The organism is Aliarcobacter cibarius, assembly GCF_013372265.1.
GTDB classification, from domain to species: Bacteria; Campylobacterota; Campylobacteria; order Campylobacterales; family Arcobacteraceae; genus Aliarcobacter; species Aliarcobacter cibarius.
Genome location: NZ_CP054051.1, coordinates 1,787,815 through 1,845,485, shown reverse-complemented (window position 1 = coordinate 1,845,485; position 57,671 = coordinate 1,787,815). Strand labels below are relative to the sequence as shown.

Genomic DNA, 57,671 nt, shown 5'->3' with positions numbered 1-57,671 from the left:
TTCTTCTCCAAATGGAACAAGTACAACTTTTTTTGCTATTTCATAGTTTCCATTAAAAAAGTGGTATGAAGCATTGAAAACTTCTCTATTTTCAACATATAATGCTCCTACAATAATATCAATATTATAAGAAAGTTCTATAAGTTTATTTAAAATTTCAGGTTTTCTATTTAAAACAAAAGAAAAAGCAGTTTCAGGTAAAATAATTAAATCTTTATTCTCTTTTATAGCATCTTCAATTTTAATAAAATTATTTTTGATTAAATCATTTATATACTCTTTTTGCCATTTTAAATCTTGATTTATCATCATTTGTGGCATAGAAATATTTATCTTTGGTTCTTCTAAATTCAGATTATTTGAAAAATTTATTGCTAAAATAAGTAAATATAAAGGAGCATATTTAAATTTTTTTATGTAAATATAAAGAGTTAAAGATATTAAAATCAAAGCAAAAGCTATTTTTGATGTACTAAAATATGAATCTATAAAAAGAAGTTCAAACTTCATCCAGTTAAATCCAAATGGAGAAGTAAATGTAAAAATAAAAATAGCAAAACTTCTAAATATAACATTATCTATTATTGCAAATAGGTAAAATATTATTCCAAATACTATTCCTATTCCTAAAAGAACTAATGGAAAAATAAAAGTCAAGTCATAATATTGAAGGCTAACAGCCATCCAATTACACCAAAATATTCCTGTAAAAAAACCAGCAAAAAATAGAGAATTTTTAGGTATTGTAAGAAGAAAATATATTCCTAAAAGTCCAAAAATAGAATTAATAATTTTTATTTCAAAACCAAAAAAACTTAAGTAGATAAAAGCACTAAGCCAAATTGATGTTATGAAGCCTTTTATTATATTAATTTTGTTAAAATAATTAGTTTTTAACAAAAACATTATAAACTACTTTTTAAAGGGAAATTTAATGGAAGGTCAAAGTGCAGATATTTTAAGCTCATTATTACCTCTTGTTGCATTATTTGCAATATTTTACTTTTTAATCATTAGACCACAACAAAAACAAGCGAAAGCTCATAAGGATATGATTGCTGGTCTTAAAAAAGGTGATAAGATTGTAACAAATGGTGGCTTAATCGTTGAAGTTGTTAAGGTTGAAGAGACATACTTTTTAATCAAAAATAGTGATAATTCAGAGATGAAACTAGCTAAAGAGTTTGTTGCTAAAGCTCTAGCTGAATAAATTATAATAAGATATGATTCTTCATATCTTATTCTCACAAATCTCTTATTTTAAGGATTAGAATTGAAAATTTTTAATTTCAAACTTGTTATTTTTATAATTAGTATAATTTTTGGTGTAGTTTTTGCTATTCCTTCTCTTCTCCAGACAGATTATGGAAAAAAGATAAACTTAGGACTTGATCTTCAAGGTGGACTTCACATGCTTTTAGGTGTAAATACACATGAAGCAGTTACTTCTAAAATGAAATCAATAGCGACAGCAGTTAAATATTTTAGTGATGACGAAGAACTTTTAATTGATGGTTTAACTGTTGAAAATGATAGTGTTATTTTCTCTGTTTTAGACAAAGATGAAATGCCTAAAATAGATAAAATGTTGAGTGAAATTAGTGGTTTAGATATCTCTAAAGATAATCTTGAGTATAGATTAAAACTTACAGAAGAAGAGACTATAAAAACAAAAGATTTCTCTGTTGCGCAGGCTGTTGAGACTATTAGAAACAGACTTGATCAATTTGGACTTTCTGAGCCAACTGTTTTGAGACAAGGTGAGAGTGATATTGTTGTCCAATTACCTGGAATTAAAACAGCAGAGGAAGAAAAAGCTGCTAGAGATTTAATATCAAAACCTGCAAATCTTGAACTTATGGCAGTTGATGAAGATAGAATAGAACAAGTTTATCAGATGACAAGTTCACAAGCTGCTTCATATGGAGATTTGATTTTAGAAGATATAAATAATCCAAATAAAAAATATCTTGTTAAAGAGATTCCTATTCTTGATGGTAGCCAAATCGTTGATGCCCAAGTTGCATATAGTCAATCAAATCAACCTATTATTAATTTTACATTGAATTCTGCAGGAGCTAGAATTTTTGGTGATTTTACAGGTAAAAGTGTAGGTAAAAGATTAGCAATTGTTCTTGATGGTAAAGTTTATTCTGCCCCAAATATTAATGAAAGAATTGGTGGAGGAAGTGGACAAATTAGCGGAGGTTTTACTGTAGCAGAAGCTGGTAATGTTGCAATTGCACTTAGAAGTGGAGCATTACTTGCTAGTGTAAATTTACTTGAAAAAAGAAGCGTTGGACCATCTTTAGGAGCTGATAGTATTAAAGCTTCAATGATAGCTTTAGTTTCTGGAACAGTATTAATATTTTTATTTATGATAGCCTATTATAGAAGAGCTGGGGTTATTGCTAATATAGCTCTTGTTGCTAATGTTTTTATTCTTTTAGCAGTTATTGCTCTTTTTGGAGCGACTCTTACTCTTCCTGGAATGGCTGGAATTATTCTAACAATTGGTATGGCAATTGACTCAAATGTTATTATAAATGAAAGAATCAGAGAAGTTTTAAGAAATGGGGCTAGTGTTCATAAAGCTATTGAAGATGGATATTCAAATGCGCTTAGAGCTATTGTGGATGCTAACATTACAACACTACTTGTTGCTATTGTTTTATATGCATATGGAAGTGGACCAATCAAAGGATTTGCTGTTACAATTTCAATTGGAGTTTTAACTTCAATGCTTACATCAATTGTTGGAACTCATGGTATTTATCAAGCGATTTTACCAAAGATTGCAAAAGATAAAGATAATAAAAAATGGTTTGGAGTTAAATAATGGAAATTTTTAATAATAGTAAAACCTATGATTTTATGGGTAAAAAAACAGCCTTTTTGAGTATTTCAGGAATTTTAATTATTGCTTCAATTTTTTTATTATTAACTAGAGGTTTAAATTACGGAATTGATTTTGTTGGTGGAACTATTGTTCAGGTAAAATATGAAAATGCAGCACCAATAGATAAAATAAGAGAAGTTTTAGAAGGTACAAAATATGCTGGATCTAATGTTAGTGAATTTGGAGGACCAGATGAAGTGACTATTAGATTTACTGGAAGTTCAAGTGATGTTACAAATGATATTAGTGATGAAATGAATAAAATTTTAGTTCCAACTGGAAAATTTGAAATTAGAAAAATTGATATGGTTGGTGCTAAAGTTGGTGAAGAACTTAGAACAAAAGGTATTATGGCTTTAGCAATGGCACTATTAGCAATGCTAATTTATATTGCAGTTAGATTTGAATGGAGATTTGCTGTCGCTTCAATAATTGGGCTTATTCATGATGTTATTATTACTTTAGGACTTATTAGTTTATTTAAAGTTGATGTAAATTTAGACATGATTGCTGCAATTTTGACTTTAGTTGGTTATACAGTAAATGATACAATTATTGTAAACGATAGAATTAGAGAGAGTTTACAAATTACTAAAGAGAGAGATTTAGATAGATTAATAAATGACTCAGTTAGTAGAACTCTTTCTAGAACAATTTTAACGTCAGTTGCTACACTATTTGTTGTAACTACAATGCTTATTTTTGGTGGAGAAATTATTTATGCGTTCTCATTCACTATGTTTGCAGGTATAATTATAGGAACTTATTCTTCTATTTTTGTTGTTTCTCCTTTTATTAAATTCTTAGGATTTAGTACAGATTCTTATAGAGTTAAAGAGAGTCAAAAAGAAGCAAATAGAAAAGAAAAAGAAAAATTAAGAGCTATGTATGAGCAAGGAAGAGTTTAATTACTCTTTCTTTGTTTTAAAAAGAGGTTAAAGTTATGAATTCTACAAAAGTATTAATATGTATAATTATTTTATTAGTTGTTACTTTGTGTGTAGTATTTGTCACAATATTTTCTTCAGACAATAAAGATAGTAAAGAAGAGATAAATAAAAATCCAAGTTCCATCCAAGATAGAAGAAATGCTTTAAAAGAAGTCTTTAAATAGACTCTTTTTTCAAAAGTAAAAATATAAAATAAGAACCTAGAAAACTCATAGGTGCTATTACATATCTATATATAAATCCTTCTTCAACTCCTAAATATGCAATAAAATTCAGAAAGAATATAAATATCATAATTTTTAATGTCGTATCAATGTATTTATTTAATACATCAATTTTTAAATATTCAAGCTTTGTTAGGACTACAATTAAAAAGAATAGATTAACGAGCAAAGAAAAAAATGAAGCCTCATAATTTTTTAGGTTAATAATGTTCACTACTTGTATAGAAATGAACATTAAAACCACTATAATTGAGCCGTATTTTGCAAGAAATTGAAGGTCTAAGAACTTCTTTAAACAGCATTTTGAAGTGGGCCAAAGTAACCTAAACTTTTTAGTTTTCATCTCTTATCTTATCAAAAATAGATTCAATATCAGTTTCACCATTTTCATCAATATTTTTCATAGTGTGAAGTTCAAATACAACTACTCTTTTTTCTTTAATATTATTAGAAGGGCTAGAACCATATCCAGATGAAAATAATCTTTCTCTAGGAATATTTAGTTTAACAAGTTCTCTAATAACATTATTGGCTCTTGCAGTTGATAAATCTAAAGCGTCTTGATATTTAGATTTTCTAACTTCGCTTTCTTCTGCATAACCTTTAACATTGATTTCTGTATCGCTTGGAAGTGTTTCAAAAAGTTTAGCTAGTCTTTTAATAAATCCTGGAGCATAATCATTTGTTAAATCTGCTTTCCCTGGCTCAAAAACAAGATGAGCAGGTATTGTCATGAAAGTACCTTGTGTAGATTCAATAATATTTCCACCTTTAATCTTTTTATTTTCTAATTCATCCAATTTAGAAGCTTCAAGTAACATTTTTTTACCTTCTTCAGCTTCATCCGTAGGATCATCAGTCATAGATTTATCAGTATGTTCTTGTTCTTTTATAGTATCTGCTGCAGCATTAAAATTATAGATTTTTATGAATTCTTCTTTAAGAGCTTTTTGCTTTTCTATATTCGCAGATGCTAATGCATATAAAGCAATAAATAATGCTAGTAGTAGACTTAAAAAGTCAGCATAAGGAACGGCCCACTTCTCACCAGCAGGACATTCACATTTAGCTTTTTTTTTAGCCATATTATTACACTTTTAATGGCATTGCAGTTACCATTTTTGTAAGTTTAAGTTTAAGTTCACCAGGAGCATCTCCTCTAGCCATTCCTTTGCAAGCAGCCATAATTAATTGTTGCTCTTTAATAATTATGTGTCCCTTAGCTTTAAGTTTTAATCCCCAAGGACCTAAAAACATATAACTACCCGCGATTCCTGTAACAGTAGCTGTAAATGCTCCTGCAATACCTGCAGCCATCGCTGGTGGATCATCAAGTTTTTGTAAAGCCAGAATTAGACCAAGTACAGCACCAACTAGTCCCATTGTAGGACAAGTTTCTCCAGCTAGCAACCAGTAGTGTGAAGCTCCATGGTAATAGTGCTCAGTTTCTTCGATTATCGGTTCAAGATTTTCTTCTATTTGCTCTTCTTTTGAACCATCAACAACCATACTTAAAGCTTCTTTTAAAAATTCATGATCAATATTTTGAATATCTTTTTCTAATGCTAAAACACCTTGTTTTTTAACAACAATAGCATATTCAATTAGTTCATCAATTCTAGTTTCAAAATTTATTGGTAGCTTTTTAAAAACTAGCTTAAATTCTTTGAAAGCAGCTTTTACTAGATGTGATTCAGTTGCAGTTACAGCAGAAAGCATAGCAGTTGGTATAACTATTAGAAATGAACTTAAGTGAAGAACATGTAGAGGATTTCCACCCTCCATAACATCACCTATAGAAATAGAGGCTATTGCACCTAACATTCCTAAGATTACTGATAAATCCATTTATTATCCTGTAAAAATTTTGATATATTATATCTTAATTATTTGAAAAATTCCTATTTAAAAGCCTTAAACTATAAAAAAGTGGTTTTTTATCATTTTTTGGTTAATATGTCTACCTTAATTTAGAATAACAAATATCAAAAAGGATTCAAAATGGATTGGGGAAAGGTTACCTTTATTTTCTTCACTTTAATGTCGCTTACAACAACAGCTGGGTTTTTATATGAGCAAAATGTAATTGCTTTATTTGTTGCTGCTGGAGTTAACTTAATTTCTACAATATTGAAAATTGGTGTTAAAAATCTTTTATCAGCTGAATTATTAGCAAGCTCATTGGTTGCAGATTTACATTTAATTCCTGCATTTTTGGTATTTGTTTTTTCTGGAAATTTAAAATTAGTAATAGCTTTAGCAATAGGTGCAATAATTGCAAATCTTTTCTCAGTTGCCCTAACTTTAATAGAAAGTGCTAAAAGTAATGAAAAGGATGAGTTTTGATAGAGTATAATTCAAAAAATATTGAAAATAAATGGCAAAAGTTTTGGGAAGAGAATGGCTCTTTTGAACCAAGCGAAGATTATAAAAAAGAGAAAAAATATATTTTAAGTATGTTCCCATATCCAAGTGGAAGAATTCATATGGGACATGTTAGAAATTATTGTTTAGGTGATGCTTTTGCTAGACATTTTAGAAAGAATAATTTTAATGTTCTTCATCCAATAGGTTGGGATAGTTTTGGAATGCCAGCTGAAAATGCAGCTATAAAAAACAAACTTCATCCAAAAAAATGGACTTATGAAAATATTGATTATATGAGAGATGAGTTAAAGGCATTAGGATTATCTTTTAGTAAAACTCAAGAGTTTGCAACAAGTGATGAGCTTTATACAAAATGGGAACAAGAATTTATTATTAAAATGTATGAAGCTGGAATTGTTTATAGAAAAAGTGCAACAGTAAATTGGTGTAATGATTGTCAAACTGTTTTAGCAAATGAGCAAGTTGAGGATGGTTGTTGTTGGAGATGTGACAATGAAATCGTTCAAAAAGAGATGCCAGGATACTATATTGCAATTACAAAATATGCACAAGCATTACTTGATGATCTAAAACTTTTGGAAAACTCTTGGCCATCTCAAGTTTTAACAATGCAAGAAAATTGGATTGGAAGAAGTGAAGGTTTAGAATTTAAATTTGATTTATCTGTTGAATCAAGAGGAAAATTAGATAGAGTATTTACTAAGTATTTTGTGTTTACGACTAGACCTGATACTATTTACGGTGTTACATATTCAGCATTATCTCCAGAGCATCCAATAGTTAAATATATTGTAGAAAATGAACTTTTACCAAAAAATAAAATTAATGCTATAAAAAATATGCAAAAGGTTCCAGAAAGAGATAGAGGAACACAAGAAAAAGAAGGAATTGACCTTGAAATTGAAGCCGTTCATCCATTAACGGGACAAACAATTCCAGTTTGGGTTGCAAATTTTGTATTGAGCTCTTATGGAGAAGGTGCTGTTATGGCAGTTCCTGCTCATGATCAAAGAGATTTTGAGTTTGCAAAGAAATATAATTTACCAATAAAACAAGTAATTGTTGGTGCAAATGGAGTTATAGAAAAGCAAACTGAAGCATTTGTAGAAGATGGAGTTTTAATTGATAGTGAAAGCTTCTCAGGACTTAAAAATAGTGATGCTAAACAAGCTATTATTTATCATTTTGAACAAAACTCTTTTGGTATAAAAAAAGTAAACTTTAAGCTAAGAGATTGGGGTGTTTCAAGACAAAGATATTGGGGTGCTCCTATTCCTTTTGTTCATTGTGAAGATTGTGGATTAGTACCTGAGAAATTAGAAAATCTTCCTGTTGCACTTCCTGAAGATGTTGAAATAACTGGAGAAGGAAATCCATTAGACTTGCATCCTACTTGGAAAAAATGTCATTGTCCAAATTGTGGGAAAGAAGCAGTTAGAGAAACTGATACTTTAGATACTTTCGTTCAATCATCGTGGTATTTCTTAAGATATGCAACAAATCATAAAAAATGGAAAAAAGAAGGAATTTCACCATTTGATAGCTCATATTGGATGGATGTTGATCAATATATTGGTGGAATAGAACATGCTATTTTACACCTTTTATATGCAAGATTCTTTACAAAAGCATTAAGAGATTTAGGATATACAGAATCAAATGAACCATTTAAAAGACTTTTAACTCAAGGTATGGTTTTAAAAGATGGTGCGAAAATGAGTAAGTCTAAAGGAAATGTTGTAGATCCTGATATGATTGTTGATAAATATGGTGCGGATACTGCTAGGCTATTTATCCTTTTTGCAGCTCCTCCTACAAAAGAGTTAGAGTGGAATGATAGTGCTGTTGAGGGTGCATACAAATTCATAAAAAGATTTTTTGAGCGTGCTAATAATGTAACAAAAGCTGGAATTGATAGTTTTAAAAATATTAATCATGATTCGTTAAGTAAAGAAGAAAAAGAAGCTAGAAAAAAAGTATATGATGCACTTGTAAAATCAAATGAAGTTTTCAATAAAACTTATGCATTTAATACATTAATCGCTTCATGTATGGAAGCATTAAATGCTCTTTCTACTCAGCAAAATGAAGCAATTTGGGCTGAAGCTTACTATATTTTAACAAATATTTTAGAGCCAATTATTCCTCATGCTAGTTGGGAATTAGCAAATAGATTATTTGAGCTTAAGAATTTTGAGAATAGTTTAGAAGTAAAACAAGAAGTATTTACTAAAGATAGTATAGTTTTAGCTATTACTATAAATGGTAAAAAAAGAACTGAAATAGAAGTAACTCCAGGTGCTTCAAATGAAGAAGTTCTGGCAGTTGCTAAAGAAAAATCAAAAAAATGGCTTGAAAATGCAACGATAATAAAAGAGATTGTTGTTCCAAATAAGCTTGTAAATTTTGTAATCAAAGGATGAAAGAATGATAGTTTCTAGAGGTTTTTTAGTTTTAGTTTTTACAATAATTTTAGGTATTACTTTTACAGCTTGTGGATATAGACCAAGTGCAACTTATGCAAAGCAAGAAATGAGAGGAAGTGTTTTTGTAAGATTAAATGTTAGTTTAGAAGACCCTAGAAACACTGTTTTGGTAAAAGATGCAGTTACAAAAATTTTGATTCAAAAATTAGGCTCTAACATGGTTGATAATGAAAAAGAAGCAGATGTTATCATGGATTTAGGAATAAATAGGGTAACAATTTCATCTTTAGCTTATGATAAAGATGGTTATAATAAATTATATAGAGGAACTGTAGTTATTGGTGTTAAATATTTTAGAAAAGATACTAATGTTGTAAAGAGCTTTACAGTTGATGGAGAAAATGACTTTGTTGTAGATAAAGGTTCAAGTATAAATGATTCTCATAGATTTGAAGCAATTACAAAAGCAAGTGATAGAGCTGTAACTGAAATATTATCAAAAATGGCAGTAGCTTCTTTTAAATAAAATGAATTTAAAAAATATAACTTTAGAAGAGTTTTTAAAACATAAAACTCTTTACTACGATAAAATAGATTATAGCTACATAAAAAAAGCATCTGATATTTTATATAATCATGTAAAGCTTCCTTTTATTATTCATATTGTCGGAACAAATGGTAAAGGAAGTACTGGGCGATTTTTAGCTCATTATCTATTTAAAAATGATTATAAAGTTTTACATTATAGTTCTCCTCATATAAAAAAATTTAATGAACGAATTTGGTTAAATGGTTTTGATGTAGATGATGAAACACTACAAAAAGCTCATAAATTTTTACAAAATATTTATGATGAAGAACTTTTAGAAAAATTAACATATTTTGAATATACAACACTTTTGTCTTTTTTTATAAGCAAAGATTGTGACTATTTAGTTATTGAAGCTGGTCTTGGTGGAGAGTTTGATGCAACAAATGTTGTAAAAAATGATTTAAGTTTAATTACAACCATTGGACTAGACCATATATCTTTTTTGGGTGACACAATAGAAAAAATTGCTAGAACAAAAATGCGTTCAGTTGATAAAAAAATGATTATAGGTTATCAAGAGTTTAATGAAGTTTATCAAACAGCATTAAAAGTAAAAAAAGAGTTAAAAACAGAATTTAATAAAGATATAGAGATTTTAAAAGTTGAAAATTTTAACATAGATTATAATTTTACATTTGCTTCTTATTTAAAAAGGAACTTAAGTTTAGTTTTAAAAGCACTTGAAGAGTTAAATCTACCAATTAATCTTGAAATTTTTAATTCGACACCACTTTTTGGAAGATGTCAGAAAATTAATAATAATCTTTTTATTGATGTTGGGCACAATCCTTTAGCTGCTAAAGTTTTATTAAAAGAGTTTGAAAATAAAAAAATAAATCTAATTTATAATTCATATGCAGACAAAGATTATAAAGAAGTTCTTACAATTTTAAAACCAATAATCAAATCTATATATATAATAGATTTAGAGGATAAAAGAGTTGTTGAAAAATCAAAATTAATTGAAGTTATAAAAGATTTAGAAATAGACTTAAAACAAAATTTTGAAATTAAAAAAGATGAAGAATATCTTGCTTTTGGTTCTTTTTTAGTTGTTGAAAAGATTTTGGAAATTGTAGGCTATGAAAACTCTTGAACAGCAATTACAAGAATTATATTTACAAAAACAAGAGATTCAAGAGAGAATAAAAGAGTTAGAAAGCTTTTTAAGAAATCAAAGTAAAGAAGAAAAAAAAGAGTTTTCAAAATTTGAAAAGATAGAACTTTTTAGAAAACTTTTTATTTCAAGAGCAGACATTTATGCAAAAAAATGGAAAAGTAAAGATGGAGCAAAAGAAGGATTTAGTCCTGTAACTTCTACTTTTATGGGTGAAGACTTTTTACCACTTACAAACAAAGAGATAGAAGAGCATTTAAGAGGAAATATTTTTTTAGCATCTTATTTGATAAATAAAAATCAAGAGTGTAATTATGTTGTGCTCGAGTTAAATAGTGAAGATGTTTTTAAACTACAAAAAAGTTTACTTGAGCTAAATATTCCAGCTTCTTACTCTTTAAGTTCTTATAATTCAGTTTTAGCTTGGATATTCTTTGAAGAAAAAATAAGTTCTAAAATTTCATACAGTTTTTTATATTTTTTACAAAAAAAAGCAAATATAAGTGCAAAGCTATATCCAAGTAGCGAATTCGCGACAAGAGAAAAATTAGGAAGTTATATAGAACTTCCTTTGCAACTTCAACATAGAAATAAAAATAGAACAGTTTTTTTAGATGTAAATACAAAAAAAATTTATGCAGATCAATGGAATTATTTAGCAAATCTTAAAAAAGCAAGTAAAGAACAAATATATAATTTTGCAAAAATTATAACTCCACAAAATGTTCAAAAAGATTTAAAAAACATAGATTTTCCTCTAAATAGTTTTGAACTAGTTTTAGATAATGGAATAAGATTTACTACTTCAAATTTTTCAAAAAGTTTTATAAGTAAATTAAAATCATTTGCAACTTTTGAAAATCCTCAAATAAAACTTTTATTGGCACTTAGAAAATCACTTTACAATATTCCTAAATATTTAAAAGGTTATGAAGAAGATTCAAATTATTTAACTCTTCCTAGAGGTTTAAAAGAGAATTTATTTGCATACTTTAAAGAAAATCTTTTAGATTTTAGCATAAAAGACAATAGAATTTATGAACAAATTGAAATAAAAAAAGTTCAATTTACTCTAAGACCAGAGCAAGAAGATGCTATAAAAGAGATTTTAAAATTTGATAGTTCAATTTGTGTTGCACCTCCAGGCTTTGGAAAAACTTTAATTGGTGCAAAAATATTTGAAATAAGAGCTGTAAAAACTTTAATTATTGTAAATAAAAATATGCTTCTTGATCAGTGGATAAGTAGATTTGTTGACTATTTTGGATATAAAAAGAATGATATAGGTTTTTTAGGTAAAGGTAAGAATTTATTAAATGGAAATATTGATGTTGCAACAATGCAAAGTTTAAATAATACTCCTGAGTTAATAAAGAATTATTCTCAAGTTATTGTAGATGAATGCCATCATATACCAGCACTAACTTTTGAGCAAATAGTAAAAAACTTTAAGGGAAGATATATTTTAGGGCTTAGTGCAACTCCAAATAGAAAAGATGAGCTAGAAGCTATTCTTTATCAACAATTAGGTTCTATATCTTATGAGTATAAAAAACCAAAGACACATACCAATAAATTAAAAGTTATAAAAACAGAGTTTACAAGTAGTAATGATAACTATTCAGCAATAATAAATGAACTTGTAGTAAATGAAGATAGAAATAAACAAATTATTGAAACAATAAAACAAAATAGTGATAGAAAAATCTTACTTTTAAGTGATAGGATTGAACATTTAAATATATTAGAAAGTCTGCTCAAGAAGGAAAGTATTTCATTTGTCTCTGTTCATGGAAGTCAAAATAAAAAAGAGCAAGTTGAAAATATGGAAAAAGTTAAATCTAGTTCTCTTATACTTGCAACTAGCTCTTTTTTTGGTGAAGGTATAGATTTCCCTCATCTAAATACTATTATTTTTGCAACACCAATATCTTTTTATGGAAGATTGATTCAATATTTAGGAAGAATAGGAAGAGGAAATCAAGAGTGTTTGGCTATTGATTTTCTTGACTATAAAAATCCTATGTTAAATTCTACATATAAAAAAAGATTAGAAGGTTATAAAAATATGCATTATAAATAATTATAATAAAAATAAATTTTTTTATATAATTATTTATTATAATTTAATACTTTTTCCTATAAACTTAAAATAATTTTTTTGTAGGAGTTTTTTATGAAATTAGGAAAAATTTTTATAGCAAGTTCATTGCTATTTAGTTCATTATTCGCTTCAGAGTTTATATCTTATGATGATTTGAGTAAGAAATTAAAAGAAGAAGCAAAACAATCAGGAATGATGGCAACAACTCAAGAAGTAAAAGATGCTTTAAATGCTAAAGATTGGGCAGTCGTTGATGTACGAACTATGGAAGAGTGGGCTGGAGCTTCTATAAAAGGAAGTTTTAGAGTAGGAAGAGAAGCTCCTGAAAAAGCTTTAGAAAATATTGTTTTAGATGATGATGAAAAGTTTGTAAAAGATAAGTTAGTTGTAGTTTGTAATACTGCTTCAAGAGCTGCTATTGAAACACAAGCTTTTAAACAAATGGGATTTAAAACAGTAAAAATCTATGAAATAAATAAATGGATTGATGAATGTAATCCAGTTGTTACGAAATATACAGCAGGTGAACATAAAGAAGGAACAAAAACTAAATTTGGTAATTACTACGCTGAACACTGTAAAAAGTAGTATAAAAGTAGATTAATTTCTACTTTTATATTATATATCTTTGTTTTATATGCTCTTTTATTTTTTCTATTTCAACTAGTATAAATCCATCAACACACTCATTAAAATCTTTATCTACACTAAAATCTAAAAATTTAACACCATCATCATTTGTTAGCTCACTATATTGTTTATATAAAGGAGGAATTGAAACTCCAATATTTGCTAATGAAGATTTTAAAGCTCTAAAATCTTGTTTTTTATCATTTAACTCAAAAAAGTCTCTTATATCGTAAAGATTATTTGTGTAATAATATGGATCTTTTGCTTCTATGAGTCTTTGAGGTTCGTTAAAATAGTAATTGTAATAAAATACCATTAAATCCTTTGCAATAGAAGGAAATGTTCCTGGAATTGAAACAGGTCCAAACATATATTTTATATTTGGATTAGCTTTTAAATAAGCTCCAATTCCAAACCAAAGATAATCTAATGCTCTAGTTCCCCAATATTTTGGTTGAACAAAACTTCGACCTAATTCAATTGAATTTTGTAAATATGGTAGAAAGTCATCATTGAATTTAAATAAAGAATTTGAATAAAAACCTTTTATTCCAAATCTATTATATACTAAATCCGAATTAGCAATTCTGTATGAACCAACAATTTCTAATTCACTTTTATCATATAGAATTATGTGTTGGTAATAAATATCATATTTGTCTGTATCTCTTTTTTTATTTACACCTTCACCAACTTTTCTAAAAGATAACTCTCTTAATCGTCCAAGTTCTTTTAAAACAATAGAGTCTTCCATATAATCATACAAATAAATTCTTTTTCCATCATTTGTTTGACCTAAAAGTTGAGATTTTTTTAGTTCATTTAGTAATTCAATACGGCTTACTGGATGTGCAATTGCATTTTGTGTTTGGAAAAATGATTTTTTCCCTTTTTTTAGAGCATAAAGATGTTTTTTGTAAAGATTTACTAGGAAATCTCTATCTAAACCTTTAGGAGTAAGATTTTCATTTGGAATTATTTGTCCAATTTTTATATTTATATTTTTTGATTTTTTGTTAAACATTTCATTTGATAATAAAAGTGTTGAAAAAGTTTTATTTAATAAAGAAATTGTATAAAAAGTTTTAGAGTTTTTTGCATCTAAAAATATTGGTAAAATCGAAGAATTACTATTTTTTGCAAAATTTAGAAATCCTTTATTCCAAGATTTATCTTTTATACCTTTTGGTGTAGCTCGGCTTACTTCTCCAGCTGGAAAAATAATAACTGCTTCTTCGTTGTTTAAAGCTTCATATACTTTTTTTATACTCTCTTTAGTTTGTCTTTCTTTGAAGTTATCTATTGAAATTACAAGAGAGTTTAAAGATTCAAATCCAACCAAAAAATCATTTGCTAGTATTTTTACATCTTTTCTTACACTCCCAACTAATTTCAGTAAACATAATGCATCGAGTCCACCTAAAGGATGATTTGCAATTATTACTACTTTTCCAGTAGTTGGGATATTTTGTAAATCATTACTTGAAACTGTATAATCAAAATCAAAATAGTCCAAAACCGCATCTACAAAATCAAAACCTTTTAAATGAGAATTTTGTGATAGAAATTTATTTATAGAATCTTCATGAACAATCTTTTTTGCTATTTTAAATAAAGATTTTTTCAAAAAATTCGTTTTTTCTTTTATTTTTGGAAATTTCTTTTCTATCTCTTTTTCTATGTCAATCATTTACTACTCCTATACTATTAACAAAATTTTAGATAATCAAAGTTTCAAATTAATTACATAAATAAAGGTAAAAATTTTTTAAAGAAGATGTGATAAAATCCATTTATTTTTTAGGAGGTTTTTTCATGAATAAATCAGATATTACAAATATAATTACAGTATTGATTATGGCTTATGGTTATTCAAATGATAACAATATTGTTTTTATGGTTGGTCTTTTTGCATTGAGTGGAGCTGTTACAAATACAATAGCTATTTATATGCTTTTTGAAAAAGTGCCATTTCTTTATGGAAGTGGAGTAATTGAGAGTAAATTTAAAGAGTTTAAATTATCTATAAAAAATCTTTTAATGGAGCAATTCTTTACAAAAGAGAGGTTAAATAGCTTTTTTCAAGATGAATTAAGTAGTGCAAAAACAAATATTGATTTTGAAAAAATATTAAAAAATACAGATTTTACTTTAGCCTTTACCTCTTTAAAAGAGTCAATAATGCAATCACCTTTTGGAGGAATGATTACAATGTTTGGAGGAGAGAGCGCAATAGATGGATTAAAAGATTCATTTGTTAACAAACTTCAAACTTCAATTATTACTATTTCAAAAACTGAAACTTTTCAACAAACAATAAATGATGCCCTTAAAAATGAAGAGTTTACAAACGATGTTTATGATAAATTAAGTTTAATTGTTGATTCAAGATTAGAAGAGTTAACTCCAAAAATGGTTAAAGAGATTGTTCAAAATATGATAAAAGAACATATGTTTTGGTTAGTTGTTTGGGGAGCTATTTTTGGAGGATTAATAGGTCTTGTTGGAGCATTAGTTTCATAAAATAAGAGGATTATTTTATGTGTAGTAAGTAAAGACTTGTTCTTTTACTACCTCTTCCTCTTTATTTACAGACTCTTTTAACTCTTCTAATTCTTTTGAAAGTTTTTCTTTTTCTTCTTCTAGTTTTCTAATAACTGCTTTAAGAGTCTCTATTTCATTATGTAAAATTTCATTTCTTTTTTTTAAAATAAAGGATTCATTCTTTGACTTCTCAGCATCTTCCATAGCAAGACGACTTAATAACTCATAATTCATTTTGAAATTCCTTATAAATAAAATAACTGATTATACAATAAATAGGACATTTTTACTAGTAATAAGGCATAAAACTTTTATATGATAAAATTTAGCAATTTATTTTATAAGGTTTTTAATGGATGCAATAGATGTTTTAGTTTTACTTGAGGTTGAAGGTTTACAAGATGTTGAAGGATTTGAGAAACTTGTAAAAAGAAAAAGTTTTAAAGCAGTTGAAGGTGAAAAACATGTATATACTTCAACATCAACAACTACGCTTATTACTACAAAAACTTTTATCTTACAAATTTTTAAAGAAGCTTTAGAAAAAGCAGGGTTTGAAAGTGCAAAACTAGTTTTTTTACTAAATGAAACACCGTATACTCCATATATTTATGATAAAACAACAAAAGATTTTGAGTTAAGTGAAGATAAGTAATAGTGAAAAATATATATGAATTTTTAAAAAAGTTAAAAGATGAAAAGAGTTTAAAAAAGTGTGAACTTTTGATAGTAAATGATGATGCCCAAGCTCAAGTTGCTTCTCATATTGTCTCTTTTTTAGGTTTTAAACCATTTGTATTAGCAGATTTTAGAGCAAATTTTAAAGATGATTTATTGTCTTTTAGTGATGAAATACAAGATATTACGAAATCTCTACAAGATTTTTATGGTTATAAAAAAGAGGATAAAATTCTTATTTCTCCTATTAGAACAGTATCTTTTCCTCTTCCTAAAAAAGATTGTTTTGATAGTTTTACAATAAATTTTGCTGATAAGCTTGATTTAAACTCTTTTAAACAAAAACTTTATAGCTGGGGTTATTACTTTGTAGATATTGTAACAAGTGCTGGAGAAGTTTCTATAAGAGGAGATATTTTTGATATTGCTCCTTTAGGAAGTGATTTTGGATATCGTGTAAGCTTGTTTGATGATGAAGTTGAAAGTATTAGAAAATTTGATATTGAAGATCAAAAATCTCAAAAAGAAGAGCTTGATAGTTTTACAATAATTCCTGCTTTTTTAGCTTTAAGTGAAGATAGTTTTGAAGAATTAAGTGAAAAAATAGAGCTATCTTCAAGTGATGCATTTGTAAAAGACATACACTCTTTAGGTTTCTGGTATTTAGATAATCTTGCTCACTATTTACCTCAAAATATGAATTCATTTATTACTCAAGAAGCACTAGGAGAACTTGATGAAGCATATATTTTTGAAGAAAAAAGATTAAATAAAGATAAGTTTTTAACAATTCCTCAAATATATTCAAGTAAAGAGTATAAAGAGATAAGTCCTTCAAATGTAAAAGAGTTTATTAGTTTTCATAAAGAAAAAAAGATTACTTTAATAACAACTAGTGAAGCTAGAATAAAAGCTCTTGATATACCTTTAGATGATAAAGCAATTAAATATCATTTTAGTGATGAGATAATTAATCTTTTAGGAACAAATGAAGTAATTATCTCTTTAAATAAAGAGGTTAAAAAAAGAAAGAAAAAAAGAGTAAAACTAGTTGTTGATGAGTTAGTGTTGAATGATTTTGTAGTTCATGAAAAACATGGAATTGGTATATACAAAGGAATAGAACCAGTTTCAATAATGGGAGCTAAAAGAGATTTTGTTGTAATTCATTATCAAGGTGAAGATAGACTTTTAATACCTGTTGAAAATATTGATACTATTGACAGATATGTAGCAGATGGTGAAAGTTACGCAATAGTAGATAAACTTGGTAGAGGAAGTTTTGCAAAACTTAAAGAGAAAGTAAAAGATAGATTATTTGAAATTGCAAATGATATTATAAAACTAGCAGCAGCAAGAGAACTTGTAAATGGTATAAAAATATTTATTGATGATAATTTAATAAAAAAATTCCAGAAAAGTTCAGGATTTGCTTATACAAAAGATCAAACTAGAAGTATAAATGAGATTTTTTCAGATTTAAGTAGTGGAAAAGTTATGGATAGACTTCTAAGTGGTGATGTTGGTTTTGGAAAAACTGAAGTTGCTATGAATGCACTTTTAGCTGTTGTAAATAGTGGATATCAAGCTATTTTTGTATGTCCAACAACACTTTTAGCAACGCAACACTATCACTCAATAAGTAAAAGATTTAGTGAATTTGGGATTGAGGTTTTTAAACTAGATGGAAAAACTAGTCCAAAAGAAAAAACTAGTATAAAAAAAGGTTTGGAAAGTGGTGATATAAAATTAGTTATTGGAACACATTCACTTTTAGATATAAAAACAAATAATCTTGCTCTTGTAATAATAGATGAAGAGCATAAATTTGGAGTAAAACAAAAAGAGAAATTAAAAGGTCTAAGAGAAGATGTACATATTTTCTCTATGAGTGCAACTCCAATTCCAAGAACTTTAAATCTTGCACTATCAAAACTAAAAGGTATGAGTTCTCTTCTTACACCTCCAAGTGAAAGATTAGGAGTAAGAACTTATGTAAAAGAGTATAGTGAAGCATTAATAAAAGAGATAATTTTAAGAGAGAAAAGAAGAGGTGGACAACTCTTCTATGTTCATAATAATATTGCTTCTATTGAAGCTAAGAAAAAAGATTTACTACAAATTGTTCCAAATATAAAAGTAGATGTTATTCACTCTCAAATAAAACCAGCAGATGCTGAAAAGATAATAGAAAACTTTGAAAATAAAGAGTTTGATATATTACTTGCAACTTCAATTGTAGAATCAGGAATTCACCTGCCAAATGCAAATTCTATAATAATTGATGGAGCAGATAGATTTGGAATTGCTGATTTACACCAGTTAAGAGGAAGAGTTGGACGAAGTAATAAAGAGGGATTTTGTTATTATGTAGTTGAAGACAAAAGTAAGATTACACCAGAAGCTATAAAAAGATTAGTTGCTTTAGAATCAAACTCTTATTTAGGAAGTGGAACAGCACTAGCTCACCAAGATTTAGAAATAAGAGGTGGTGGAAATATTATTGGAGCAGAACAAAGTGGACATATAAAGCAGATTGGTTATGGATTGTATTTAAAAATGCTTGAAGAGACTTTAGCAACATTAAGTGGTGAAACAAAAACAAAAGAGCAAAATATAGATATAAAACTAGCTATTAGTGCCTATATTAGTGAGGATTATATTAGTGAAGATAGAATTAGATTAGAGCTTTATAGAAGATTGAGTCGAGCAATAAATAAAGAAGAACTTTATAATATTGAAGAAGAGATGGAAGATAGATTTGGGAAATTAGATATTCCAACAAAACAGTTCTTGGATTTAATTTTAATAAAAATTTTAGCAATACAAAAAGAGATAAATCAAATAAGTTCTTATGAAACAAATATTACTTTTGTAAATTCACAAGGTTTAAAAGAGAGCATAAAATCTAGAAGTAGAGATGATGATGATATTATAAATACTACTTTAGAGTATTTAAGAAAGTAAAAAGATATGCTAGATTTAAAATTTATTGAGTGCCAAAAAGAGAATATAAAAGAGGTAGTAGACATTATAAATCTAGCATATAGAGGAGAAAAAACTTCAAAGTCTTGGACAACTGAAGCTCATTTGTTAGGTGGAAAAAGAATAGAAGATGATATGCTAGAAGAGATTTTAGAAGAAAAAGATTCTAAAATCTATCTTGCAAAATTTGAAGATAAAATTGTAGGAAATATTCAAGCAAAATTAGAGAATGGTTCTATATACATTGGTTTATTTGCAGTTCATCCAGATTTTCAATCAAGCGGAGTTGGAAAAAGACTTTTAGAATTTGCAGAAAAATCTTCTATGAAATTATATAGTGCAGATAAATTTATAATGCAAGTAATTACTATAAGAAATGATTTAATAGATTTTTACAAAAGAAGAGGTTATAAAGTTACTGACTCTTTTTTAGAATTCCCAAAATCTGAAATTTGGAATGTTAAAACAAAAGAAGAGTTAAAGTTTGTGATTTTAGAAAAAGATATATTAAGGTAAAGAGTAAATTTGTTTAAATTATTTTTAATTATTTCAATTTTATCTTTGAGTTCTTTTTCAAAAGAGATAAAAACTGTGGACTTTTCTGGAGATATAGATTTAGTTTTAGGAGATTTTTCTAAATTAAATCTAGAAAAAGTTTGTGATATCTCATATCCAGCGGTTTATAAATTTTGGAAAGAAAAACCTATATTTAATGAAAGTGATATAGCAATTTGTAAAGATTTAGTAGAAGAGTATTTTCATAGTTTAGGTTTTTATAAAGCAATAGTTACTTATGAAATAAAAGAAGATAAAGCAAATTTTAATATCAAAAGAAATGAACAGATAAAAATATCTTCTATTTTAATTGAAGATGAGTATAAAGATATTATTGAACTAAAAAAAGGCAATGGTTTTAAAGCTTCAGAATTTACAAATTCTAAAAAACATATATATAAATATCTTAATGAAAATGGATATCCAAAAGCTGAAGTTGATGCAAAAGCTTATGTTGATATTGATGAATACAAAGTAGATATTGAATATAAAGTCACAAAAAATAATATTCAATATTTTGGTGATGTAAATATTCAGAATAATGCAAATGTTGATAGTAAATTTTTAGAAAAAAATATTGAATTTAAAAAAGGTGAAAAATATAATTCAAATCTTATAGATAAGACTTATGAAAATTTATATAATTTTGGTATTTATAAATATATTGCAATAGAACCAAATATAGATACTAAAGAAGATATTATTCCTGTAAATGTAAGATTAGTTCAAGGTGATTATAGAGAGATAACTTATGGTATAGGTTATGATACGGATACTAAGGTAAAAGTTAAAGCACAGTATAAAAATGAGAATTTTTTAGGTGATTTAAAAAGTCTTACAATTGGAACAAAAATAAATTCAAATGGATTTGAAGTTTATAACAATATATATAATCCATATTTTATAAACGATACTATCTCTTTGAATAATGATATCTCTTATGAAGATAAAGATTATTCAAGCTACTCTCAAAAGAAAATAGAAGAGAAAATATCCTTTTCTAAAGATTTCTTTGGTTTATCTCATACTGCAGGATTCTTGGCTCAACACTCTACAATTGAATCAGAATTGGAAGAGTATAAAAGTGGAAGTTATCTTTTAAATTCGGTTTTTTATGAAACTATTTTGGATGAAAGGGATGATATTTTAAATCCAAAAAATGGTTATTACTTATCTTTTTATATAGAAAATGGAACAAAAGCTTTGGGAAGTGAGATTGATTATATTAAAACTTTGACTCAAATAAGGTACCTAAAAACTTTTGATAAATTAACTAGTTCTATAAAAACATCAGTTGGAACTTTAGATAAAGATTTACCAATATTTAAACATTTCTTTGCAGGAGGAGATTATAGTAATCGAGGTTACGCTTATCAAAAAGTTGGATTAAAAGATTCAGATGATAATCCTTATGGTGGTTTATCAATGATTGATAATAGTGTAGAGTTTGAATATGCTATTAGAAAAGATTTTGGAGTTGTAACTTTTTTTGACTCTACGATGTTAAGTCTTGAACCAAATAAATTTGACGAAAAATTCTACAACTCTTATGGATTTGGAGCTAGATATTACACTCCAATTGGACCTCTTAGAGTTGACTTTGGATTTCCTTTAGATGAAGGTGGATTTGTATTTCATATAGGAATAGGGCAAGTATTTTGAAAAGCTTGAAAATTATATTTTTTACACTAATTTTTCTATTTTTAGTAACTTTTCTTACTTTAATAAATTCAACTTTATTAACATCAAAAATATTTGAATATCTAAGCTATGAATTACCAATAAAATATACTAAAGTAGAAGGTTCACTATATACAGGTATAAAAATAGAAGATTTAAACTATGATGATATGATAAAAGTTGAAAACTTATATGTAAAACCAAGTTTATTATCTTTATTAGTAAAAGAGATTTATGTATATGATTTAAAAATAGAAAAAGTAAGTTTCGAAAATAAATTTTTTGAGTTTATAAAGCAAGAGGAAGTAGATAAAAATCAAGAAAAAGAAGAAGATGATTTTGGTATTCCTTTTACTCTTTTTGTGAAAAATTTTGAAGCTAGTTTGTATGATTTTACTTATGATGAGCAAAAGATTGATGAGGTAATAATAAAATCAAAAAATATAGCTTCAAATCTAAAAGATTTTATAAGTGCAGAGATTTTTACAAATATTAAATCAAATATAGCTAATTTAGAAGCAAATATAAATATTGATAAAAATATATATAAGATGAATTCAAAAATAGATTTAAATGAGTATATTAAAACAACTTTTAATCTTGAAGCAAATGGAAATTTGGAAAAAGTAGATTTTGTATTAAAAAATGATAATTTAAAAATAGAAAGAGAGAAACAAATTTTTGATATAAAAGATTTTAAACTTTTTGGCAGTTATGATATAAAAAGTTCAGATTTAAATATCACAGATTTAAATGCCATTTTAAATTATGATCAAATTCTTTCAAATATTAAAGCAACCGCTTATATGCAAAATCATGATATTGAAACTTTGAATTTCAATATAGATTTACAAACTTCTATTAAAAAAGAGATTTATAAATCTTTAAAAAATGATTTGAAAATAACATCAAATTTAAATGGGAATTTAAAAGAGATAAAGTTTACATCAAATCTTGAATCGAATGAACTAAACATAGATAAAAATATTTTAAAAATAGAGAGTTCAATAGTTGATGGTTTAGCAAAAATAAAAGATAAAAATTTAAATATTTTTGCAGACTTCAGTCTACTAACTAATCTAGGAAGTAAAAAATCAAAAATAGAATTAAAATTGAATTTTGACAAAATTGAAGATTTATCTTTAAGTGTAAAATCTATAGTTCAAAACTTAAATTATGAAAATTATAATTTAAAATCTTTAGAAAATATAACTATAGATAGCTTTTATAAAAGATACTCTTTGAGTGTAAATTTAAACTCTAAAATAGCAAATTTATCTCTTAAAAGTCCTAATTTAAAGAAATTTATTTTTGATTTAAATATAAATGATTTAAATCCAAAGCAATTTTATGATTTTGATAAGAGTATAAATATCTCAAAATTTAGAGGAAAAATAAAAGGTGAATATGAAAATAATCTATTTTTTGATGCAAATTTAGTTTTAAATGATTCTTTTTTTCTGGATGCTAATTTTGTAACAAATAAGGAAAATTTTAAATCAACTATAAAAAACAGTTCTTTCTTAGTAAATATGGGAAAAATTGGTGACTTTATAAAAATAAATGCGAATATAAAAGAGTTAAAAGATTTAGAAAAAGAACTGAACAAAATTTTAGAAATACCAAAGTTGGGACTTGAAGGTTTGGTAAATGCTAATTTAGAACTTAATTCAAAATCTTTAGAAAATTTAAATTTCAGATTTAATAGCCCGAAAATAAAATTAGAAAATGAAAAAATTGAAAATATAGATATAAAAGGAGAATTGAAAAATAAAATAGTATATTTTGATAAATTAAATTTTGATATAGATACAATTTATGATATGAAATTACAAAAAAGATTCTCACTTTTAAATGAAGCTTTTTTCAATATAGAAGATTTTAATGGAAATTTTAATTTTGATAATATTTTTGTAAAAACTTTAAAAAATGATGAAAATATTACTCTTTCTATAAATATAAATAATTTATCTATTGGACATGCTTCATATGGAAATGGTATTCTAAATTCAAATTTGAATATAAATATAGACAAAGAGAATAAAATTTTTGTACAAGGTGATATAAAAACAAATAATTTAAAAGCAATTTATAATATCCCAGCTATGAGTATTAGTAAAGATAAAGATATTATTATTGTTTCAAAAGATAGTAGTCTTATTAAAAAAGACTATTTTACAGAAAATATCGCTTTAGAACTTATAATATTTGCTGATGATATAAAATACAATGTAAAGAATATTGATTTAAAAGCAAAAACTGTATTAAATATAAAGAAAGAATTTTCAAAAGGTGTTAGACTTTATGGTTCAGTTCACGATGTAGCTGGAACTTTTACAGAATTAGGTAAAACATATAAAATAGAAAGTTCAAGTGTTTATTTTAGAGGATTGGATCCAATCAATCCAATTTTAGATATCAAAGCTTCAACAAAAGTGGAAGATGTAGATATTTTTATTTTAATTAGTGGTACGCTAAATAATCCTAGAATTAATTTAAATTCAAATCCAGTTATGAATTATAAAGATATTTTATCCTATTTAATTTTTGGAACGAGTTTTTCAAATACTACAAATAGCGCTCAAAGTAAGCAATCACAAGCTTCATTGTTTTTATTAAATGAACTTTCAAAAGATTATGCAAAAGAGCTAGGAGTTGATAGTATATATTTTCAATATGACCCTACAACACAGTATATTGAAACTCATGTTGGAAAGAATATTGGAGAAAAAAATAAAATTGTATTAAAAAATAAAGCTCAAAGTGGACAACTTGTTTTTATGAGAGAACTTACAAAATTATGGAATTTAGAGTTAGGTTTTGAAGAAAAAACACAAAGTATAGATTTGATATATAAAAAGAGATATTAAATCTCTATTTCACAAATAACTTGAGCATGGTCACTTTGTTTTAAACTTCCATTTTTGTTTTTTTGTAAATGTTCATCAAAGACTTTATATTTTTTGATACTATTTTTTAAATTTTTTGACACAAAAATAAAATCAAGAGTATTTCCATATCCTACAAAATAGCTTGTAGGTGTTCTTTTTATCTCTTTAGCTTCAGGATGTGGATTGTAGATCTCTTTTGGGGCTAAATAGTAGCTATCAAAAAGAATATAATCATCTTTTTTTAAATCTTTAATATAAAATCTCTTATTTGTTAAAGCTTCAATAGTTATTGAAAACTCTTTGTCATTTAAATCACAAACTAAAATAGAGGGATTTTTTTCTCTTTTTATATCAAAGTGTAGAGTTTTTGCTTCATCTATTCTTTGTTTAAGAGAGAGAGAATAGTTGTTTTTTTGAGCTATATGAAACTTCTCTATTTTTTCTTCAAAGGTACTGTTTTGTGTAAATTTATATTCAAACTCATTTAATCTATTTGATTTTAAATGAGCCACATAAATAGTTAGATTTAAATCATTTTCTAAAGAGATAATAGCTTTTATAGGTTCTCTTGCAAAAGTAAAATTATCAGCTCTTGAAACTTTTTCTACTTGTTTTATAGGAAATTTACTTGCAAATCCAATGGTTGTAGTTTTAAAAACTTGATTTTTATCATCTAATTTTGGTTCATCAACCACAATAAACTCTTTAAATCCACACTCTAAAACTAAATCTTTTAATTCATCTTGAGAAAAAACTTCTTGAAAACCTATAAAATCACAATTCATTTTTAATATTTGTTCTTTTATCCAACTTTTCTTCTCTTGGAAATCTTCTTTTGAAAATTTCTCTTTTTTTGTATAAAAAGAAAAAGAAGGTGAACAAAATTGAAAGAGATTAAAAGTTCCTATTTTTAAATTCATTTTTCATTCACATGTATAGAATTTCTACCAATATTTTTTGCTTCATAAAGGTTGTCATCTGCTTCTTTATAAATTTCATCACTATTTTTTATATCTTTTGCCATTTTGCAGCTTATTCCAATAGAACAAGTTATATAGTTTGAAACCAAGCTATTTGAGTGTTCTATTTTTAGATTATAAATACTCTCTTTTATTGCTTTTGCGTAGTTTAATACTTTATCTTTTTTTAATATAGTAACAATAGCAAACTCTTCTCCACCGACTCTAAAAGCAAAGTCACTAGCTCTATTTGTACTATTTTTTAATACTTCAGCTACTTTTTGTAGTACAAAATCACCTTTTTGATGTCCATAAGTATCATTATATTGTTTGAAATAGTCAATATCTAAAATCATTAAACAAAGAGATTTGTCTTCTCTTTTGGCTCTATTTATCTCTTCCTCAATTTTTAAATTGAAAAATCTTCTATTATAAAGTTTTGTTAATTCATCTGTTATTGAAAGATGTTCTATATGTTTTTTATCAGTAATATTTGACCTAATTGCTGTAAAACCTTTGATTATATCATCTTTTATAATTGGAGTAATTATTGCATATACCCAGTAAGTATCACCATTTTTTGTAAGATTTTTGATTTCACCCTTCCATTCTTTACCTTGTAAAAGTGTATCCCACATATTTTTATAAAAATCAATCGATGTATCAGGATGTCTTACTAATTTATGAGTTTTCCCAAGAAGTTCATATTTTTTATATCCAGATATTTCACAGAAAGCTTCACTTATATCAGTTATAAGCCCATCTTTATTTGTAGATGAAATAATTACATTTTGATTAACTATTCTTATATAATCTTGTAGCTCTTTTTCAATAATATTTTTATCTTCAAGTGCTTTATTTAAATTATTTGCAAGAAGCACAAACTCTTTATATGTTAATTCATCTGTATTTATTTTTTTATTTTCAGTAGATGCTTTTCTAAAAGCTTGGATTAAATTTTTTATGTTGTTGTTAATAAAATCTGAAATTTTTATAGATAAAAAATAGATAATCATTAAAATAAGTATAAATATTACAACCATTGATGCTATTTGATTTTTTATATTCTCTTCAAAAATTGCTTCTTTTCTTTTTATTTCAGCCTCAATTTCATCTAAATATACCCCACATCCAATTATCCAGCCATATTCTTCGAACTGTTTTACAAATGATATTTTTTCAAACTCTTCACTACTATTTGGTTTTTTAAATTTATATTCAAAAAAATCTCCTTCACTGTTTTTTGAAATTTCTAATTGTTTGATAAATAGTTCAGGAGAAGGATGTTTTTTTGGTTTTTCTAGTTTATTACCTTCAAAAACCAAAGAAAGACCATCTATTGAATTAATAAAAGTATAATTACTATTTTCATTTTCTAAAGTTCCTATCCAGCTTAGTAGTTCTTCTTGATTCTTGTTTCTTAAATCATCTAAATATTCACCCATTCCAATATGCCAATCATAAGGCTCAAAAAGTTTTATAAAAGATAATTTTAAAAATTGAGTTTGATTTTGTGAATTCGGCTTTGTAAAACTATTTATTGAAAATCCCTCTTTTTGTTCTGTTGCTATTTTTGATTGAATTTGTATAATAGGTTTGCCATTTAAATCTTTTAAATCCCAAATATCAATATACTTATCAAGTGTTACTTGTTCTGAATATAAAATACTTTGGCCTTTATTACTATTTATAAAAAAGTAGCTATCATCATTTTCAAATCTAAAATTTTTTAAAGCATTGGCAATTAAATATTTTATTTCATCTTCTGTTTTTATTTTTTTATTTAATTCATAAATATTCATAGCTAAAGTATAAGCTTGATTAACCCTATCTTTTAGCCTATTTTGAACAGTTTTTTTTAGAAGTTCTTCTTTATATTTTATTAAACCATGAAGCATATTTACTTCATTTTTTACTTCTCTTTTTTTCTGCTCAGTTAACTCATCTCTTAAGTGAGCCAAATCACTTTTGAAATTTATATACTGAAAAATGATAGATACTAAGAAGGCTAATATAACCGATGAAAAAGCAGTAATAAGTATGAATCTTGCGATAAATTTTGATAATTTCAATTTATTTCCATTTTATTTTAATTAATACATTTTATCTAAATAGAAATTAGGACTTTATATAATCATTAATATTGTGTTAAGATAGAATTTAAATATGGTTAAATTAATTATGTAATAATTCCATATATCAAAAAAAAGGATTAGAGATGAAAAAAATCGTATCAAGTTTAACATTGGCATCAATATTAGTGAGTGGTTTGTATGCACAACAAGTTGGAGGAAATTGTGATTTTAGAAAAGATAATCAAAACTGTCCTATGAATCAAAAAGATGGTAAAAAAATGTCGAAACACCAAAATGGTATTTTAGGTATGTTTTATGAGTTAAATTTAACAGCTGAACAAAAAACAAAAATTGATGAAATAATCAAAGAAAGTAGAAAAAATCAGGAGTTTCCTTGTGATGCATTTACAAAAGACAGCTTTGATAAAGATAAGTTTACAAAAATTATGAAAGACAAAAGAGAGAAAACTCAAGAGTTACATGCAGATGTAATAGATAAAGCGTATAAAATTTTAGATACAAAACAAAAAGAGCAGTTAAGAACTCTGCTTGATTTAAGAAAAGAAAAAATGAAACAAAGATTTGAAGACTAATAATTAAAATTAAAGAAAAGGAGTAACTTTGATAAAAATTGCAATGATAGAAGATGATTTAGAATTAGCAGAGGTTTTATCCTTGTATCTAAAACAATTTAATATTGAAGTTACAAATTATGAAGAGCCATTTTTGGCTCTTTCTAGTTTAAAATTACAGAAATTTGATTTAATAATTTTAGATTTGACTCTTCCAGGAATGGATGGATTAGATGTTTGTAAAGAGATTGTGGAAAAATTTAATATCCCAATAATTATTTCTAGTGCAAGAAGTGATATAACTGATAAGGTTACAGCTTTGAAATTGGGAGCTGATGACTATTTACCAAAACCTTATGATCCAAGAGAATTAGAGATAAGAATAAGAACAATTTTGCGAAGATTTAATAAATCATTGGAAAAAGAAGAGTTAAATGTGAAAAAAACTTTTGTTTTAGATGAAGAGAAAAAAGAGATTAAAAAAGATGGTGTCTACTTGAAGTTAACAGCTGCAGAGTTTGAAATATTGAGTCTTTTTATAAAAAGAGAAGGATTTATAGTAAGTAGAGAAGATATTTTTGAAAACTCTGATATTCTAAATAGTGATTATGAAAGTAGTGGTTCTTTAGCCGTTATCATAAATAGAATTAGACATAAAATTGAAGATAATCCAAGAGAACCAAATTATCTTCATACAATCAGAGGTATGGGGTATAAATTTATACAATGAATAAAAATTCAATAATTTTTTCTACAACTTTAAACTTTTTAATAACTTTTATTTTATTGGTAATGGCTTTCATTTTCTTGTTTAGTCATGAAAATTCAATGAAGAGTGAACAAATTTTTGATAGATATAAACCAATAATAAAGATGATTAATAGTAAAAAGAATCATTTTGATGAGGATTTTAATAAAAATTTATTAGATATGAATTATAAAATATTTGATTCTAAAGAAGATATAGAAAATATTTTAAGTACTCATAAAAAGATAATTTTTACAAAAGCAAATAAGCATGGAGATTTTTTTAAAATATTCCAGATTGATGGAAAATATCACTTACTTTTTGATAGATTCAATAAACAGATTTTGATAAAAGATTTAGAAAGTGAGAGTTTTACAAATAGTACTTATATTATTTTTGTTTTTATTACTCTTTTACTTGTAATTACTTTTTTGTATATTAAAACACTAAAAAAGCTTTTACCTCTAAAGGAGTTGAAAGATAAAGTTATAAATTTAGGTGATGAAAAATTTGATTTTGATTTTTATACTTCAAGTAGCAAAGATGAAGTTGCTCTTTTAGCAAATGAATTTAGAAAAAGTGCAATAAAACTTAAAAATATTAAAGAGTCTAGAAATATTTTTATACGAAATATAATGCATGAATTAAAAACACCTATAACAAAGGGTAAATTTCTTTTACAACTAGAAAAAAATGAAGAAAACAGTGAAAAACTAAAAATGGTTTTTAATAAGCTTGAATCTTTGATAAATGAATTTGCAACTATAGAAGAGTTAATATCTCAAAATAAAGTTTTGGACAAAAAGAGTTATTTTTTAGAAGATTTAATTGATGAAGCAAAAGATATTTTGATGCTTGATGAAAGTTGTGTTTTTTGTGAATATGAAAATATAAAACTTGATGTAAATTTTAAACTTTTTAGTATAGCAATAAAAAATTTAATTGATAATGCAATAAAATACTCAAGTGATAAAAAAGTAGTTATAAAAACTAATGAAAATAATATTTTATTCATAAATAGTGGGAAAAAACTTCAAGGTGATTTTAAAAATTATCTTGAACCTTTTTATAGTAAGTCTTCAAAAGATTCTTTTGGATTAGGTCTTTATATAGTTTTCAATATTTTAAAAGCAAATGGATATAATTTGCTTTATAAATATGAAGATGGTAAAAATATTTTTACTATACAAAAAGGATAAAAAATCTTTGATATAGCAATAATTGGTGCTGGAGCTAGTGGTTTAATGTTAGCTTCAAATCTAGATAGAAAAAAATATAAAAATATATGTTTAATAGATACAAATAGTAAAATAGGACAGAAGATAAAAGTTTCTGGTGGAGCAAAGTGTAATATTACAAACGAATTTGTAAGCCAAAATAACTATTTGGGTGATAGAGATTTTGCTAAAGAAATTTTAAATAATTTTTCTAAAGATGATCTATTGAAATTCTTAAATAAAAATGGAGTTTTCCCAAAAATAAATCCAAAAATTGTAAAGGGAACATATTTTTGTAACTCTAGTCAAGATGTTATTGATATGTTTTCTTTACTCACAACTCATGTAAAAAAATTTTTAGATACAAAAGTTTTGGATATTTCATATAAAGATTTTTTTACAATAATTACAAATAAAACTTCTATTGAGGCAAAAAAAGTTGTAGTTGCGAGTGGAGGTTTATCTTATACAACTTTAGGAGCTTCTAGTATTGCTTTTGATATTGCAAAAAAATTCAATCATACAGTCATTAGAACAGAGCCTGCACTTGTAGGATTTACGGTTCAAAAAGAACAATTTTGGTTTAAAGAGTTATCTGGTTTATCGATTCCTGTAAATATTTTTGTCGAAAATAAAAAAATAGAGGGAAATTTACTTTTTGCTCACAAAGGATTTAGTGGACCTGCTGTTTTAAGTGCATCTTTATATTGGACAAAGGGAAAAATAAAAATAGATTTTCTTCCTAACAAAAATTTAGAAAAGCTTTTGATTGGAAATAAAAATATTTCAACAGCTTTGAATCTGCCAAAACGTTTTATGATAGAGTTTTTAAAATCAATAGAGCTTGAAGATAAAGCTTGCTCAAAATTAACTTCGCATGAACTTGAAAAGTTAAAGATTTTAAAAAATTATGAGTTTAGTCCAGCAGGAAATTTTGGTTTTACAAAAGCTGAAGTTACAAAGGGTGGAATAAGTACAGATGAAATAAATCATAATACTTTTGAAAGTTTAAATCAAAGAGATTTATATTTTATAGGCGAATGTTTAGACTTAACTGGTGAATTAGGTGGGTTTAATTTTCAAATAGTATTTGCACAAGCTTTTATGTGTTCAAAAAATTTAAATTAATACGAAGTTATTTTTAGTTAAGATATTCTAATTTTAAGTATAAATTGGAGTTATTTATGTTTTTTGGAAAAAAGGAACTTGAAAACAAAGTTGTGTTGCTTGAAGCAGAAATAAATAAGCTAAAAGTTGAGCTAGAACAGAAGAACAAAGATTTAGATAATCTTGCAAAAAAACATTCAGTAGAGTTAGAAGAAGTTTCTAAAAATTCTGAAAAAAGTTTTGAAGTTTATAAACAAATAGCTTCTGTTTCACAAGAAGAAGGACTTGTTGTTTTTGATGAAAACAATAATGTATTCTTCGCAAATTCTCTATCAAAATCACACCTAAATGATTTTACTTCTATTTTAAATGCAGTTTTAAGTGGTCAAGACAGAGTAATCTTGAATGAATGTGAAGCGAGTTTAGTAGTTAAATCTTTTGAAAATTATAAAATTGTGAGTCTAAGAAAAACTTCAATTCATGACAATAAAGAAGGTGGTCTTTTATCTAGACACAATAGCAACATGACAAAATCTTTAAGTGATACTCAAAATACTTATTTAAGCCTTTTAGAAGAATTAAAAGAGATGCAAGTTGAATCAAATGAAACAGCAACTGGTTCTACAAAAGGATTGAATTTAATTAATGAAATAGTTCTTGATACAGAGAATTTATACAAAGAAATTGAGACAGAAAATATTGTTGTTGAATCTTTAGTTTCAAAAAGTAAAGATATAGCTCAGGTTATAAATATAATCCAAGAAATAGCATTCCAAACAAATATTCTTTCATTAAATGCAGCAGTAGAAGCAGCAACAGCAGGAGAAGCAGGAAAAGGATTTGCAGTTGTTGCGCAAGAGGTAAGAAATCTTGCAAGTAGAAGTGCTGATGCAGCAAAACAGATAAAAGATGTTGTAACAACAATTCAAAAAGAGACTGAAAAAATAAAAGAGAGTTCAGATTCAGTTACAAACGTAGTAAATGAGACAAAAGCAAGAATTGATGGATTAAGTAAGCTTATGAATAATTTCCAAAGAAATTCAAATAGAGCAGTTTATGAAGTTGAAAGTATTTCAAATAAAATATTTATAAATCTTGCAAAACTAGATCACGTTATTTATAAAAATAATTTGTATCAATTAATCTTTGGAGGAAATCATAACTTCAAACCAGTTGATCATACAAATTGTAGATTAGGTCAGTGGTATAATGTTGGGCTAGGAAAACAAGAGTTTAGTTCAGTTCCTTCATATAAAGGGTTAGATAAATATCACCATACAGTACATCATGAAGCAAATATTTTAGCAAAAGAGTGTTCGGGAAGTAGTGTTTCTTGTTCTAAACAATTAATTGAAGATAAAATCTCTTTAGTTGAAGATGCAAGTCAACAAGTGTTTATTTATCTAGATAAAATCCTAGAAGAAAAGAATGAGCTTGTTATGAAAGAAGCTGCTAATAAATTATTTAATCAAAAAAGTCAAGGAGAATAAAATGAGTAAAAAATCAATTTTAATTATAGATGATGAACCAGAAATCTTAAATCTTTTAAGTAGATTTCTAGGTAAAAATCCAAATTTTACTGTTGCAACTTTTTCAAATCCAGTATCTGCAATATCTAACTTTGAATCAACAGATTATGATTTAGTATTACTTGATATTATGATGCCGCAAATGAATGGATTAGAGGTTTTAGAAAGAATTAAAGCTAAAAAAGAAGATCAAAAAGTTGTTATGATGACTGCTTATTCAACTTTAGATAAAGTTCTAAAATCTCACAAAGAGGGTGCAACAAACTATGTTATGAAGCCATTCTCATCACTTGAAGCTTTAGAGAAAAAAATAATAGAAGTTTTAGAACATTAATGATTTATAAAAGCCCAAAAGTAATATTTTCTTTACTATTTCTATTTTTTTTAGTTGGGCTTTTTTTTACATTTGATTTTTATAAACAAAAAGAGATAAATAAAGCTCTAGAGAATAGTAAAAAAGAGATTTTATATAGGTATAGTGAAGTTTTTAGAAACTATTTTGAATTTGGTGAACTTATATATTTTAATGAGTTTGTAAGAAATAAGACAATTCTAGATATTTTAAAAAATCCTTCTACTGATAAGAAAAAAGAGATTTATGAAAGTAGTGTAGATAGTTTTGCTTTTTATTCGAATTTAGGCTTATATAATGTTAGTTTTTATGATTCTAATAAAGATTTAATTCTTACTTTTAATGAAAAAAAAGATGTTCCAAAAGAATTTTTATCAAAAAATGATAACTTCTCTTTTATTAGTAACCATAATAGAGTTTATTTAACATTCTTTAAACCAATTTTTGATGAAAAATTAAATTTTGTTGGAGTTATAACTTTAGAATTTTTATTTGACGATTTTATTAAAAAGCTTCAAAAAGAACTAGGATTGAAATTTATATATACTATTTCTAAAGATAAAATAGAAGAGTTTAACAAAGATTTTATTTACTTAGAAATTTTTGAGACAAATGATAATGCAAAACTTTATTTAATAACAAGTAATGAAAATTTAGCAATAAACTCAATTAATAAGTTCTATATTCAATTCCTTTTTATGGCTACTCTTTGTTTCCTTGCTTTAGTTTTTGTAATATTAAAAGTTTTTGATTATAAAGCTAATAGAGATTTAGTAATCAAAAATTATCAAGAATTCTTTGAACACATGGATGAGCACATTTTAAGATTGGATACAGATTTAGAGGGAAATATAGAGTATGTTTCTGATGCTTATTGTAAGATTACTGGATATAGAAAAGATGAGCTGGTTGGTAAAAACGCTTCTATTTTAAGACATCCTGATATATCAAACAACTTTTATAAAAATATTTGGCATGAATTAAAAACAAAAAATATTTGGGAAGGTGAAATAAAAAATAGAGATAAATTTGGTAATACTTACTGGATAAAAAGTGTTATTTTTCCAAAATATAATCTTAAAAATGAAGTTATTGGATTTAGATCGATAAGATTTGATATAACATCTATAAAACAGTTAGAAAAGATAAATAGGCTTTTAAAAGAAGATTTATCTAACAAATTGAATAAATTAAAATTAAATGAAAAAATTGATATGGACGTTGTAAAAGTTGAGTTAATGTCAAAAATTGTTGATTCTATGTCACATTTATGGAAAGAACCAATATCAAAAATATCTTTAGAACTTCAAAAGATTGATAACATAAGTATAAAAAATTTAATTTCAAAAGAGCTTTTTTCTTTATCAAATATGCTAAATGAGTTTAAATCAATATTTAAACATTCAGCTGAAAAAACAAATTTACTAGAGATATTAAATGAAGTAAAACTTGCTTTAAAAGATGAAATAAATGAAAATAAGATTAGTCTAAAATTAAGTAAAGATTTAGACGTAAATTTAGATATTTCAAGAAATGAGTTAAAAAATATAATAATAAATATTTCAAGAACTCAACTGGAGTGTTTAAAACTCTCTTCATCTTCTGAAGTTTCTATTCAAATTTCTATTTTAAGCGAAACATCCGATGAAGATATAATAATAAAAATAGAAGACAATATTAGAAAAGATAAAATAAATAGTTATTTTGAAGAACTTCTAAACTCTAAAGATGATAAATTTTTTGATACATCAATACATTTAGCAAAACTATTAATAGAGAAAAATAGTGGACTATTCTGGTATAAAAATAGTGTATCTGATACTATATACTATATAAAACTAAAAAGAGATTCAATATGAAACTTCCTATTTTCTCAAAAGTATTTTTAGTATTTTCATTATTTGCTTTTGGATTATTTGGTATATTGTTTTTAGTTTTCAACAATTTTTATTACTTAAATAGTAAAAATGAAGATAAAAAAAAGAGTGAATATATACTAAATGAACAAGAAATTATATTTAAAGACTTCATAAAGAGATATGATGAAAAAATAGTTTTAATTGAAAGTATTGTTTCTAAATTAAATGATGAAAAACAGATTATAGATTTTATTGAAAATATAATTTTTAAAGATAAAACTATTTTGAGTTTTAAAATAGTAAGTTTAAATGCAAAAGAGACTCTAAAACTAAACAACAATTTTGGAGAGAGTATAAAAGTTGTTGAATATAACAATCTTAGAAATCTTTTTGCAACAAATTACTTTAAGTACATGAGAGTTTTAGACTATCAAGAAATTTATCACTATTCACTAAATGATAGTAAAAATACAATTAATTTTATAATTAGATCAAAAGATAATTTTTATTCAATTGAGATTAATTTAAAAAATATTTTAGAAACAATCATAAATAAATATCCTAAAAAAATATTTATTGCAAATACACATAATGATTACATAAATTCCAATTTTCCTATAAATTTGAATAGTGATAATTATATTATTAAAAAAATCCAAATTGAAGAAGACAGTAACTTTACATTTTTAATTGAATTAAATAAAGAGTTTGGATATGAATTTGTTGATAATTATATAAAAATTGTAGGTGGTTCTGTACTTATAATTATGTTTCTTTTGACAATTCTTTTTTCACTAATAATCTCTTATTTTTTAAATAAAAAGTTAAATTTAAATAGAGCTGAATTTATTAAAAATGAAAATAATATCCTAGAGTTAAATGAAAGAGATAAAATTATAGATAGATATATTATGTCTATGGATATTTATCCAAATCGTGAAATAAAGGATTTAAGTAGTTCATTAGCATATTTTTTAGGCTTTTCAAAAAATGAATTAGTTGGACATGATTATAGATTTTTATTGTCAAAAGATGCAAGACATGTAGTAGATTTTATAAAATCAAAAGTTGAAATAAATAATAAGACCTATATTCTAGAAGAGTTTGAAGGAGTGAAAAAAAGTGGTGAACTTTTTTTCTTTAAAGTATATGTTGAAGCTATATTTACAGATTCTAAAGTAGATTATTATAGTTTAATTTGTGAAGATATAACAGATAAAAAAAGAGTTGAAAATCTATATTTAGATTTAAATATTCAAGTAGATGAATATGATGCAATTTTCCAAAATGTTGATAGTGGAGTTGCACTTTTAGATAGAAAAGGTAACTTTCTAAAATTAAATAAAAATATTTGTGATATTTTGGGATATAAAAGTGCTGAACTTTTAAATATAAATAGTATTGAACTTTTAAGTGAACAATCAAAAGATGTTTTTCAAAAAGTATTGACAAATCTTGATGAATTAGGAACTATAAATAAAATAGAGCAAATATTTATAAAAAAAGATAAGAAGCCAATTCATTTAGAGGTATCTTTAACACTAATTTCATACACAAATAAAATAGTTTTTGTGTTAAATAGACTTGAGGATAAAATCAAGCTAAAAGAGTTAAATATCTCTTTAGAACAAAGAATAAAAGAAGAGTTAGAAAAAAGTAAAGCAAAAGATAAAATTCATCTTCAAGAGCAGATAAAAAATGCTAAATTAAGTTATATTGGTTCAATGGCAGCTGGAATTGTACATGAGATAAATACACCTTTAACATATATAAAAGGTAATTTAGAACTTATGCAATATGATATAGAAGATTTACCTTCTTCAGAGATTAAAGATAGAATGCTATATGATAGCAATAAAATGAAAGAGGGAATTACAAGATTAGCTAATATTATTGAGTCTATGAGAGAGATGTCTCAAAATACAAAAGAGTTAAAAGAGGTAGTAAATCTTTATTCAACAATACTGACAGCATTAACAATGGCTTATAATAAATCAAAACAGATTTCTAAAATTTATATAAATGATAAACTTTTTGATATAGATAATATTGATAAAAATGAGTATATTTTCAATAGTAAAGTTCAAAAACAAAGACTTGAACAAGTTTGGGTTATTATTTTAAACAATGCCCTTGATGAGCTGATTAAAATAGATGATTATGAAAAAAGAGCTATATATATTTCAATATTTGAAGATGAAAGTGATATTGTAATTAAATTTAAAGATAATGCGGGTGGTATTAATAAAGATATTATCAATGATATTTTTGAACCTTTTGTTTCTTTAAAAGAACAGGGTGGAATGGGTGTTGGTCTAAATATTGCTAAAAAAATAGTTGATGAACAAAGTGGAGTTATTAAAGCTTACAATGAAGATAATGGAGCTGTTTTTGAAATAAGATTAAAAAAATTCGAAGAAGATTTAGTTTAATCTAATATAATTACAAAAAATTTAGAAAAGAAGATAGATGAGAATAGGATTTATAGGCGATATTGTAGGGCGTCCAGGAAGAAAAATAATAAAAGATAGTTTAAAAGATATAAAAAAAGAGTTTGGTATTGACTTTGTAATAGCAAATGGTGAGAATGCAAGTCATGGATTTGGACTTACTTTAGAAAGTGCAAAAGAACTTTTTTCAAGTGGAATTGATTTAATTACTGGAGGAAATCATAGTTTTGACAAGAAAAAAGATATGAATGTTTTACTTGAAACTGGAAATGTTTTAAGACCACATAATTATCCTATTGGTGTAATTGGAACTGGACTTAAAATCTGTGATGTAAAAGTTGATGAAAAAATTGAAAAACTAGCAGTTTTAAATCTTATGGGTCAATATTCAATGCCAATTGTAGATAATCCTTTTAATCTTGCTAAGAAAGTAGTTGAAGAGTTAAAAGAACAAAATATAGACAATATCTTCATAGACTTTCATGGTGAAGCAACAAGTGAAAAAAGAGTAATGTTAATGATGTTTAAAAATCAAGTAAGTGGAATTTGTGGGACTCATACACATGTAGGAACAGATGATTTGCAAATTCTTGATAATACGGCATATTTGACAGATATTGGATTAACAGGTTGTTATGACAATGTTATTGGCATGGACTCTTATTCCCCAATACAAAGAGCAACAACTGGTCTTGGAGCACATTTTGAGGTTCCAAATTCATGTTTCTCAATTCTGCAAATGATGGTTATAGATATTGAAAATAGTGTAACAACAAACGCTTTTAAAATAAAGAAATTTTGTAATAAAAGTGAGCTTATAATAACTCAAGCAGTTAAAGTATAAGAAAGAAGTTTTACTTCTTTCTTATACTATTTTTTATAAATTTGTTTTGAAATAGAATAAATTACTAACATAAATGCAATACTTCCTAAGAAAGTATTTGTAAGAATAATTGAGAAAATAGCAATAAAAAGTCCTAAAATAGTAAATCTTTTATTATTTAAAATAAGGCTTAGAATACCAAAAATTAAGGCTAATACACCTAAGTATCCAAAATAAATATAAGACCACATAGAGCTTCTTAAAGTACAACTTAAACCACTTCCATCATTGTTACAAGCAATAGCTAATTCATTGTTTGAAATGAAGCCACTTTTAAATAGAGCTATTAGTGTAGTAAAAATTATTGCAAAGAAAATATACTCTTTTGCTTTAAATATTGACTCTTTACTTATAATTAATATAGAAGCAAAAACCAAAGTTATAATAAACCAGATATTTGAAAACACATTTAAAATAGTTTCATTGTATAAAGTCACAACGGCATTTATAAATATAGTTGTTCCTAAAAGTTTTTCAAATAATCCAAAATGTAACTCTTTAAATCTTCCAACTAAAGTATAAATAAATGAAATTGCTAGAAGCGCAAAACCATAAATCTCAAAGTTTTCATATCTTCCATTATATGCTAAATTTGTAGAGATTATAAATACTAAGAAGGCTGCTAAATAGAAAGGATATTTAGGTATAAAATCATCTTTTGTAGTTTGTAAGATTTTAACAAGCACAAAATTGTACATATATAAACATAATCCAACAACTATTATTGCCCAAGAAGCTTCTAAATAATTTCTAGAAATTACATAATATTGCTCAATTTGTAGAGTTAAAAGTAGTGCAAAAATAGTATTTACTATGCTAAATGCTATTATTCTAGTTTTTGATAGTTTTTTCTTTCTAAGCATTGTTGAGAAAGCTAGTGCTAACCCTAAAGATACAAATGCTAAATATAGATAATTAGGGAAGTTTGAAACATCTCCTGCAAATACATTTTTATCAGCTCTATCTGCATCAAAAAGCCCCCAATATCCACCAACAGCACCTTCACTAACTCTTTTCCAAGGTTGATCAAAAGCTTCGATTATGTTGTAATTCCAATTTCTTTCATTTGCAAGATTTACAAAATCTCTTACATATTTTGCTTGATTTATTCTACTTGGAACAGCATCTTCTCTTGCTCTTCCTTCGCTTGGCCAACCAGTTTCACCTATTAAAATATTAGAAGTTCCTAACTCTTTTTCAACTTTTACTCTAACATCAGCTAAATGATTAATAGATTTCTCAATACTCATTGGTAAATCTTCCCAATAAGGTAAAATGTGAATAGTTACAAAGTCAGTAACATTTTTCATATTTGGATGTTTAAGCCAGAATTCCCAAACATCTGCATAAGTTACTCTTATATTTGGTAAAGCTTGTTTTACTTCTAAGATATATTCTGTTAATTTTTTCTCACTTAAATCACCTCTTAGAAGAACTTCATTACCAACAATAACACTTTTAATAACTTCAGGATATTGTGATGCTAATTTTTTTAAAGTTTCAATTTCATCTCTAGATTGTTTTTCACTTTTACTAACCCATACACCCATTAACATTTGAAGATTATACTCTTTTGCATATTTTGGTATTGCTTCAAGTCCAACTGTTGAGTATGTTCTAATACAACTTGTATATTTTGAAAGAAGTTCTAAATCTTTTTTGATATTCTCTTCTTTTAATACTAATCCTTTATCAAATAAAAAAGGAGATTCATCTTTTCCAAATGGTGCATAAGATACACATTGTAGCTTTGAAAATTTATTTGAATCATCTTTTAAAATAGCTTTTTCTCCTAAAAAAAGCCAAAAAAACATAATAGCTAAAGAGCTAAGAAATGTTAAAAAAAGTCTAGTTGTCATTGAAATTCCTACTTTCTGATTTGGCCATTGCCATATATTTTGTATTTAAATGTTGTTAAATCATTTATTCCCATTGGACCTCTTGAATGAAGTTTATTTGTAGAAATTCCAACTTCAGCACCTAATCCAAACTCTCCTCCATCAGTAAATCTTGTGCTAGCATTTGCATAAACACAAGCTGCATCAACTTCATTTAAAAACTTGTTAATAGCTGTATAATTCTCACTTAAAATAGCTTCAGAGTGGCCTGAACCATGTTTTTGAATATGATTGATAGCTTCATCAATATTTTTTACAATTTTTATATTTAAAACATTGTCTAAATATTCTATATCAAAATCTTTTTCAATCAAAGGAATAGCTTTTATATAATTTAAAGTCTCAGTACAACCTTTTATTGTAGTATTTTGCTCTTTTAAAGATTCATCAAGGCCATTTAAAATGTGTGGAGCTATATTTTGATGGATTAATAAAGTTTCTAATGAATTACAAGCACTAGGTCTTTGGCATTTAGCATTTATTACAATATCTGTAACTTTACCAATTGCTGCATCTTCATCTATATAAGTATGACAAATACCTTTATCATGTTTAATAACAGGAATAGCAGAGTTTTCGCTAATAAATCTAATTAATGCCTCTCCACCTCTTGGAACTATTAAATCTACAAATTTATCTTCTTTGATTAATTTTGCAACACCCTCACGACTACTATCTGGAAGTAAAGATATAGCTTCTTTTGGAAGGGAATTTTTTTCTAGTACGGCTTGCAAAATTTTAGCTATTGCTTGATTTGAATTTTCAGCCTCTTTTCCACCTTTTAGCACGCAAACATTTCCACTTTTAAAGCATAAAGCTGCTGTATCACTTGTAACATTTGGACGGCTTTCATAGATGATCCCAATAACTCCTATTGGAATAGATACTTTTTGAATATTTAAACCATCTTTTGTTACCCAACCATCAAGAATTTTTCCTACTGGTTCAGTTTGTGAAGCAATTTGTCTTATTGCATTTGCCATATCACAAACTCTTTTTTCATTTAAAAAAAGTCTATCCTGCATGGCAGAGCTTAAATTCATCTCTTTTGCAACTTGCATGTCAAGATTATTAGCCTCTAAAATCATAAAAGTAGAGTTGATTAATTCGTCTGCCATTTGGAGTAAAATATTATTTTTCATTGCAGTTCCCAAAGTGCCGATAATACGGCTGCTTTGTTTAGCTTTTTGTAAAAAATCACGCATATTTTTTCCTGTATATTTTTTGATAATATACAAAAAAAAGGCTTTGTTACGGCTTTTATATTATTTTTTCTTATTTAATTCATCACAAATATTACTATTTTTTAGAACTGTTTTTAAATTTTCATATTCCATATTTAAAATATACAAATGTAGCCAAGATTTAACCCAATATGGAATTCCTCTACTGTTGTTTCCCCATGTATTTACACTTTGATATTTTAAACCCAAAAGTCTAGAAAACGATGATTTTGTGAGCTTTGCTTTTTTTAAAAGGTTTTTAAATTCTTCTTTGTCCATAATCTTCCTTAAATATACAAAAGTATATCATAAAATATTAATAAATATATAAAAGCATATATTATTAAGCAAGAAATTAGTTAAGATTTAATAAAATAAACTATTATTATAAAAAGGATTTTTATGAAAATTAAAGCTTTTTTGGAAAGTGGAAGATTTGTATTTATTAAAGTCTTTGGTTTTGATGAATTAAAAGAATTAGCCTCAAAATATAAAAGATGGGAATACCTTTCGTAAATATTTCTATGATACAATCTTTTAAATTTTTAAAAGGTAGATGATGGGAATTAAAGATATTTTAAAAGAGAAATCAAAAGAGATTGTAAATATTGCAAGCGAAGGTGCAACAAAAGTTTTTGATTATCCAAAAATAAAAAGTAATCAGTTAAAAGATTTGATAAATTTAAAAATTAGAGAAAAAGCTATTATTGCTACAAAAGCACGACTTGTTGAAAATCATAAAACATTAGACGATTTTACAGATGAAGATTTAGAGATAATTATTGCAGATGAAGAGAGAAAAATTATAGATGATTTAAAAACGAAATCATTAGCTGTTGCACTTGCAGCTCTTGGTATTAACTTTTTTGTTTAGGCTAAAAGATGTTTAAGCAAGTAAAATCTGCACTGTTTTGGTACTACTTATATAAATTTAGAAAAAGGGCTATATTAATATTTTTCCTTACTTTAGTTGCATTATTTTCTGGATTTATTTATGGAGATATTGTTGAATATTTAAAAATTACACAAAATATAGAGTACTTAAAATATATACTTTTTGGAAAGTGGTTTATAATACTATTCAATATTTTACTTTCAATATATCTTGTTTTGACTATTTTCAAAAAAGAGTCAGAGGTTAAAGAAGATAAGAAAAAAGCTGTAAAAAAAGAGCCAAAAATTGAAAAAGAAGAGAGTTTTTCACAAAGAGAAAAAGAGCTTTTACACAAGAAGAAATTAAAAACAAAAGCTGATATTTTATTGGAAAAATAAAATATCACTCTTGTGAAATTAAGTCTATAAAGAAAACTACTCCTTCATCTTTATTATAGAATCCAAGTTGGCCGTTTAGATGTTTTTCTATAATTGTTTTTGACATGTACATTCCTAGTCCTGTTCCTGTTTTTTCATCTTTTGTGGAAAAATAAGGGTCAAAAATCTTATCTTTTATCTTTTCATCTATATTTCCAGCGTTATCATAAATCTCAATTTTTACCGTTTCATTTATTTTTCTGATAGATATTTCAATTATTTTATTTTCTATATTTTTATTTTCAAATGCCTCTTTTGCATTTTTCATAATATTTAAAAATACTTGTAGTAACTCTCTTGAAAAAACTGAAACTTTACATACATCAACCCTATTAAAAATTACTGATATGTTATTAGTAGCTTTCATTTTTGCTTCAGTAAGTTTTTTAGTTCTCAAACTTTTGTTTATTTCATTTCTTTTGAAGTAGGGTACTAACTTATAATAAACTCTTAGTCTAATTTTGTAATAGTTATTTGTTGTTTTAACTAAAGAAATCACTCTAAAAACCTTCAATAAAAGTTTCAGTTTGTGTATCGTTTTGTGTATTGGTAGGTAAAGTGTAAGTTTAAAGAAGATAGCTAAAGAGCTTCTAAAGTCTATCAACTCGATGGTGCGGCTGGCGAGATTTGAACTCGCACACCCGTAGGGCGCTACCACCTCAAGGTAGTGTGTCTACCGTTTCACCACAGCCGCATTTTTATAAGAAAAAAGGTCAAGAAGATAAACTTCTTGACCTTGGATATTATTAAATCTGTAGATTTAAAGATTACCCTAAGAATGGATTTGCATATAATGCGATCATTGCAATAACAAGCGCATAAATAACTTGAGCTTCGATCATCGCTAATGCAATGAACATAGTAGTCATTAATTTTCCACCTAAACCTGGGTTTCTAGCAGTACCAGCAATAGTTGCAGCAGCAGTATTACCCATACCAATAGCACCACCAAGTGCAGCAAGACCTAATCCAATTCCAGCAGCAACTACAGAGTATGCTTTTAAAGTTTCATTTACAACAGCTTCATCAGCAGCGAATGCAAAACCAGCAATAGCTAGCATTAAAAGAACGATTTTTTTCATTTCTTTTCCTTAAATTATATATTTTCAAAGCAAATTCGGCTTGCGTATCCCTACTAAATACTTTGATGGCTGAGATTATAAAAAAATATTACTAAAAAATAGCTAAAATATAAAATTGTTATTAAATATTTGTTATAATTTTTAAAATTATTAAAGAAGGATTGTCTTGAAGAAGTTTTTTATAATATTTTTTATTTTTATTTTTATATTTTTAAGTTTATTTTTTGGAATTTTATTTACAAACTATGGGAACTCTTTGATAGCATCTTATATTGAAAAAAAAGTAAATACTGAGCAAGATAAAGTTAAATTTAAAGTTGATAAATTAAGTTTTACATTCAAAACATTAGATTTTAATGCAAGCATAGATGATAGTTCATACATAAATGTAAATGGAAAATTTGAGTTATTTAGTAAGGAAGTAGATTTAAAGTATGATATAAAAATAAATGAATTAGAGAATTTAAAGAATCTATTTAATTATGAGTTTAAAGGATCTTTTTTTACAAATGGAACTTTCGTAGGTGATAAAAATAGTTCAAACGTAAGTGGAGTTTCAAATTTTGCAAGCGGAGAGACTAAATATAATTTAAATTTAGTAGATTTTGAAATAAATAATATTTTATTAGATTCTAAAAATTTAAAAATAGATGAACTTTTACTTTTATTAAATCAACCTATATATTCTAAAGGAATTTTAAATGTTGATGCAAAGATTAGTAATTTTAATTCCGAAAAATTAAATGGAGAATTAAAAGCGACAATAGAAGAGGGTATTTTAAATAATGAAGTCATAAATAAAGAATTTGAACATGGTTTACCTTCAAATGTTAGTTATGGAACAATAATAAATAGTACATTTATTGATAATAAAGCTATTTCAAACATTAATTTTAAAAGTTCATTATTAGATTTTAATTTAGATAAATTTGAATTTGATTTATTGAATAAAGACTATTTTAGTGAATTTAATCTTTTTGTAAAAAATTTAGAAAAACTCGAAATTTTTATTGGTAAAAAATTAAAAGGAGAATTACAAACTCAAGGAATTTTAAAATCAGTTGATAGTCATGTTAATGTTGAAGGAAATTCAAATATTATGGAAGGTAAGACGCACTATAAATTTGTAATAAAAGATAATTCTTTAAAACAACTAGAATTTAATATTTTAGATGCAAAAATAGAAAACTTTTTTAAACTTGTAGATGAACCTGTATATGCTGTAGGAAATTTTGAAGCTTCTGGAAAAATAAATAATTTTAAAGAGCTAAATGGAAATAGTTTTATCAACTTAAAAAATATTAAATTGATAAATGAAGTAATAAATGCTGTTTATAATAAAAATATAAATGAGACTATTGTTTTAGATAGTAAAATTGATACAAAATATGAAAATAGTAGTGCAATTTCTAAAATAATAACATCATCAAATATTGCAAATTTAGATATAAACAATTTGATATTTGATTTTAAAACTTCAGATATATTAGGAAATTATACATTTACTTCAAATGATTTATCAAAATTAAAAGATTTTACTAAAATTTTATTAAGAGGGGATGCTAAATTAGATGGAAATATTAAGGTTGTAAAAAATAAGCTTTATATAGATGGAAAATCAAATCTCGCAAATGGAAATTTTGATTTTGTATTAAATGATAATATATTCGATGCGAATTTAAAAGAATCAAGTATGAAAAAATTTTTATATTTAATAAATCAAAAAGAAAATTTTGATTCAAAAGCAAATTTAAAACTAAATTATAATCTCTTAACAAAAAAAGGTGATTTAATAGGAGACTTTGAAGATGGGCATTTTTTAGAAAATGATTTTACAAAGCTTGTTAATCAGTTCGCTAAAGTTGATTTAACAAAAGAGATTTATAAAAATTCAAAACTTAATACAAAAATTGATGATAAACTTCTAACATCGAATTTATTAATGCAAAGTACTAAAAGTAAGATAGAAGTAAACAATTCTAAAATTGATTTAGAAAATAATACAATTTTTGCAAAAATTGATACAGAAATTAAAGATGATAAATTCACAATTATTTTGCAAAATGATTTATATAACCCTACCATTTCTTTTGATTTAAAAGAAATTTTGGATAAAAAAGCAGATAAATTAGGGGAAAAATTAAATAAATTTCTAGGAAAAGAAAAAGAAGATGAGGAAGGGAAAGAGATAATAAATAATCTTAAAAATCTTTTTTAGATATCTTGATAATTATTATCATTCTTAAGTAAAGTTAAAGTATCTTTTTGATTTAATTTCTAAATCAAAATAGAAGGGAATTTTATGAAATTTGGAAAAAAGATATTAATAAGCCTATCGATTACTGCTGCTTTAGCTTTAAATTTAACTGCAGAGCAAAAAGTAAATTACACTAAAGATATTAATTTATCAAAAGAATTAAATTTTCTTGAAAATTATTCAAATATTGCTTTTGATAACTATTCAGAAGCTTTAAAAGATGCAAAAAAATTACAAGAATCTATAAATAAATTTGTAGTTAAACCTTCACAATCTAATTTAGATGAAGCGAAAAAATCATGGTTAATTGCCAGAGAATCTTATGGAAGTACAGAAATTTTTAGACTTGCAAATGGTCCAATAGATGCTGAAGATGGTTGGGTTAGTGAAACTTATGGTGCATTAGAAGGACAAATTAATGCTTGGCCACTTGATGAAAATATTATTGATTACACTATTGATGCTGATGGAAAAAGAACATCTGGAAATATAATTGATACAGTTGGTAAGTTTAATCCTGGTGGTGAGGAAGCTAAGGAAGTTGATGTTACAAAAATTACAGTTGAAGCTTTAACAGATTTAAATGAAAATGGTGGAGAAGCAAATGTTGCTACTGGGTATCATGCTATTGAGTTTTTACTATGGGGACAAGATCAAGATTATAACAATTTCTTAGAAGATAAAATTACAAATGGAGCATTAAAAGCTGGAGAAAGACCTCTTAGTGATTTTACAACAGATAAAGATTCAAAAAGAAGATTAGAGTATTTAAAAGTTGTAACAGAAAAATTAGTACAAGATTTACAAACTGTTAAAAGTGCTTGGGAAAAAAGTATTGATGGAACTTCAGGACTTTATAGAGCTGCTCTTTTAGGAAAATTAAAAGATAAAGAAAAGAATATCAATCAATCTGATGCTATAAGACAAATTATTGCAGGTATGGGAGTTTTTATTAAATCTGAACTAGCAAATGAAAGATTAGCAGTAGCTGTTTTAACTCCTAGTGAAGAGGATGAACACTCTTGTTTTTCAGATAATACACATAGAGATTTAGCAAAAAATTATGAAGGATTTAAAAATATTTTAACTTCTACATATAATGGTAAGAAATATGGTAAGAGTTTACTTGATACTTTAAATAGTGAAGATAAAATTAGAGTTATAAATTTGATGAAATCAATTGAGCAAAAGATAGAGCAAGTCGATAAAGTTGCAAAAACAGAAGCTCATTTTGATTATCAAATAAGACCAGAACATGAAATGTCAAAAGTTTTAGTAAAACTTAAAAATGAACTTAGAAAATTAGGTGATGAGATGGTAAATGTTGCAAAGGCAAATAATATATCTTTATCAACTGATGATGTAACAGATCCAGAAGAGACTAAGCTGTAAATAGTAATGTTAAAAAAACTATTAATTTTAAAAGCCCTATCAGCAATATTTTGCTTAGGGCTTTTTGCTTTTAATATTGAAAAAAACTATTTATCTTCTTCAAAAGATTCAAAACTTTTATTAAAATCTATTACTGGGCTAACTGATGAAGAAAAAGATATATTTATGTTGGGAAGAAGTTTTTTTAATATTCCTTGGGTAAAAGCTCCAAGTATTACAACAGCAAGAGATGGGTTAGGACCTTTATTTAATGCAAATAGCTGTGTGAGTTGTCATCCGAATAATGGAAGAGGAAATCTTTTTAATAAAGATTTTACAACATCTAGAGCTATAGTAGCTAGATTATCTAAAGAAAAAAATGATTCAAAAAAAGATGAAGAAGTTTTTTTGAAAAAAGGTTTTATTCCAGAGCCTATTTATGGTGAACAATTAGCAATAAATGGGATTTTTGGAGTTCCTTTTGAAGGAAATATAAAACTTGATTTTGAAGAAAAAAATGAAATATTAAATGATGGAACAAGAGTGATTCTTCAAAAACCAAAATATAGTTTAGAAAATTTAAATTATGGAAATATTGAAGAAGATACAATTGTTTCTTTTAGAATAGCTCAAAGCTTAAATGGCATGGCACTTATTGATATGATTTTAGATGAAGAGATTTTAAAAAATCAAGATCTTGAAGATTTAAACAATGATGGAATAAGTGGAAAAGTAAATTACGTATATTCTCCTATTTCAAATCGATATGAAATTGGAAAATATACTTGGAAAGCAAGTGTGGCAAATTTAAAAGAACAAATATCATTTGCTGCCTCAAATGATATAGGGCTTACTACAACTATTGAACCTAAAGATAAATGTACTTTTTTTCAAAAAGAGTGCTTATATGCCCCAAAACCAAAAGATGAGATAGATTTACCTGAACATAGGTTAGATGCTATTACTTTTTATTTAAAAAATTTAAAAACATATAGTGCTGATAAAAGTAGTGAAAATTATAAAGAAGGTTATAAAATATTTGAGAATATTGGTTGTGCAAAATGTCATGTAGGCAGTTTAAAAACAAAATTAGGTTTTGAAGTATCTGCTTTTTCAGATTTTCTTTTACATGATATGGGAGATGATTTAGCAGATAATAGAATTGAATTTAGTGCAAATGGAAATGAATGGAGAACAGCTCCACTTTGGGGAATTACTCTTCATGAAAAAATAAATAAAACTAAAGCAAGATTACTTCATGATGGTCGAGCAAGAGATTTTCAAGAAGCAATTTTGTGGCATGGTGGAGAAGCAAAACAGAGTCAAATGGCTTATAAAGCTTTGAGTCTTGAAGATAGAGAGAAATTAATTAAATTTTTAGAGGAGTTATAATGGTTAGAAAAATATTTTTATTATTTATTGTATTTATATTGAGCTTAAGTGCACAAGATTCAATATTCCAAAGTGTTATAAAAAATGTATCTATAGTAGATACACAAAAAGCAATAGATGATGCAAAGATTTTGCAAAAAGATATAAGTGATAAAAACTTTACAAATTTCATAAGATCATGGAAAAAAGTTGAAGCTATATATTTAGCAGGTGAAATAAATAGTGAGTTCTTAGATACTCCTAGGTATGTTGATGTTTTTAATAATTTAAAAGAAGATTTAAACTCTCAAATGCAAAGAGTGATTGACAGTAAGAGTGATATAAAAACAGCTTTGTTTAAAAATTCATTTAAAACAGTAAATGCTTTAGAATATGTTTTATATTCAAAAAATAGTATATCAAGTTTAAGCCATAGAGAAAAAGAGTTAGCTAATGAGATTTTAAAGTCAATAGTTTTAAATTTAGAAGATATTAAATCTTCATATGAAGATTATTTGAAAAATCCTACAAAAAGTGTTCAAGAAGAGAATGCAATATTAATTAATACATTAATAGCATCTTCTTACAGATTAAAAGAGTGGAGAGTAGGAAATTCTGCTGGTTTATCAAGTAAGTTTAAAAATGATTCTAAAAATAATAGAGCTGAATATTTTTTAAGTCAAAACTCTTTTGAAGCAATTGATGCTATATTAGAAGCTCAAAAAGAGATAATTGAACAAAAAGAGTATAAAAATTTAAATGATTTAGCAAAAGAAAAAAATGCTTTAAATGATTTAAAAAATGTTTTAAATAGTATAAATGAAGCAAAAGATATATTAAAAAGTCTTCCAAAAGATGATTTCACAAATGGTAAAAAACTTTTTGATACAGTTTCTTCGATTCATGACTTATATTACATAACAATAATAGAAAAATTAGGTCTTAAACCAGATATTTTAGATGCAGATGGAGATTAAAAAGTGGAACTTCTTGCACTAGATTTTTTAAATAATCCAAATAAAAGAGTTTATTGGCTTTATTTATTAAGTTCTCTATTTTTAGGAGTAATTTATTATTTTTACACAAAAAAAAGTACAAAGTTAATAACATCTTCTAAACTTTGGTTACATCCTAGTGCAAAACTTGATTATATATACTTTTTTTTATCGAATTTAGTTAATTTATTTTTAATTATTCCTTTTATTATGAGTGCAAAAAGTGTTGCGTTGTTTACGAATAAATTTTTATATGAAAATTTTGGATTTATAGATTTTACTTCATTTACTTATACACAAATAGTATTTTTATACACATTAGCAGTATTTGTTTTTAGTGATTTTACTAGATATTGGTTACACAGATTTTTACATACAATACCATTTCTTTGGGAGTTTCATAAAGTTCATCATAGTGCAAAAGTTTTAACTCCTATAACTTTTTATAGAGTTCATCCAGTTGAAAATTTTTTATTTGGACTTAGATATGCAATTAGTATAGGTTTTGTAACTGGCGTTTTTATATATTTTTTTGGAGCAAAGATAAATATATATATGGTTTTAGGAGTAAATATTTTTGTTTTTATAACTTCTATTTTTGGTTCAAATTTAAGACATTCTCATGTACCTTTTTCATATTTCTCTTTTATGGAAAGGTGGTTTTTATCTCCAAAACAGCATCAAATTCATCATGATAAAAAGCATTTTAATAAAAATTATGGAGGATATATAGCTATTTGGGATAGAGTTTTTGGAACATTAGCTCTTTCAAAAGATGTAAAAATTCTTAAATTTGGACTTAGAAAAAATCAGATGAACGAATACAAAACAGTAAAAGATTTGTATTTACGACCATTTGTAAATTTATTTAAAAAAGGAGGATATTTTGAAAAGTTTAAAATTAATTTTAGCAAACGTACTAATACTTTCAACTCTTAGTGCAAATGATATTTCAAAAGAGGAACTAGGAAGGATGCTTTTTTTTGATGTGAATTTATCAAAAAATAGAACTCAAAGCTGTGCTACTTGTCACAATCCAGAAGTGGGATTTATTGATGATAGAGAAAATGGAGTTTCTAAAATGGCATCTTTGGGAGATGATAAAAAATCTTTAGGTGATAGACAAGCTCCTACAGCATCTTATGCAAAATTTTCTCCACCTTTTCATTTTGATGAAAAAAAGGGTCTTTATAAAGGAGGACAATTTTGGGATGGAAGAGCAAATAGTTTGGAAGAACAAGCTGGTGGTCCACCTTTAAATCCTATTGAAATGGGTTTAAAAGATGTAAAAGAAGCTGTTTCAAGATTGAAAGAAAATGAATTTTATATTGAAAATTTCAAAAAACTTTTTGGAGAAAATATTTTTTCTGACGATAAAATTGCTTATGAAGCTATGACAAAAGCAATTGCTAGTTTCGAAAGAAGTGATGAATTCTCAACTTTTGATTCTAAATATGATAGATATCTAAAAGGAGAATATGATTTAACTCCTCTTGAAGATTTAGGTATGTCTATATTTTTTTCAAATAATAATAATTCATGCGCAGCTTGCCATGTTTTAAAAGGAGAAGGAAAAGAGGGTGAAACTTTTACTAATTACGAATTTCATAATATTGGTATTCCAGAAAATAAAAGTTTAAGAGAAAAAAATGGCGTAAAAGATAAAGATTTAGGACTTTTAGCAAATTCAAATGTAAATGATAAGAACCAAATAGGAAAATATAAAACTCCAACTTTACGAAATGTAGCTGTAACTTCACCATATATGCATAATGGAGTATTTAAAGATTTAAGAACTGTAGTAGAGTTTTACGATAAATATAATAATAAAGAAAGAACCATAAATCCTGAAACAAATTTACCATGGGATGAACCTGAACACAAAGATACAATTTCATTAAAAGAATTAAAAGCAAATGCTCAAAATGATAGAAAAATAGATGCTTTAGTGGCATTTATGAGGCTATTAACTGATAAAAGATACGAAAATTTGATAAAGGAATAAAAAAAGAGTTAAACTCTTTTTTTATTTGAAAGTATAAGAATAACTCCTATAATTGCAGCAGTAATAGAACTAGCAAAAATACCAATTTTTACTGCACTTACAATAGAAGGATCGCTAAATGCTAAGTGAGAAATAAAAATTGACATAGTAAATCCAATTCCTCCTAAAAATCCAACTGCTACTATTTCACTCCAAGTTACATTTGCAGGTTTTGTCGCAATCTTTAAACTATTTGCAAGATAAGTAAATAGGAAAATTCCAATTGGTTTCCCAATAACTAAACCAAGCGCTACACCTAAGACTATTTGCTTATGTTCAATTACACTCGAAAAATCTATAATAACTCCAGCATTTGCAAGAGCAAATATAGGCATTATTAAAAAGGCACTAAAGTTGTGTAAAGCATGTTCTAATTTTACTAAAGGAGCGTTATTTGTATCCGTTTCATTTTTTTGTTTTAATGGAATTGTAAATGCTAATAAAACACCAGCAATCGTAGAGTGAATCCCGATTTTATGTACAAAAATCCATAAAAAAATACCTAATACTAAATAAGGTAGTAATTTTTTAACATTAAAATAATTTAGAAGTAGTAAAAGTAAGTAAGTTATTCCAGCATGAATAAAGAATAAATAGTTTATTTCACTTGTATAAAATATTGCAACAACAATAATAGCACCTAAGTCATCAACAACTGCTAGTGTTACTAAAAATAGTTTTAGTGACATACTTACACGATTTCCTAAAAGTAATAAAATCCCTAATGCAAAAGCAATGTCTGTTGCCATGGGAACTCCAAAACCTGTTGGATATTCTTTATTTAAGCTTAAGTAAATAGCTGCTGGGATAATCATCCCACCAATAGCAGCAATTATTGGAAAAGATGCTTTTTTTACACTAGAAAGTTCACCGACAAGCATATCTCTTTTTATCTCTAAGCCAACTACTAGAAAAAATATTGCCATTAAAACATCATTTATCCAATGAAGCGTACTCATAGAGAAACTACTTTCTCCAAATCCAATAGAAATAGGACTTTTTAAAATATCAAAGTAAAAGTCAGAATAACTAGAATTTGCAATAATTACAGCAAAAACTGTTACAGTAAATAAAATAAATCCACTTAATGTTTCAACAGATATGAAGTTTTTTATAAATTCATACTTCTCTTTAACTTTCAGAATTTGTTGTAATTGTCTGCTACCAAAAAACTTATTGTTCATTAAGATTGCACTCCTTACATTTTCCTTTTAAAATTATTGTATCTATTTTATATCCATCTAAAGAAAAGTTTGGTTTTTGATATATACATTCAATTGTTGAGCAATTTGAGCAAATAAAGTGAATATGTTCTTTATCTTTTATTTCAAAATATCGTTTTTTGTCATTTGATTCAAAAGAATTTATAAGATTTTGTTCTTCAAAAAAGCTTATATTCCTATAAAACGTTGCTTTATCCATAATTATTTTGTCTTTTAAGTCTTCATAGCAAAGAGGCTTATTTGAATTCACTAAAATGTCTAGAATAGACTTTCTAGCTGTCGTTAATTTAATATTAGAAATATTATTTTTTTTTGTTAAATTATCCATAAGTGCTAGTTTATCAAAAAGAGGATTAAAAATGCTACTAAGTTGCATTAAAGGATTAAATGATTAAAATTCTTAAAATTTTGCAACCAGGTTGCATTTAAAGGAAAAATATGAAAAAAATTATATTTATTGTTTCTATTTTGTTTTCGAGTTTGTTTGCATCGAATCAAGAAGTAACAGTTACAATTTTACCACAAAAATATTTTGTAGAAAAAATTGTTAAAGATAAATTTAGTGTAAATGTAATGGTTCCTCCAGGAAGTTCTCCACATAATTTTGAGCCAAAACCTTCAGCAATGAAAGCTTTATTTAACTCAAAAGCATACTTTTTGATAGGTGAGCCTAGTGAAAAAGCTTGGATAAAAAAGTTTAAACAAAATGCAAAAAATACTACTTTTGTTGATACTACTGTTGGAGTAGAAAAAATAGAGATGGTAGCACATGAACATCATGAAGAAAAAGAAGATAAGCACAAAGGTCATAAGCATGAGCATGAAGAAGATAAACATGATCATAGTGGAGTTGACCCACATATTTGGCTAGATCCAATATTAGTTAAAATCCAAGCAAAAAATATTTATGAAGCTATGATAAAAATTGATGCACAAAATAGTGATTTTTATAAAACTAATTATGAAGAGTTTATAAAAGAGTTAGATTCTTTAGACTCAGAAATAAAAAATATTTTAGCACCATATAAAGATAAAGCTTTTATGGTTTTTCATCCATCTTGGGGATATTTTGCTGCACGATATGAAATAGAACAAATTTCTATTGAAGTTGAAGGAAAAGAACCTAAACCAAATGAGTTAGTAAAACTTGTAGAAGAGGCAAAAAAACATGATATAAAAATCATTTTTGTATCACCACAATTTTCTCAAAATAGTGCAAAAACTATCTCAAATAATATAGGTGGAAATGTGGTTGCCATTAATCCACTAACTGATGATTGGCATAATAATTTATTAACTGTTGCAAAAGAGATAGCAAATAGTTATAAATAGTTTATAAATAGTGATAAAGTGGTTTTAAATTTTAAATCCACTTTATCATATGATGAAAATCATTTCCTGCTACAACTAATTTATCATTATCTTCAAAACCCATTTTTAAATACAGATTTTTTGCTTTTTCTTTTTTAAAATCAACTAAAAGTGAAACTTTTTTATACCCTAACTCTTTTGCTTTTTTGAAAGCAAAGTTGAAAAACTCCTTTGCAATACCTTGTCCTTGGTACTTTTTTAATACGCTAATAGTATCAATATAGAATTCATCCTCAAAACATTCTTTCTCAAAACTATCTTTTAATATTCCTTTGTCTTTTAAATTTAAAAGCATGGGTTTATCTAAAATATCAATATCATTTGATGAATAAGCTACTAAAATTCCAACAATCTTTTCATCTTTTACATAAGTAAAAATATTTTTATGACTTAGTCTACAAATATCCATTTTTATATATGAATCTAAAGTTTCAAGAATTTTTTCCTCTTCAAACTCTCCAGTAAGAGTTGAAGCTATATCTTCTATTGCATCTAAAATTAATTTTGAAATATTTTGAATATTATTTTTGTTACAGTTTTTTATCATAACTCTATTTTTTTAAACTCTTTTTTTATCTCTTCAATATCTTCAATCCCTACAGAAATTCTTATAAGATTTACTGGAAGTTCTATTTTCTTTAAAAATTCTTTACCACTTTTTGTAGTTATTAAATCGTAGTGAGCTAAATATGTGTAAGGCATCAAAAGTGTAAATTCAGTTCCAAGGCTTGGACCTTTTGGAAAATTCAAACTATCGTAGATTTTTTGAAAATCTTTTTCAATATGAATAGAAACTATTCCACATAAACTATTTTCATCTATCATAAGTTTTTTATAGTTTTCTATACAATCTTCATCTAAGCAAGAATATACCTTGCTTACATAAGATAGATTTTTCAAAAATTCAATCAGTTCTTTTGTATTTTGTGATATTTTTTTAACTCTTTTTTTATAATCAACAATTTCTAAAGCCATTCTTTGCATATCTTTAGTATATGGTTTATCACTATGCTTGAAGAACTCGTTTTTTATATGCGAAATTTTAAAATTACCATTTAAAATAATAGCACCCATTAAAACATCTGCATTTCCACAAGCAAATTTTGTTAAACTTTCTACAAATATGTCAGCGTAAGGTTTTAAATTTAAGTTATACGGCGTTGCAAAAGTTGAATCTACTACAAGTACTATATTATATTTATTGCAAAGTTCTCTTAGTTTTTCTAAATCTGCAGTTTTTACAAGTGGATTTGTAGGAACTTCAGTGATTATTGCTAAAACTCTGTTTTTGTTTTCTTTTAAATACTCTTCTAAAATACTCAAATTTGTTACATCATAAAAAACTTTACTCTCTTCAAAATAGTGATTTACAATATTTGTAGTATCTAAATATAACCATCCAAATTGAATTAATATTGATTTTCCATTTCTAGCTTGAATATTTTTAAGACCTTTTAATACACTATAAATTGCATTCATTCCTGATGGACATAGAGCAATATTCTCTTTTTTTTCATTGTAAGCTAGGCTTAGAGTATTTAAAATAGTATCTTCTGCTAGCTCTTTTTTTTCTAATTTTTCATTTTGAAGGGTTTGTACTAATCCAAGATTATATAAATAATCTTCAGCTAATCTTGAAGAAAGGTTATATCCAACATGTTGAATAAATTTTAAAACCTTTTTATATTGTCTTCCTTGAGAAACTTTTATTACTCCAAAAGGTTCATTAAATTCACAAATATTATGTATATAATACCTGTTACTTACAACATCAACAGCTTTTTTGCTACTCATTAGAACTAGCTCATACTCATCAGAAATATTATATTTTTCTTTTAAATAATTTGCTAACTTTTTTAAATAAGGATGAATTACAAATCTAGGATAAGCAACACTAATTTTTTCCAAAATTTCTGGAGTCTGTTCTTCATAGTCTATTACATCTTTTAGTGTTGGCATAGAAGTTGAAACAGCATGCATATTTTTTTGTGGAAGAGTTTCTCCACATTCTATTGGAGTAAAAAAACTATTTTCTATCATTTTATAGCTTGTAATAAATCTTTTTTTAAATCTTCAATATCTTCAAAACCAATTGCAAATCTTACTGTACTAGGACTAATCCCAATATTTTCTAGCTCTTCTTTTGAAAATGAAGCATGAGATATTTTTGATGGTATTTCAACTCTACTATCAGGACTTCCAAAAGAACATTTTTCGCCAAATATTTTACTATTTTGTATGAATTTTTCTGCTAATTCAACAGTTTTGAAATCTGCACAAAAAACTCCTGGAATTATTTTCATCTGTTTTTCTGCTAATTTTCTATTTGGATGAGATTTTAGTGCGGGGTGAGTTACTTTTGTAATAAAATCTTGTTTTTCTAAAAATTTAGCTAATTTAATAGAGTTTTTACTACTTGCCTTTGCTCTAATTTTGAGGCTAGGAATTCCTAAAGATATAAGATGAACATCCATAGGATTTTGATTGTGACCATGTGCATTTGAATAATAATGAAGTTTATTTGCCCACTCTTCATCTTTTGCAACAATTGCTCCTGCTATAACTGAACCATGTCCACTTATATATTTTGTAGTTGAAAATAGTGAAAAATCTGCTCCTAAATCAAGTGGTTTTTGACTAATAAAAGTTGCTAAAGAGTTATCAACGGCAAAAAGAGAGTTATATTTTTTACATAACTTTGCAATTTTTTCTAAATTTATTATTTTTAAACCTGGATTGGTAGGACTCTCACAAAGAGTTAAATCAATAGATTTTGATTTTAAAATATGTTCAATCATTTCAAAATCATGAAAGTTTGCAGAGATAACTTCTACATTATACTTATCTTTATAAATTTTTAAAAGTCTATTTGTTCCTCCATAACAATCAGCTTCAACTAAAATAGTTGAGTTAGCTTTTAAAACTGTTTCAAAAAGCAAATTAACACTAGCAATTCCAGTATGAGTACAAACAGCTCCAGCTCCATTTTCAGCAAATGCAAAAAGATTTTCTAAAGCTTCTCTTGTTGGATTATCACTTCTTGTGTAATCATAAATTTTTTTGCCATTTTCATTAGTTTGTTTTTTCAAATCAAATGTTGCAGTATTATAA

The 57,671-nt window shown here is 25.9% G+C and carries 52 protein-coding genes and 1 tRNA gene (2 of these 53 only partly in view); 34 read left to right on the top strand and 19 right to left on the bottom strand.

Going from position 1 to position 57,671, the window contains the following annotated elements; translation table 11 throughout:
* Positions 1 to 906, bottom strand: partial view of an apolipoprotein N-acyltransferase gene (locus ACBT_RS09285; protein WP_024774703.1) — the 5' portion only. The gene continues 327 nt to the left of window position 1, outside the view; 906 of the gene's 1,233 nt are visible here — the first part of the coding sequence; the start codon lies at positions 904 to 906; its stop codon lies beyond the left edge, outside the window.
* A 28-nt stretch (positions 907 to 934) separates the two neighbouring features.
* Between ACBT_RS09285 and yajC the strand changes: the two genes are divergently transcribed.
* The 4 genes from yajC (at position 935) to ACBT_RS09265 (ending at position 4,013) form a co-directional block, all read left to right on the top strand.
* The gene (gene yajC, locus ACBT_RS09280; protein ID WP_024774704.1) at positions 935 to 1,210 is read left to right on the top strand and encodes a preprotein translocase subunit YajC; all 276 of its coding nucleotides are present in this window, start codon (positions 935 to 937) and stop codon (positions 1,208 to 1,210) included.
* Between the two features lie 63 nt (positions 1,211 to 1,273).
* Positions 1,274 to 2,839 (top strand): protein translocase subunit SecD, encoded by a 1,566-nt coding sequence (gene secD / locus ACBT_RS09275; RefSeq protein WP_024774705.1) that lies wholly within the window; start codon positions 1,274 to 1,276, stop codon positions 2,837 to 2,839.
* On the top strand, positions 2,839 to 3,807 hold the full coding sequence (gene secF, locus ACBT_RS09270; RefSeq protein WP_024774706.1) for a protein translocase subunit SecF: 969 nt from the start codon (positions 2,839 to 2,841) through the stop codon (positions 3,805 to 3,807). The genes secD and secF overlap by 1 nt, the downstream gene beginning before the upstream one ends.
* Before the next feature lie 35 nt (positions 3,808 to 3,842).
* Positions 3,843 to 4,013 carry a hypothetical protein gene (locus tag ACBT_RS09265; RefSeq protein ID WP_169729041.1) on the top strand — a complete coding sequence of 57 codons (171 nt, stop codon included), beginning with the start codon at positions 3,843 to 3,845 and terminating at the stop codon, positions 4,011 to 4,013.
* Here the strand turns inward: ACBT_RS09265 and ACBT_RS09260 are convergent.
* The 3 genes from ACBT_RS09260 to motA all read right to left on the bottom strand — a co-directional run bounded on the left by ACBT_RS09260 (position 4,006) and on the right by motA (position 5,921).
* Complete coding sequence (locus ACBT_RS09260; RefSeq protein WP_176325395.1) at positions 4,006 to 4,308, bottom strand: hypothetical protein; 303 nt, start codon at positions 4,306 to 4,308, stop codon at positions 4,006 to 4,008. The genes ACBT_RS09265 and ACBT_RS09260 overlap by 8 nt on opposite strands.
* 97 nt (positions 4,309 to 4,405) lie before the next feature.
* Positions 4,406 to 5,158: a flagellar motor protein MotB gene (gene motB, locus ACBT_RS09255; protein WP_024774708.1), complete on the bottom strand. Its 753-nt coding sequence runs from the start codon at positions 5,156 to 5,158 to the stop codon at positions 4,406 to 4,408.
* Between the two features lie 4 nt (positions 5,159 to 5,162).
* Positions 5,163 to 5,921 (bottom strand): flagellar motor stator protein MotA, encoded by a 759-nt coding sequence (gene motA, locus ACBT_RS09250; RefSeq protein ID WP_024774709.1) that lies wholly within the window; start codon positions 5,919 to 5,921, stop codon positions 5,163 to 5,165.
* 153 nt (positions 5,922 to 6,074) lie between these two features.
* On the opposite strand from motA, the gene ACBT_RS09245 reads away from it, so the two are divergent.
* From ACBT_RS09245 to ACBT_RS09220, 6 genes are all read left to right on the top strand, one after another.
* The gene (locus tag ACBT_RS09245; RefSeq protein ID WP_024774710.1) at positions 6,075 to 6,419 is read left to right on the top strand and encodes a DUF6394 family protein; all 345 of its coding nucleotides are present in this window, start codon (positions 6,075 to 6,077) and stop codon (positions 6,417 to 6,419) included.
* Complete coding sequence (gene leuS, locus ACBT_RS09240; protein WP_024774711.1) at positions 6,419 to 8,884, top strand: leucine--tRNA ligase; 2,466 nt, start codon at positions 6,419 to 6,421, stop codon at positions 8,882 to 8,884. The genes ACBT_RS09245 and leuS overlap by 1 nt, the downstream gene beginning before the upstream one ends.
* Before the next feature lie 4 nt (positions 8,885 to 8,888).
* Positions 8,889 to 9,413, top strand: coding sequence for an LPS assembly lipoprotein LptE (gene lptE, locus ACBT_RS09235; protein WP_024774712.1), 525 nt, complete (start codon positions 8,889 to 8,891; stop codon positions 9,411 to 9,413).
* A 1-nt stretch (position 9,414) separates the two neighbouring features.
* The gene (locus tag ACBT_RS09230) at positions 9,415 to 10,575 is read left to right on the top strand and encodes a bifunctional folylpolyglutamate synthase/dihydrofolate synthase (RefSeq protein WP_024774713.1); all 1,161 of its coding nucleotides are present in this window, start codon (positions 9,415 to 9,417) and stop codon (positions 10,573 to 10,575) included.
* Positions 10,562 to 12,679 (top strand): DEAD/DEAH box helicase, encoded by a 2,118-nt coding sequence (locus tag ACBT_RS09225; RefSeq protein ID WP_024774714.1) that lies wholly within the window; start codon positions 10,562 to 10,564, stop codon positions 12,677 to 12,679. The genes ACBT_RS09230 and ACBT_RS09225 overlap by 14 nt, the downstream gene beginning before the upstream one ends.
* Positions 12,680 to 12,772: 93 nt before the next feature.
* Positions 12,773 to 13,288: a rhodanese-like domain-containing protein gene (locus ACBT_RS09220; protein WP_024774715.1), complete on the top strand. Its 516-nt coding sequence runs from the start codon at positions 12,773 to 12,775 to the stop codon at positions 13,286 to 13,288.
* A 25-nt stretch (positions 13,289 to 13,313) separates the two neighbouring features.
* On the opposite strand, the gene ACBT_RS09215 is transcribed toward ACBT_RS09220, so the two are convergent.
* On the bottom strand, positions 13,314 to 15,020 hold the full coding sequence (locus tag ACBT_RS09215; RefSeq protein WP_024774716.1) for a lysophospholipid acyltransferase family protein: 1,707 nt from the start codon (positions 15,018 to 15,020) through the stop codon (positions 13,314 to 13,316).
* A gap of 125 nt (positions 15,021 to 15,145) precedes the next feature.
* Between ACBT_RS09215 and ACBT_RS09210 the strand changes: the two genes are divergently transcribed.
* Complete coding sequence (locus tag ACBT_RS09210; RefSeq protein WP_024774717.1) at positions 15,146 to 15,853, top strand: hypothetical protein; 708 nt, start codon at positions 15,146 to 15,148, stop codon at positions 15,851 to 15,853.
* Positions 15,854 to 15,868: 15 nt separating this feature from the next.
* Here ACBT_RS09210 and ACBT_RS09205 read toward each other — a convergent pair whose 3' ends face one another.
* Positions 15,869 to 16,108, bottom strand: a complete 240-nt coding sequence (locus ACBT_RS09205) for a hypothetical protein (RefSeq protein WP_024774718.1) — start codon at positions 16,106 to 16,108, stop codon at positions 15,869 to 15,871.
* A 118-nt stretch (positions 16,109 to 16,226) separates the two neighbouring features.
* Between ACBT_RS09205 and ACBT_RS09200 the strand changes: the two genes are divergently transcribed.
* The 5 genes from ACBT_RS09200 to ACBT_RS09180 are packed head-to-tail and all read left to right on the top strand — an operon-like array spanning position 16,227 to position 24,642.
* A complete protein-coding gene (locus ACBT_RS09200) occupies positions 16,227 to 16,529 on the top strand; it encodes a hypothetical protein (protein ID WP_024774719.1) in 303 nt (100 codons plus the stop codon).
* Positions 16,530 to 16,531: 2 nt separating this feature from the next.
* Entirely contained in the window at positions 16,532 to 19,519 is a 2,988-nt protein-coding gene (gene mfd / locus ACBT_RS09195) for a transcription-repair coupling factor (RefSeq protein ID WP_024774720.1), read from the top strand.
* A gap of 6 nt (positions 19,520 to 19,525) precedes the next feature.
* Positions 19,526 to 20,053, top strand: a complete 528-nt coding sequence (locus ACBT_RS09190) for a GNAT family N-acetyltransferase (protein WP_024774721.1) — start codon at positions 19,526 to 19,528, stop codon at positions 20,051 to 20,053.
* Between the two features lie 9 nt (positions 20,054 to 20,062).
* The gene (locus tag ACBT_RS09185; RefSeq protein ID WP_024774722.1) at positions 20,063 to 21,754 is read left to right on the top strand and encodes an autotransporter assembly complex protein TamA; all 1,692 of its coding nucleotides are present in this window, start codon (positions 20,063 to 20,065) and stop codon (positions 21,752 to 21,754) included.
* Positions 21,751 to 24,642: a translocation/assembly module TamB domain-containing protein gene (locus ACBT_RS09180; RefSeq protein WP_024774723.1), complete on the top strand. Its 2,892-nt coding sequence runs from the start codon at positions 21,751 to 21,753 to the stop codon at positions 24,640 to 24,642. Before ACBT_RS09185 ends, ACBT_RS09180 begins: the two co-directional genes overlap by 4 nt.
* Here the strand turns inward: ACBT_RS09180 and ACBT_RS09175 are convergent.
* Positions 24,639 to 25,583: an endonuclease/exonuclease/phosphatase family protein gene (locus ACBT_RS09175; protein WP_024774724.1), complete on the bottom strand. Its 945-nt coding sequence runs from the start codon at positions 25,581 to 25,583 to the stop codon at positions 24,639 to 24,641. The genes ACBT_RS09180 and ACBT_RS09175 overlap by 4 nt on opposite strands.
* Positions 25,580 to 27,694, bottom strand: a complete 2,115-nt coding sequence (locus ACBT_RS09170; RefSeq protein ID WP_024774725.1) for a cache domain-containing protein — start codon at positions 27,692 to 27,694, stop codon at positions 25,580 to 25,582. Before ACBT_RS09170 ends, ACBT_RS09175 begins: the two co-directional genes overlap by 4 nt.
* Before the next feature lie 146 nt (positions 27,695 to 27,840).
* Here ACBT_RS09170 and ACBT_RS09165 point away from each other — a divergent pair, with 146 nt between their 5' ends.
* Genes ACBT_RS09165 through ACBT_RS09125 form a run of 9 tightly spaced genes read left to right on the top strand, consistent with a single transcriptional unit; the run spans position 27,841 to position 38,375 of the window.
* Positions 27,841 to 28,290: a Spy/CpxP family protein refolding chaperone gene (locus tag ACBT_RS09165; protein WP_024774726.1), complete on the top strand. Its 450-nt coding sequence runs from the start codon at positions 27,841 to 27,843 to the stop codon at positions 28,288 to 28,290.
* A gap of 28 nt (positions 28,291 to 28,318) precedes the next feature.
* Entirely contained in the window at positions 28,319 to 28,999 is a 681-nt protein-coding gene (locus ACBT_RS09160; RefSeq protein WP_024774727.1) for a response regulator transcription factor, read from the top strand.
* Positions 28,996 to 30,216: an ArsS family sensor histidine kinase gene (locus ACBT_RS09155; RefSeq protein WP_024774728.1), complete on the top strand. Its 1,221-nt coding sequence runs from the start codon at positions 28,996 to 28,998 to the stop codon at positions 30,214 to 30,216. Before ACBT_RS09160 ends, ACBT_RS09155 begins: the two co-directional genes overlap by 4 nt.
* A gap of 21 nt (positions 30,217 to 30,237) precedes the next feature.
* Positions 30,238 to 31,362 (top strand): BaiN/RdsA family NAD(P)/FAD-dependent oxidoreductase, encoded by a 1,125-nt coding sequence (locus ACBT_RS09150; RefSeq protein WP_228130285.1) that lies wholly within the window; start codon positions 30,238 to 30,240, stop codon positions 31,360 to 31,362.
* Positions 31,363 to 31,418: 56 nt separating this feature from the next.
* Positions 31,419 to 32,831 (top strand): methyl-accepting chemotaxis protein, encoded by a 1,413-nt coding sequence (locus tag ACBT_RS09145; RefSeq protein ID WP_024774730.1) that lies wholly within the window; start codon positions 31,419 to 31,421, stop codon positions 32,829 to 32,831.
* A 1-nt stretch (position 32,832) separates the two neighbouring features.
* A complete protein-coding gene (locus ACBT_RS09140) occupies positions 32,833 to 33,204 on the top strand; it encodes a response regulator (protein ID WP_024774731.1) in 372 nt (123 codons plus the stop codon).
* Positions 33,204 to 35,081 carry a PAS domain S-box protein gene (locus ACBT_RS09135; RefSeq protein ID WP_024774732.1) on the top strand — a complete coding sequence of 626 codons (1,878 nt, stop codon included), beginning with the start codon at positions 33,204 to 33,206 and terminating at the stop codon, positions 35,079 to 35,081. The genes ACBT_RS09140 and ACBT_RS09135 overlap by 1 nt, the downstream gene beginning before the upstream one ends.
* A complete protein-coding gene (locus ACBT_RS09130) occupies positions 35,078 to 37,513 on the top strand; it encodes a PAS domain-containing sensor histidine kinase (protein WP_024774733.1) in 2,436 nt (811 codons plus the stop codon). Before ACBT_RS09135 ends, ACBT_RS09130 begins: the two co-directional genes overlap by 4 nt.
* A 37-nt stretch (positions 37,514 to 37,550) precedes the next feature.
* Positions 37,551 to 38,375 (top strand): TIGR00282 family metallophosphoesterase, encoded by an 825-nt coding sequence (locus ACBT_RS09125; RefSeq protein WP_024774734.1) that lies wholly within the window; start codon positions 37,551 to 37,553, stop codon positions 38,373 to 38,375.
* A 26-nt stretch (positions 38,376 to 38,401) separates the two neighbouring features.
* On the opposite strand, the gene ACBT_RS09120 is transcribed toward ACBT_RS09125, so the two are convergent.
* The 3 genes from ACBT_RS09120 to ACBT_RS09110 are packed head-to-tail and all read right to left on the bottom strand — an operon-like array spanning position 38,402 to position 41,814.
* Complete coding sequence (locus ACBT_RS09120; protein WP_024774735.1) at positions 38,402 to 40,273, bottom strand: glycoside hydrolase family 17 protein; 1,872 nt, start codon at positions 40,271 to 40,273, stop codon at positions 38,402 to 38,404.
* A gap of 8 nt (positions 40,274 to 40,281) precedes the next feature.
* Positions 40,282 to 41,541: a glutamate-5-semialdehyde dehydrogenase gene (locus tag ACBT_RS09115; protein WP_257116996.1), complete on the bottom strand. Its 1,260-nt coding sequence runs from the start codon at positions 41,539 to 41,541 to the stop codon at positions 40,282 to 40,284.
* A 36-nt stretch (positions 41,542 to 41,577) separates the two neighbouring features.
* Complete coding sequence (locus tag ACBT_RS09110; protein ID WP_024774737.1) at positions 41,578 to 41,814, bottom strand: hypothetical protein; 237 nt, start codon at positions 41,812 to 41,814, stop codon at positions 41,578 to 41,580.
* A 280-nt stretch (positions 41,815 to 42,094) separates the two neighbouring features.
* Between ACBT_RS09110 and ACBT_RS09105 the strand changes: the two genes are divergently transcribed.
* Positions 42,095 to 42,409, top strand: coding sequence for a hypothetical protein (locus ACBT_RS09105; RefSeq protein ID WP_024774738.1), 315 nt, complete (start codon positions 42,095 to 42,097; stop codon positions 42,407 to 42,409).
* Between the two features lie 8 nt (positions 42,410 to 42,417).
* A complete protein-coding gene (locus ACBT_RS09100) occupies positions 42,418 to 42,807 on the top strand; it encodes a hypothetical protein (RefSeq protein ID WP_024774739.1) in 390 nt (129 codons plus the stop codon).
* Positions 42,808 to 42,811: 4 nt separating this feature from the next.
* Here ACBT_RS09100 and ACBT_RS09095 read toward each other — a convergent pair whose 3' ends face one another.
* The 3 genes from ACBT_RS09095 to ACBT_RS09085 all read right to left on the bottom strand — a co-directional run bounded on the left by ACBT_RS09095 (position 42,812) and on the right by ACBT_RS09085 (position 43,928).
* Positions 42,812 to 43,345 (bottom strand): sensor histidine kinase, encoded by a 534-nt coding sequence (locus ACBT_RS09095; RefSeq protein ID WP_024774740.1) that lies wholly within the window; start codon positions 43,343 to 43,345, stop codon positions 42,812 to 42,814.
* Between the two features lie 110 nt (positions 43,346 to 43,455).
* Positions 43,456 to 43,540, bottom strand: a tRNA-Leu gene (locus ACBT_RS09090).
* A 73-nt stretch (positions 43,541 to 43,613) separates the two neighbouring features.
* The gene (locus ACBT_RS09085) at positions 43,614 to 43,928 is read right to left on the bottom strand and encodes a F0F1 ATP synthase subunit C (protein WP_024774741.1); all 315 of its coding nucleotides are present in this window, start codon (positions 43,926 to 43,928) and stop codon (positions 43,614 to 43,616) included.
* A gap of 166 nt (positions 43,929 to 44,094) precedes the next feature.
* Here ACBT_RS09085 and ACBT_RS09080 point away from each other — a divergent pair, with 166 nt between their 5' ends.
* The 6 genes from ACBT_RS09080 (at position 44,095) to ACBT_RS09055 (ending at position 51,927) form a co-directional block, all read left to right on the top strand.
* Entirely contained in the window at positions 44,095 to 46,146 is a 2,052-nt protein-coding gene (locus ACBT_RS09080) for a hypothetical protein (protein WP_024774742.1), read from the top strand.
* An 84-nt stretch (positions 46,147 to 46,230) separates the two neighbouring features.
* Entirely contained in the window at positions 46,231 to 47,577 is a 1,347-nt protein-coding gene (locus ACBT_RS09075; RefSeq protein ID WP_024774743.1) for an imelysin family protein, read from the top strand.
* Positions 47,578 to 47,583: 6 nt separating this feature from the next.
* Positions 47,584 to 48,948, top strand: a complete 1,365-nt coding sequence (locus tag ACBT_RS09070) for a di-heme oxidoredictase family protein (RefSeq protein WP_024774744.1) — start codon at positions 47,584 to 47,586, stop codon at positions 48,946 to 48,948.
* The gene (locus ACBT_RS09065; RefSeq protein WP_024774745.1) at positions 48,948 to 49,904 is read left to right on the top strand and encodes an imelysin family protein; all 957 of its coding nucleotides are present in this window, start codon (positions 48,948 to 48,950) and stop codon (positions 49,902 to 49,904) included. The genes ACBT_RS09070 and ACBT_RS09065 overlap by 1 nt, the downstream gene beginning before the upstream one ends.
* A gap of 3 nt (positions 49,905 to 49,907) precedes the next feature.
* Positions 49,908 to 50,861 (top strand): sterol desaturase family protein, encoded by a 954-nt coding sequence (locus tag ACBT_RS09060; protein WP_024774746.1) that lies wholly within the window; start codon positions 49,908 to 49,910, stop codon positions 50,859 to 50,861.
* Positions 50,809 to 51,927, top strand: coding sequence for a cytochrome-c peroxidase (locus ACBT_RS09055; protein ID WP_024774747.1), 1,119 nt, complete (start codon positions 50,809 to 50,811; stop codon positions 51,925 to 51,927). The genes ACBT_RS09060 and ACBT_RS09055 overlap by 53 nt, the downstream gene beginning before the upstream one ends.
* Positions 51,928 to 51,935: 8 nt before the next feature.
* On the opposite strand, the gene nhaA is transcribed toward ACBT_RS09055, so the two are convergent.
* Positions 51,936 to 53,150 carry a Na+/H+ antiporter NhaA gene (gene nhaA, locus ACBT_RS09050; RefSeq protein ID WP_024774748.1) on the bottom strand — a complete coding sequence of 405 codons (1,215 nt, stop codon included), beginning with the start codon at positions 53,148 to 53,150 and terminating at the stop codon, positions 51,936 to 51,938.
* A complete protein-coding gene (locus tag ACBT_RS09045) occupies positions 53,140 to 53,565 on the bottom strand; it encodes a Fur family transcriptional regulator (protein ID WP_228130284.1) in 426 nt (141 codons plus the stop codon). Before ACBT_RS09045 ends, nhaA begins: the two co-directional genes overlap by 11 nt.
* Positions 53,566 to 53,627: 62 nt before the next feature.
* Here ACBT_RS09045 and ACBT_RS09040 point away from each other — a divergent pair, with 62 nt between their 5' ends.
* On the top strand, positions 53,628 to 54,521 hold the full coding sequence (locus ACBT_RS09040; protein ID WP_024774750.1) for a metal ABC transporter solute-binding protein, Zn/Mn family: 894 nt from the start codon (positions 53,628 to 53,630) through the stop codon (positions 54,519 to 54,521).
* A 31-nt stretch (positions 54,522 to 54,552) separates the two neighbouring features.
* On the opposite strand, the gene ACBT_RS09035 is transcribed toward ACBT_RS09040, so the two are convergent.
* The 3 genes in view from ACBT_RS09035 to ACBT_RS09025 are tightly spaced (each overlapping or abutting the next) and all read right to left on the bottom strand, a layout consistent with a single transcriptional unit that may run on beyond the window.
* Entirely contained in the window at positions 54,553 to 55,107 is a 555-nt protein-coding gene (locus tag ACBT_RS09035) for a GNAT family N-acetyltransferase (protein ID WP_024774751.1), read from the bottom strand.
* A complete protein-coding gene (locus ACBT_RS09030; protein WP_024774752.1) occupies positions 55,104 to 56,600 on the bottom strand; it encodes an aminotransferase class I/II-fold pyridoxal phosphate-dependent enzyme in 1,497 nt (498 codons plus the stop codon). The genes ACBT_RS09035 and ACBT_RS09030 overlap by 4 nt, the downstream gene beginning before the upstream one ends.
* Positions 56,597 to 57,671, bottom strand: the 3' portion of a protein-coding gene (locus tag ACBT_RS09025) for an aminotransferase class I/II-fold pyridoxal phosphate-dependent enzyme (RefSeq protein ID WP_024774753.1). The gene runs 86 nt beyond the window's last position; the window shows 1,075 of its 1,161 coding nt (coding positions 87–1,161); its start codon lies beyond the right edge, outside the window — the gene reads right to left on this strand; it ends in the stop codon at positions 56,597 to 56,599. The genes ACBT_RS09030 and ACBT_RS09025 overlap by 4 nt, the downstream gene beginning before the upstream one ends.

Excerpts from the sequence above, each read along its gene's own strand:
- yajC (WP_024774704.1), top strand. The coding sequence starts at position 935 with ATGGAAGGTCAAAGTGCAGATATTTTAAGCTCATTATTACCTCTTGTT.
- secF (WP_024774706.1), top strand. The coding sequence starts at position 2,839 with ATGGAAATTTTTAATAATAGTAAAACCTATGATTTTATGGGTAAAAAA.
- ACBT_RS09265 (WP_169729041.1), top strand. The coding sequence starts at position 3,843 with ATGAATTCTACAAAAGTATTAATATGTATAATTATTTTATTAGTTGTT.
- ACBT_RS09260 (WP_176325395.1), bottom strand. The coding sequence starts at position 4,308 with ATGTTCATTTCTATACAAGTAGTGAACATTATTAACCTAAAAAATTAT.
- motB (WP_024774708.1), bottom strand. The coding sequence starts at position 5,158 with ATGGCTAAAAAAAAAGCTAAATGTGAATGTCCTGCTGGTGAGAAGTGG.
- motA (WP_024774709.1), bottom strand. The coding sequence starts at position 5,921 with ATGGATTTATCAGTAATCTTAGGAATGTTAGGTGCAATAGCCTCTATT.
- ACBT_RS09245 (WP_024774710.1), top strand. The coding sequence starts at position 6,075 with ATGGATTGGGGAAAGGTTACCTTTATTTTCTTCACTTTAATGTCGCTT.
- lptE (WP_024774712.1), top strand. The coding sequence starts at position 8,889 with ATGATAGTTTCTAGAGGTTTTTTAGTTTTAGTTTTTACAATAATTTTA.
- ACBT_RS09230 (WP_024774713.1), top strand. The coding sequence starts at position 9,415 with ATGAATTTAAAAAATATAACTTTAGAAGAGTTTTTAAAACATAAAACT.
- ACBT_RS09225 (WP_024774714.1), top strand. The coding sequence starts at position 10,562 with ATGAAAACTCTTGAACAGCAATTACAAGAATTATATTTACAAAAACAA.
- ACBT_RS09220 (WP_024774715.1), top strand. The coding sequence starts at position 12,773 with ATGAAATTAGGAAAAATTTTTATAGCAAGTTCATTGCTATTTAGTTCA.
- ACBT_RS09215 (WP_024774716.1), bottom strand. The coding sequence starts at position 15,020 with ATGATTGACATAGAAAAAGAGATAGAAAAGAAATTTCCAAAAATAAAA.
- ACBT_RS09210 (WP_024774717.1), top strand. The coding sequence starts at position 15,146 with ATGAATAAATCAGATATTACAAATATAATTACAGTATTGATTATGGCT.
- ACBT_RS09205 (WP_024774718.1), bottom strand. The coding sequence starts at position 16,108 with ATGAATTATGAGTTATTAAGTCGTCTTGCTATGGAAGATGCTGAGAAG.
- ACBT_RS09200 (WP_024774719.1), top strand. The coding sequence starts at position 16,227 with ATGGATGCAATAGATGTTTTAGTTTTACTTGAGGTTGAAGGTTTACAA.
- ACBT_RS09190 (WP_024774721.1), top strand. The coding sequence starts at position 19,526 with ATGCTAGATTTAAAATTTATTGAGTGCCAAAAAGAGAATATAAAAGAG.
- ACBT_RS09175 (WP_024774724.1), bottom strand. The coding sequence starts at position 25,583 with ATGAATTTAAAAATAGGAACTTTTAATCTCTTTCAATTTTGTTCACCT.
- ACBT_RS09165 (WP_024774726.1), top strand. The coding sequence starts at position 27,841 with ATGAAAAAAATCGTATCAAGTTTAACATTGGCATCAATATTAGTGAGT.
- ACBT_RS09155 (WP_024774728.1), top strand. The coding sequence starts at position 28,996 with ATGAATAAAAATTCAATAATTTTTTCTACAACTTTAAACTTTTTAATA.
- ACBT_RS09145 (WP_024774730.1), top strand. The coding sequence starts at position 31,419 with ATGTTTTTTGGAAAAAAGGAACTTGAAAACAAAGTTGTGTTGCTTGAA.
- ACBT_RS09140 (WP_024774731.1), top strand. The coding sequence starts at position 32,833 with ATGAGTAAAAAATCAATTTTAATTATAGATGATGAACCAGAAATCTTA.
- ACBT_RS09135 (WP_024774732.1), top strand. The coding sequence starts at position 33,204 with ATGATTTATAAAAGCCCAAAAGTAATATTTTCTTTACTATTTCTATTT.
- ACBT_RS09130 (WP_024774733.1), top strand. The coding sequence starts at position 35,078 with ATGAAACTTCCTATTTTCTCAAAAGTATTTTTAGTATTTTCATTATTT.
- ACBT_RS09125 (WP_024774734.1), top strand. The coding sequence starts at position 37,551 with ATGAGAATAGGATTTATAGGCGATATTGTAGGGCGTCCAGGAAGAAAA.
- ACBT_RS09120 (WP_024774735.1), bottom strand. The coding sequence starts at position 40,273 with ATGACAACTAGACTTTTTTTAACATTTCTTAGCTCTTTAGCTATTATG.
- ACBT_RS09110 (WP_024774737.1), bottom strand. The coding sequence starts at position 41,814 with ATGGACAAAGAAGAATTTAAAAACCTTTTAAAAAAAGCAAAGCTCACA.
- ACBT_RS09105 (WP_024774738.1), top strand. The coding sequence starts at position 42,095 with ATGGGAATTAAAGATATTTTAAAAGAGAAATCAAAAGAGATTGTAAAT.
- ACBT_RS09100 (WP_024774739.1), top strand. The coding sequence starts at position 42,418 with ATGTTTAAGCAAGTAAAATCTGCACTGTTTTGGTACTACTTATATAAA.
- ACBT_RS09085 (WP_024774741.1), bottom strand. The coding sequence starts at position 43,928 with ATGAAAAAAATCGTTCTTTTAATGCTAGCTATTGCTGGTTTTGCATTC.
- ACBT_RS09075 (WP_024774743.1), top strand. The coding sequence starts at position 46,231 with ATGAAATTTGGAAAAAAGATATTAATAAGCCTATCGATTACTGCTGCT.
- ACBT_RS09070 (WP_024774744.1), top strand. The coding sequence starts at position 47,584 with ATGTTAAAAAAACTATTAATTTTAAAAGCCCTATCAGCAATATTTTGC.
- ACBT_RS09065 (WP_024774745.1), top strand. The coding sequence starts at position 48,948 with ATGGTTAGAAAAATATTTTTATTATTTATTGTATTTATATTGAGCTTA.
- nhaA (WP_024774748.1), bottom strand. The coding sequence starts at position 53,150 with ATGAACAATAAGTTTTTTGGTAGCAGACAATTACAACAAATTCTGAAA.
- ACBT_RS09045 (WP_228130284.1), bottom strand. The coding sequence starts at position 53,565 with ATGCAACTTAGTAGCATTTTTAATCCTCTTTTTGATAAACTAGCACTT.
- ACBT_RS09040 (WP_024774750.1), top strand. The coding sequence starts at position 53,628 with ATGAAAAAAATTATATTTATTGTTTCTATTTTGTTTTCGAGTTTGTTT.
- ACBT_RS09035 (WP_024774751.1), bottom strand. The coding sequence starts at position 55,107 with ATGATAAAAAACTGTAACAAAAATAATATTCAAAATATTTCAAAATTA.
- ACBT_RS09030 (WP_024774752.1), bottom strand. The coding sequence starts at position 56,600 with ATGATAGAAAATAGTTTTTTTACTCCAATAGAATGTGGAGAAACTCTT.